The 54,165-nt window shown below is 44.8% G+C and carries 66 protein-coding genes; 14 read left to right on the plus strand and 52 right to left on the minus strand.

Features of this window, described 5'->3' with window-relative positions; translation table 11 throughout:
* The 5 genes from COT43_09065 to efp form a co-directional block, all read right to left on the minus strand.
* The coding region (locus tag COT43_09065; GenBank protein ID PIS27656.1) for an aminomethyl-transferring glycine dehydrogenase at positions 1-997 on the minus strand (997 nt) is incomplete at its 3' end.
* A gap of 3 nt (positions 998-1,000) precedes the next feature.
* A complete protein-coding gene (gene gcvH, locus COT43_09070; protein ID PIS27657.1) occupies positions 1,001-1,378 on the minus strand; it encodes a glycine cleavage system protein H in 378 nt (125 codons plus the stop codon).
* A 21-nt stretch (positions 1,379-1,399) separates the two neighbouring features.
* Positions 1,400-2,740: an acetyl-CoA carboxylase biotin carboxylase subunit gene (gene accC, locus COT43_09075; protein PIS27658.1), complete on the minus strand. Its 1,341-nt coding sequence runs from the start codon at positions 2,738-2,740 to the stop codon at positions 1,400-1,402.
* Between the two features lie 24 nt (positions 2,741-2,764).
* Complete coding sequence (accB, locus tag COT43_09080) at positions 2,765-3,244, minus strand: acetyl-CoA carboxylase, biotin carboxyl carrier protein (GenBank protein ID PIS27659.1); 480 nt, start codon at positions 3,242-3,244, stop codon at positions 2,765-2,767.
* Between the two features lie 15 nt (positions 3,245-3,259).
* A complete protein-coding gene (efp, locus tag COT43_09085) occupies positions 3,260-3,820 on the minus strand; it encodes an elongation factor P (protein ID PIS27660.1) in 561 nt (186 codons plus the stop codon).
* Between the two features lie 209 nt (positions 3,821-4,029).
* Between efp and COT43_09090 the strand changes: the two genes are divergently transcribed.
* The 3 genes from COT43_09090 (at position 4,030) to COT43_09100 (ending at position 7,152) form a co-directional block, all read left to right on the plus strand.
* Positions 4,030-5,664, plus strand: coding sequence for a hypothetical protein (locus tag COT43_09090; GenBank protein PIS27661.1), 1,635 nt, complete (start codon positions 4,030-4,032; stop codon positions 5,662-5,664).
* 129 nt (positions 5,665-5,793) lie between these two features.
* The gene (locus COT43_09095; protein ID PIS27662.1) at positions 5,794-6,492 is read left to right on the plus strand and encodes a hypothetical protein; all 699 of its coding nucleotides are present in this window, start codon (positions 5,794-5,796) and stop codon (positions 6,490-6,492) included.
* 81 nt (positions 6,493-6,573) lie between these two features.
* A complete protein-coding gene (locus COT43_09100; protein ID PIS27663.1) occupies positions 6,574-7,152 on the plus strand; it encodes a hypothetical protein in 579 nt (192 codons plus the stop codon).
* A gap of 53 nt (positions 7,153-7,205) precedes the next feature.
* On the opposite strand, the gene COT43_09105 is transcribed toward COT43_09100, so the two are convergent.
* From COT43_09105 to COT43_09120, 4 genes are all read right to left on the minus strand, one after another.
* Complete coding sequence (locus tag COT43_09105; protein PIS27664.1) at positions 7,206-8,102, minus strand: hypothetical protein; 897 nt, start codon at positions 8,100-8,102, stop codon at positions 7,206-7,208.
* A gap of 171 nt (positions 8,103-8,273) precedes the next feature.
* Complete coding sequence (locus tag COT43_09110; protein ID PIS27665.1) at positions 8,274-8,693, minus strand: hypothetical protein; 420 nt, start codon at positions 8,691-8,693, stop codon at positions 8,274-8,276.
* 5 nt (positions 8,694-8,698) lie between these two features.
* Positions 8,699-9,127, minus strand: coding sequence for a hypothetical protein (locus COT43_09115; protein PIS27666.1), 429 nt, complete (start codon positions 9,125-9,127; stop codon positions 8,699-8,701).
* Complete coding sequence (locus COT43_09120) at positions 9,124-9,690, minus strand: RNA polymerase subunit sigma-24 (protein ID PIS27667.1); 567 nt, start codon at positions 9,688-9,690, stop codon at positions 9,124-9,126. The genes COT43_09115 and COT43_09120 overlap by 4 nt, the downstream gene beginning before the upstream one ends.
* A 170-nt stretch (positions 9,691-9,860) precedes the next feature.
* Between COT43_09120 and COT43_09125 the strand changes: the two genes are divergently transcribed.
* The 4 genes from COT43_09125 to COT43_09140 are packed head-to-tail and all read left to right on the plus strand — an operon-like array spanning position 9,861 to position 14,441.
* Positions 9,861-11,156: an efflux RND transporter periplasmic adaptor subunit gene (locus tag COT43_09125; protein PIS27668.1), complete on the plus strand. Its 1,296-nt coding sequence runs from the start codon at positions 9,861-9,863 to the stop codon at positions 11,154-11,156.
* A 47-nt stretch (positions 11,157-11,203) separates the two neighbouring features.
* Positions 11,204-11,983, plus strand: coding sequence for a macrolide ABC transporter ATP-binding protein (locus COT43_09130; GenBank protein ID PIS27669.1), 780 nt, complete (start codon positions 11,204-11,206; stop codon positions 11,981-11,983).
* On the plus strand, positions 11,967-13,187 hold the full coding sequence (locus COT43_09135) for a multidrug ABC transporter substrate-binding protein (protein ID PIS27670.1): 1,221 nt from the start codon (positions 11,967-11,969) through the stop codon (positions 13,185-13,187). The genes COT43_09130 and COT43_09135 overlap by 17 nt, the downstream gene beginning before the upstream one ends.
* 15 nt (positions 13,188-13,202) lie before the next feature.
* Positions 13,203-14,441 (plus strand): hypothetical protein, encoded by a 1,239-nt coding sequence (locus COT43_09140; protein ID PIS27671.1) that lies wholly within the window; start codon positions 13,203-13,205, stop codon positions 14,439-14,441.
* A 13-nt stretch (positions 14,442-14,454) separates the two neighbouring features.
* Here the strand turns inward: COT43_09140 and COT43_09145 are convergent, their stop codons facing one another.
* The 8 genes from COT43_09145 to COT43_09180 all read right to left on the minus strand — a co-directional run bounded on the left by COT43_09145 (position 14,455) and on the right by COT43_09180 (position 24,020).
* A complete protein-coding gene (locus tag COT43_09145; protein ID PIS27718.1) occupies positions 14,455-16,233 on the minus strand; it encodes a glycoside hydrolase family 9 in 1,779 nt (592 codons plus the stop codon).
* A 62-nt stretch (positions 16,234-16,295) separates the two neighbouring features.
* Positions 16,296-17,204 carry a hypothetical protein gene (locus tag COT43_09150; GenBank protein PIS27672.1) on the minus strand — a complete coding sequence of 303 codons (909 nt, stop codon included), beginning with the start codon at positions 17,202-17,204 and terminating at the stop codon, positions 16,296-16,298.
* An 80-nt stretch (positions 17,205-17,284) separates the two neighbouring features.
* Positions 17,285-18,313, minus strand: a complete 1,029-nt coding sequence (locus COT43_09155) for a hypothetical protein (protein PIS27673.1) — start codon at positions 18,311-18,313, stop codon at positions 17,285-17,287.
* A 12-nt stretch (positions 18,314-18,325) separates the two neighbouring features.
* Complete coding sequence (locus COT43_09160) at positions 18,326-20,506, minus strand: hypothetical protein (protein PIS27674.1); 2,181 nt, start codon at positions 20,504-20,506, stop codon at positions 18,326-18,328.
* Entirely contained in the window at positions 20,506-21,087 is a 582-nt protein-coding gene (locus COT43_09165; protein ID PIS27675.1) for a hypothetical protein, read from the minus strand. The genes COT43_09160 and COT43_09165 overlap by 1 nt, the downstream gene beginning before the upstream one ends.
* On the minus strand, positions 21,057-23,354 hold the full coding sequence (locus COT43_09170) for a hypothetical protein (GenBank protein PIS27676.1): 2,298 nt from the start codon (positions 23,352-23,354) through the stop codon (positions 21,057-21,059). The genes COT43_09165 and COT43_09170 overlap by 31 nt, the downstream gene beginning before the upstream one ends.
* An 18-nt stretch (positions 23,355-23,372) precedes the next feature.
* Entirely contained in the window at positions 23,373-23,708 is a 336-nt protein-coding gene (locus tag COT43_09175; protein PIS27677.1) for a hypothetical protein, read from the minus strand.
* A gap of 9 nt (positions 23,709-23,717) precedes the next feature.
* A complete protein-coding gene (locus COT43_09180; GenBank protein ID PIS27678.1) occupies positions 23,718-24,020 on the minus strand; it encodes a hypothetical protein in 303 nt (100 codons plus the stop codon).
* 186 nt (positions 24,021-24,206) lie between these two features.
* Between COT43_09180 and COT43_09185 the strand changes: the two genes are divergently transcribed.
* The 4 genes from COT43_09185 to COT43_09200 all read left to right on the plus strand — a co-directional run bounded on the left by COT43_09185 (position 24,207) and on the right by COT43_09200 (position 28,045).
* Positions 24,207-25,172: a sugar kinase gene (locus COT43_09185; GenBank protein PIS27679.1), complete on the plus strand. Its 966-nt coding sequence runs from the start codon at positions 24,207-24,209 to the stop codon at positions 25,170-25,172.
* A gap of 38 nt (positions 25,173-25,210) precedes the next feature.
* Complete coding sequence (locus COT43_09190; protein ID PIS27680.1) at positions 25,211-26,371, plus strand: MFS transporter; 1,161 nt, start codon at positions 25,211-25,213, stop codon at positions 26,369-26,371.
* A gap of 19 nt (positions 26,372-26,390) precedes the next feature.
* Complete coding sequence (locus COT43_09195; GenBank protein PIS27681.1) at positions 26,391-27,155, plus strand: SIS domain-containing protein; 765 nt, start codon at positions 26,391-26,393, stop codon at positions 27,153-27,155.
* 74 nt (positions 27,156-27,229) lie between these two features.
* Entirely contained in the window at positions 27,230-28,045 is an 816-nt protein-coding gene (locus COT43_09200; protein ID PIS27682.1) for a hypothetical protein, read from the plus strand.
* A gap of 23 nt (positions 28,046-28,068) precedes the next feature.
* Here the strand turns inward: COT43_09200 and nagA are convergent, their stop codons facing one another.
* Together nagA and COT43_09210 are read right to left on the minus strand one after the other, a co-directional pair.
* Entirely contained in the window at positions 28,069-29,226 is a 1,158-nt protein-coding gene (nagA, locus tag COT43_09205; protein PIS27683.1) for an N-acetylglucosamine-6-phosphate deacetylase, read from the minus strand.
* A gap of 13 nt (positions 29,227-29,239) precedes the next feature.
* Positions 29,240-30,040: a polysaccharide deacetylase gene (locus tag COT43_09210; protein ID PIS27684.1), complete on the minus strand. Its 801-nt coding sequence runs from the start codon at positions 30,038-30,040 to the stop codon at positions 29,240-29,242.
* 189 nt (positions 30,041-30,229) lie between these two features.
* Here COT43_09210 and COT43_09215 point away from each other — a divergent pair, with 189 nt between their 5' ends.
* The 3 genes from COT43_09215 (at position 30,230) to COT43_09225 (ending at position 35,220) form a co-directional block, all read left to right on the plus strand.
* Positions 30,230-32,893 (plus strand): hypothetical protein, encoded by a 2,664-nt coding sequence (locus COT43_09215; protein PIS27685.1) that lies wholly within the window; start codon positions 30,230-30,232, stop codon positions 32,891-32,893.
* A 198-nt stretch (positions 32,894-33,091) separates the two neighbouring features.
* Positions 33,092-34,339, plus strand: coding sequence for a mannose-6-phosphate isomerase, class I (gene manA / locus COT43_09220; GenBank protein PIS27686.1), 1,248 nt, complete (start codon positions 33,092-33,094; stop codon positions 34,337-34,339).
* Positions 34,340-34,359: 20 nt separating this feature from the next.
* The gene (locus COT43_09225) at positions 34,360-35,220 is read left to right on the plus strand and encodes a hypothetical protein (protein ID PIS27687.1); all 861 of its coding nucleotides are present in this window, start codon (positions 34,360-34,362) and stop codon (positions 35,218-35,220) included.
* Between the two features lie 16 nt (positions 35,221-35,236).
* Here COT43_09225 and COT43_09230 read toward each other — a convergent pair whose 3' ends face one another.
* The 33 genes from COT43_09230 to rplB all read right to left on the minus strand — a co-directional run.
* Positions 35,237-36,322 carry a hypothetical protein gene (locus tag COT43_09230; GenBank protein PIS27688.1) on the minus strand — a complete coding sequence of 362 codons (1,086 nt, stop codon included), beginning with the start codon at positions 36,320-36,322 and terminating at the stop codon, positions 35,237-35,239.
* 183 nt (positions 36,323-36,505) lie between these two features.
* The gene (locus COT43_09235) at positions 36,506-37,552 is read right to left on the minus strand and encodes a lysine 2,3-aminomutase (protein PIS27689.1); all 1,047 of its coding nucleotides are present in this window, start codon (positions 37,550-37,552) and stop codon (positions 36,506-36,508) included.
* Positions 37,553-37,566: 14 nt separating this feature from the next.
* A complete protein-coding gene (locus tag COT43_09240; GenBank protein ID PIS27719.1) occupies positions 37,567-37,992 on the minus strand; it encodes a GNAT family N-acetyltransferase in 426 nt (141 codons plus the stop codon).
* Positions 37,993-38,053: 61 nt separating this feature from the next.
* The gene (locus COT43_09245; GenBank protein ID PIS27690.1) at positions 38,054-39,076 is read right to left on the minus strand and encodes a hypothetical protein; all 1,023 of its coding nucleotides are present in this window, start codon (positions 39,074-39,076) and stop codon (positions 38,054-38,056) included.
* Positions 39,076-40,125, minus strand: coding sequence for a D-alanine--D-alanine ligase (locus COT43_09250; GenBank protein ID PIS27691.1), 1,050 nt, complete (start codon positions 40,123-40,125; stop codon positions 39,076-39,078). The genes COT43_09245 and COT43_09250 overlap by 1 nt, the downstream gene beginning before the upstream one ends.
* Before the next feature lie 103 nt (positions 40,126-40,228).
* Positions 40,229-40,879 carry a hemolysin gene (locus COT43_09255; GenBank protein ID PIS27692.1) on the minus strand — a complete coding sequence of 217 codons (651 nt, stop codon included), beginning with the start codon at positions 40,877-40,879 and terminating at the stop codon, positions 40,229-40,231.
* A gap of 51 nt (positions 40,880-40,930) precedes the next feature.
* A complete protein-coding gene (locus COT43_09260; protein PIS27693.1) occupies positions 40,931-42,109 on the minus strand; it encodes a hypothetical protein in 1,179 nt (392 codons plus the stop codon).
* Between the two features lie 14 nt (positions 42,110-42,123).
* The gene (locus COT43_09265; GenBank protein PIS27694.1) at positions 42,124-42,618 is read right to left on the minus strand and encodes a 50S ribosomal protein L17; all 495 of its coding nucleotides are present in this window, start codon (positions 42,616-42,618) and stop codon (positions 42,124-42,126) included.
* A 21-nt stretch (positions 42,619-42,639) separates the two neighbouring features.
* Entirely contained in the window at positions 42,640-43,617 is a 978-nt protein-coding gene (locus tag COT43_09270; GenBank protein PIS27695.1) for a DNA-directed RNA polymerase subunit alpha, read from the minus strand.
* 11 nt (positions 43,618-43,628) lie between these two features.
* Entirely contained in the window at positions 43,629-44,258 is a 630-nt protein-coding gene (locus COT43_09275; GenBank protein PIS27696.1) for a 30S ribosomal protein S4, read from the minus strand.
* Positions 44,259-44,282: 24 nt separating this feature from the next.
* Complete coding sequence (locus COT43_09280) at positions 44,283-44,675, minus strand: 30S ribosomal protein S11 (protein PIS27697.1); 393 nt, start codon at positions 44,673-44,675, stop codon at positions 44,283-44,285.
* A 17-nt stretch (positions 44,676-44,692) separates the two neighbouring features.
* A complete protein-coding gene (locus COT43_09285) occupies positions 44,693-45,079 on the minus strand; it encodes a 30S ribosomal protein S13 (GenBank protein PIS27698.1) in 387 nt (128 codons plus the stop codon).
* A 20-nt stretch (positions 45,080-45,099) separates the two neighbouring features.
* Complete coding sequence (locus COT43_09290; GenBank protein PIS27699.1) at positions 45,100-45,213, minus strand: 50S ribosomal protein L36; 114 nt, start codon at positions 45,211-45,213, stop codon at positions 45,100-45,102.
* Positions 45,214-45,225: 12 nt separating this feature from the next.
* Entirely contained in the window at positions 45,226-45,444 is a 219-nt protein-coding gene (locus tag COT43_09295) for a translation initiation factor IF-1 (GenBank protein ID PIS27720.1), read from the minus strand.
* A gap of 13 nt (positions 45,445-45,457) precedes the next feature.
* Entirely contained in the window at positions 45,458-46,207 is a 750-nt protein-coding gene (gene map / locus COT43_09300; protein PIS27700.1) for a type I methionyl aminopeptidase, read from the minus strand.
* 10 nt (positions 46,208-46,217) lie between these two features.
* Positions 46,218-47,555, minus strand: a complete 1,338-nt coding sequence (locus COT43_09305; protein ID PIS27701.1) for a preprotein translocase subunit SecY — start codon at positions 47,553-47,555, stop codon at positions 46,218-46,220.
* Entirely contained in the window at positions 47,552-47,989 is a 438-nt protein-coding gene (locus COT43_09310) for a 50S ribosomal protein L15 (protein ID PIS27702.1), read from the minus strand. Before COT43_09310 ends, COT43_09305 begins: the two co-directional genes overlap by 4 nt.
* Positions 47,990-47,991: 2 nt before the next feature.
* Positions 47,992-48,195 (minus strand): 50S ribosomal protein L30, encoded by a 204-nt coding sequence (locus COT43_09315; GenBank protein PIS27703.1) that lies wholly within the window; start codon positions 48,193-48,195, stop codon positions 47,992-47,994.
* The gene (locus COT43_09320) at positions 48,192-48,773 is read right to left on the minus strand and encodes a 30S ribosomal protein S5 (protein PIS27704.1); all 582 of its coding nucleotides are present in this window, start codon (positions 48,771-48,773) and stop codon (positions 48,192-48,194) included. The genes COT43_09315 and COT43_09320 overlap by 4 nt, the downstream gene beginning before the upstream one ends.
* Positions 48,718-49,092, minus strand: a complete 375-nt coding sequence (locus tag COT43_09325; protein ID PIS27705.1) for a 50S ribosomal protein L18 — start codon at positions 49,090-49,092, stop codon at positions 48,718-48,720. Before COT43_09325 ends, COT43_09320 begins: the two co-directional genes overlap by 56 nt.
* 10 nt (positions 49,093-49,102) lie before the next feature.
* The gene (locus tag COT43_09330) at positions 49,103-49,645 is read right to left on the minus strand and encodes a 50S ribosomal protein L6 (protein ID PIS27706.1); all 543 of its coding nucleotides are present in this window, start codon (positions 49,643-49,645) and stop codon (positions 49,103-49,105) included.
* A gap of 23 nt (positions 49,646-49,668) precedes the next feature.
* Positions 49,669-50,067: a 30S ribosomal protein S8 gene (locus COT43_09335; GenBank protein PIS27707.1), complete on the minus strand. Its 399-nt coding sequence runs from the start codon at positions 50,065-50,067 to the stop codon at positions 49,669-49,671.
* 18 nt (positions 50,068-50,085) lie between these two features.
* The gene (locus COT43_09340) at positions 50,086-50,271 is read right to left on the minus strand and encodes a type Z 30S ribosomal protein S14 (protein PIS27708.1); all 186 of its coding nucleotides are present in this window, start codon (positions 50,269-50,271) and stop codon (positions 50,086-50,088) included.
* A 1-nt stretch (position 50,272) separates the two neighbouring features.
* Entirely contained in the window at positions 50,273-50,866 is a 594-nt protein-coding gene (locus COT43_09345; GenBank protein PIS27709.1) for a 50S ribosomal protein L5, read from the minus strand.
* 10 nt (positions 50,867-50,876) lie between these two features.
* Complete coding sequence (locus COT43_09350) at positions 50,877-51,194, minus strand: 50S ribosomal protein L24 (GenBank protein ID PIS27710.1); 318 nt, start codon at positions 51,192-51,194, stop codon at positions 50,877-50,879.
* A 12-nt stretch (positions 51,195-51,206) separates the two neighbouring features.
* A complete protein-coding gene (locus COT43_09355) occupies positions 51,207-51,575 on the minus strand; it encodes a 50S ribosomal protein L14 (GenBank protein PIS27711.1) in 369 nt (122 codons plus the stop codon).
* Positions 51,576-51,587: 12 nt separating this feature from the next.
* Entirely contained in the window at positions 51,588-51,851 is a 264-nt protein-coding gene (locus COT43_09360) for a 30S ribosomal protein S17 (protein PIS27712.1), read from the minus strand.
* Positions 51,848-52,087: a 50S ribosomal protein L29 gene (locus tag COT43_09365; protein PIS27713.1), complete on the minus strand. Its 240-nt coding sequence runs from the start codon at positions 52,085-52,087 to the stop codon at positions 51,848-51,850. Before COT43_09365 ends, COT43_09360 begins: the two co-directional genes overlap by 4 nt.
* A gap of 1 nt (position 52,088) precedes the next feature.
* Positions 52,089-52,508: a 50S ribosomal protein L16 gene (locus tag COT43_09370; GenBank protein PIS27714.1), complete on the minus strand. Its 420-nt coding sequence runs from the start codon at positions 52,506-52,508 to the stop codon at positions 52,089-52,091.
* A gap of 15 nt (positions 52,509-52,523) precedes the next feature.
* Complete coding sequence (locus COT43_09375; GenBank protein PIS27715.1) at positions 52,524-53,156, minus strand: 30S ribosomal protein S3; 633 nt, start codon at positions 53,154-53,156, stop codon at positions 52,524-52,526.
* 11 nt (positions 53,157-53,167) lie between these two features.
* Positions 53,168-53,542 carry a 50S ribosomal protein L22 gene (locus tag COT43_09380; GenBank protein PIS27716.1) on the minus strand — a complete coding sequence of 125 codons (375 nt, stop codon included), beginning with the start codon at positions 53,540-53,542 and terminating at the stop codon, positions 53,168-53,170.
* A 5-nt stretch (positions 53,543-53,547) separates the two neighbouring features.
* On the minus strand, positions 53,548-53,826 hold the full coding sequence (locus tag COT43_09385) for a 30S ribosomal protein S19 (protein ID PIS27717.1): 279 nt from the start codon (positions 53,824-53,826) through the stop codon (positions 53,548-53,550).
* Between the two features lie 12 nt (positions 53,827-53,838).
* Positions 53,839-54,165: 50S ribosomal protein L2 (rplB, locus tag COT43_09390; protein ID PIS27721.1), on the minus strand; the 327-nt coding region annotated here is incomplete at its 5' end.

The following is a 54,165-nucleotide window of genomic DNA, read 5'->3' on the forward strand; positions in this document are numbered from 1 at the left end:
TCAAGCCTTGGTTAGAACAGATATTCGAAGTTGCTTTTTCGCGCCGAATATGTTGTTCGCGTGTTTGAAGCACGAGAACATAACCGCGTTTGCCATCGACATCGACGGTTTGTCCGACGATTCTTCCCGGCATGTTTCTGACCAACGCTTTTTTTGCTGAGAATACGCCGAGGTAAGGACCGCCAAATGACTGATGAATACCCAGCGGCTGTCCTTCAGAAACGGCAATGTCAGCGCCCCATCCGCCCGGTGATTTCAGAATTCCCAGCGATATCGGATCGACGAAGAGAACGAACATCGCATTCTTTTCATGAATCTTACCGGAAATACCCGTAAGGTCTTCGATCGACCCCAAAAAGTTCGGCGATTGAACCAGTACTGCCGCTATTTGTTCATCGATCAATTCCGGCAGAGTCGAAAAATCGGTCTGACCGTTCTTCTCCGGCAATAAAATGACTTCGATATTGCGATTGGGCAGATAGGTTTTCAACACCTTCATTGTTCCGGGATTGATGAGTGGCGAAACCAACACTTTATCTTTTTTAGTAATGCCGCAGCTCATAATAGCCGCTTCCGCCAGCGCGGTCGCACCATCATACATCGAAGCGTTCGCAACTTCCATATCCATCAAGTGACAGGTGAGTGATTGGTATTCATAAATGGATTGGAGCGTTCCTTGACTGACTTCTGCCTGGTACGGTGTGTAAGCGGTATAAAATTCAGATCGACCGATCAGAAAATCGACGACGGCAGGAATGAAATGATCGTAGGCACCGCCGCCCAGAAACGAAACCGTACCTTCCGTATTACGATTCTGGTTGGCAAGGTTTTGAAGATGGCGGCTCGCTTCGAGTTCAGAGAGCGGTTCCGGTAAATGAATACGGCACTTTTCCAAAAATGTTTTGGGAATGTCCACCAAAAGGTCTTCAAAACGCTGGACGCCGATAGCGTCGAGCAGTTCTTTTTCAACCTCTGGCGTGTTGGGAATTGTGTGCATAAATCAACCGATCAGTTTTGAATATTCTTCGGATGTCAACATGCTTTTTGTTTCAGACGGATCGGAAATTTTAATCCGAGCAATCCAGCCTTCGCCGTAGGGATCTTTATTGACCAGTTCTGCGGCATCTTTCAAGGCTTCGTTGATTTCGATGATCTCACCGGAAAGCGGCGAATAAATATCGGCAACGGTTTTGACGGCTTCGATAGTTCCGATTGAATCGCCTTTGGAAACCGGATCTCCGACAACGGGTAATTCAATATAGACAATATCTCCTAACTCATGTTGCGCATATTCTGTGATTCCGACTTTTGCCTCATCGCCAGAGATTAGCGCCCATTCATGGTCTTTTGTAAATAATAAATCTGACGGCACATTCATAATTTTCCTCCTCTGAGAAGATTAATAATGGAAAGTATCGAGAAAACCGGTGGTAAATTTACCTTCCCGGAACGACTTATCGCGCAGGATTGCCTGATGAAAAGGAACGGTTGTTGAAACTCCTTCAATAATCATTTCTTCCAATGCGCGTTCCATTCTGGCTAGCGACTCCTCGCGATTCTTACCATGCACAATTAATTTAGCCAATAGCGAATCATAGTTGAAAGGAATTTTATATCCGGCATAGACGTGCGTATCGACGCGAATCCCCGGGCCGCCAGACGCATGAAACGCGGTAATTACTCCAGGTGTTGGCAAGAAATTACGGCGCGGGTCTTCGGCGTTTATTCGGCATTCAATCGCGTGCCCGCGGAGTTTGAATTTTTTCAGCCATTTCGGCAATTTATTATTGTCAGCCAACAGGATTTGTTCTTTCAGCAAATCGATGCCGGTTACCATTTCCGTCACTGGATGCTCAACCTGAATCCGCGTGTTCATTTCCATAAAATAGAATTTACGATCGCTACTCATGAGAAATTCGATCGTTCCGGCGCTGGAATAACCAACCGCATTGGCAATTTTCACAGCGTACTTCCCGATTTTTTCACGAAGTTCGGGCGTCATGGCAGGCGATGGAGATTCCTCGATCAATTTCTGATGACGCCGCTGAATGGAGCATTCGCGCTCGCCCAGATAAGCGACTTCACCAAAATTATCGCCGATAATCTGTACCTCGATGTGCCGTGCGTTCTCAATGAGTTTTTCAACATATAAATCCGGACTACCGAATGCAATCCGCGATTCTTCCTGTGCCGTGAGAAAAGCATTTTCCAGATCGGTGTCGGCTCGAACAATCCGCATACCTCTTCCGCCACCGCCTGCGGCCGCTTTTAAGATTACCGGATATCCGATGTTTTGAACAATTTTATGGAGATCGGCAAAGTTCGTCACGACATCGTCGCTTCCCGGGATGATCGGCACACCAGCGCGCTTGACGGTTTTTCTGGCAACTGCTTTATTGCCCATCATGCGAATGACGCTCGATTTCGGCCCGATGAAAGTAATCTCGTTATCTTCGCATATCTGCGCAAAGTCGGCGTTCTCTGACAGAAATCCATACCCCGGATGAATCGCGTCCGCATTGGTCAATTCCGAAGCGCTGATGATCTGCGAAGTTTTAAGATAACTGTTTTTACTATCAGCGGGACCGATGCAGACCGCTTCGTCTGCAAACCGTACATGCAGAGAAAGCGCGTCGGCTGTCGAATAAACGGCAACCGTCGGGATATTCAATTCCTTGCATGCGCGGATGATCCGAAGTGCAATTTCGCCTCTGTTCGCTATCAGGACTTTTTTAATCAAATCTACCAGCCGGATTGTGTAGCGTTATGATTTTTCGATGACGAAAAGCGTCTGATTATATTCGACCGGCTTACCATTTTCGACAAGTATTTTTTCGATTTTACCGGAAACTTCTGCCTCAATCACGTTCATGATTTTCATCGCTTCAATAATACAAAGCGGTTGTCCAACCTTGATCATGTCGCCGACCTTGACATACGGTTCTGCTCCCGTAGCCGGTGCGCTGTAAAAAGTCCCAACAATCGGCGATTTGACTTCAATGCCTTTTTCGTTGATCTCTTCCGTCACGGCAGATTGAGATTCAAACGGAGGCGTATAATCGACGTAAGTCGATTGTTTCGGTTTCTGAAAATTCCGAACGGTGGAAGGATTAAATTCTTGAAGCGGATGACCAGATTTGCCTTTGACAAGCCGGATTTTGGAATTCCATTTGGAATATTCGATCTCATCGAGATCGTAGGTTTCGAGAATTTTGATCATCTCAAATATTTTAGATGTTTTCATCAACGCTCCTTCAGATTATTTGACGCGTTCAACATAACCTCCGGTTCGGGTGTCGATTCGAATTGTATCGCCTTCATTCAGAAAGAGCGGGACAGCAACCTTTGCGCCCGTTTCCAGCGTGGCAACCTTCGTCGCCCCGGTGACAGTGTCACCTTTCAGCCCTGGCTCTGTTCCGATCACTTTTAAATTGACAAATAGCGGAATTTCGACATCGACCGGTGTTTCATCGTGGTACAAGACATGGATAATCTCATTTTCTTTGATGAATTTAGCCGCTTTCTCGAACAGGTCTTCATGAAAAGGATATTGCTCGAAGGTTTCAACATCCATCAAAATGTAGTTCGATCCGTCACGATACAAATATTGCATGTCTCTGGATTCTAAACGAACAATATCGATCTTCTCTCCCGAACGATAGGTATTTTCAACGACCAAACCTGTTTTGACATTTTTGAATTTTGTCCAAACACGCGCGCCGCCACGCCCCAACTTGATATGCTGAAACTCAACAACTTTTAATAAATTCCCTTCTGAATTAATGACGATTCCATTTTTAATATCTGCTGTAGTAGCCAAGAAAAACTCCCTATTCTAAAAACATCATAAAGCGGTCAGCAATTTACACGCTATCCGCTTTAGAATCAATTGATTTTCGCCACCAACCGATCCAAGTCATTTTATGAAGATCATCTCATGCCGGAAAAATCCATCACGCGCTCTAATCTGAAAAATCTCCTCGCAAATAATAACTAAATATTTTAAGTTTCGGTGTGATATTTGTGTCGATGTCAAACGGGTTGGAGTTGTGGCGCCACATCGGTTGGTTGATTGGTTTTCTGCCTATTTTTATGTATGCAGAGATTCATTACCGCCTTCCTTTCTTCAAGGGATTTTTATATCGCAAACAGCCTGAAATTATCTTCGATGCGCCGCACCGGATCGAATCTGACAGTTTACCCGTTTTACTAATGATTAAAGATGCTAACTGGTTTCCGGTAAAATTGCTTAGCGTTACTGTAAAAATCAAATCGCCGATCTCCGGAAAGATACTATCAGAAAAATCTTGTGACGAGATCATCGATATTTCTCAAAAATGGTTCGTCAAATTTTACAATTTGGATGTTCATTCATGGAAAGACGAGCGGATTTTCATCGAGTGTCAGGCAACTGTACAGATTCGGAATCGGGTGATTACGGTGAAAAATGACAACTATCGAACCGCTTCGCACGCCGACTTTTCGATTTTTATCGACTCCGAACCGCTTCCATCTCCGAAAGATTGGATATGGGGCGATCTACACTGTCACTCTTCATGGACAGAAGATCAGGTAGAATTTGGGGTTCCGGCGGAAGCTATCGAACCCATTGCTTCATCGATGGGAATTTCGTTTTGTACTTTAGTGGAACATTCGTACGATCTGGATGATTTGGACGGCACGTGGACTAAACGCGATCCCAATCTTCCAAAGTGGAAAATTTCACGCGAGACCATTCGGAATTTGAACATCCAATATCCAAATTTCCGAATCATCCCCGGCGAAGAAGTCTCGACCGATAATGGTATCGGAAAAAACGTTCACATGGTGGTTTTGAATGACGACCAGTATTACCCGGGCGAAGGAGACGCTCTGGAAAAATCTCTCGCAAAAGCATCCGAACTCTATTATGGAAAAATCCTGGAATCTGTGCCGGAAAAGGCGCTCGTCTTTGCCGCGCACCCGTATGCTGATCCACCCTTTTTCCACAAACTTGGACTCAAACGAGGCTCATGGAATTACTGGGATAGCCATCGGAAACTCGGCGGTTTACAGTTCATGAACGGAATCATGGAGAATGAATATGAGCGAGGAAAACGTGAATGGATCCGACAATTATTGCGCGGCCGGCATTCGTATGTTTATGCTGGAAACGATTCGCACGGAAACTTCAACCGTTACCGACAGATTTATATGCCAATGTTTTGTTTAAATGAAAAACCCACTCAAAAATTCGGCGAGCACCGAACGGGTCTCAAAGCCGCGGCAACAGAAGACGCAGACAGCCTAACGGCTAAGCTGAAAACCGGACAAGTCATTTCAACCAATGGTCCTTTTGCTAATATTTCCATTCAAAATGAGAATAAACGGGAATTTTACATCGGCGAAAATGTCGTGAAACCACAATCCATTTCGGTTCAGGCAATTTCTTCGCGTTACTTCGGAAATCTTCGACAGATTCGTTTATATCTCGGCGATCTCGACCACAGACAGGAAGTCCTTTACCGAACCATTTCTTCTCTCTCCTCCTTCAGCAGAAAAACAGTTTCCATTCCGGTTGAAAATCTGCCAACAAGCGGGTATTTCCGCGCCGAAGTCGAAACCAATCAGAATAAAATCGCTTTGACTAATCCGATCTGGTTCACTCAGCACGAAATAACATAGATTTGAATGTCCAATTTTTCATCAACAGAAGAGACTCCAATGAATGGTCTTCTTAATCACTTGGCTACAGCCACACACGATATTTCAAAAAAACTCGGCGGAAATAAAATTCAAATTTTCCTTAATTAAATGATATCTATGGAAAAAGATTTTGACCTGATCATTTTCGACTTGGATGGTACACTATATCCAGTCAACCCGGGCATTGACTCCGTTTACCCAAAAATTGCCATCCGATTTGCCGCTCAGGCGACCGGAAAAAGTGAAATGGAAGCCCAGACGGCTTTCATGAAAAAAAAAGAACAACTTGCAAAAATTATCAATGGCAGACCGACAAACACGCTGACATTGATTTATTTTTACGACGTGGATATGATGGAATATGAAAATGAGATCAACCGCGAACTTGATATCGAGTCTATCCTTACGCGAGACGAACGGTTGATCCGAATGCTGAAATCCGTTTCTTACCATTATCCAATACTCCTGTTCACCGGCAATAATGAGAAAGTTACCACGCGAATTCTAAACGCGCTGGGAATCACGGACTTTTTCCCCGAAAACCGTCGATACACATTCACCGACATTATGCGATTGCCGATTTCGGTCCGCGAAAAACTCAACTATATTAAACCAGCATTAAACGGATTCAAATCGGTTCTAAATCTGGCTAATGTCCATCCCGGAAAAGCATTGATGGTTGGAGATTCCGAAATCACAGATATTCTTCCTGCCCAAAAAATCGGCATCCAAACTTATCACGTTTCAACTCATGAGTCACTTTATGGGTTGCCCGAATGGCTGGGCATTGAACAAACCGAAGCGTAAAAATCCAAAATGACACGCGTCTTTCCTATTAAAAAACTTGTTATTGCTAATTTGATTGTTTTCCTATATTTTTGATTTGCTATGGATAAGAACTCCAAAGAGTTATTCGAAGTCAGCGTTTCAGAAACTAAGACGCGGGTTTTGGCGACGACGATTTCGGGAATTTCCGTCGAGATAGTCGAACATCTCGGTGAAACCGATTATCCAAAAATAATCAAGATATCCGAAACATTGGTTGATAACTTCGGGCAGAATGCGCGTTTTAACCGAAATTCAATCAAAAAATATTTCAACTATCCAAAAACATTGCCATTCATCGTCAAAATTCGCGATCAGATCGAAGGATTCATCATCGGCGTTCCGCTGGAATATTTTGAAGAGGAAGAATGGGCAAAATACGACGAGAACCTTGGGAAAAAGAATACGATCTACACATACGCTTTTATCGTTCGGAAAGAACATCGTCAGTTCGGACTTAGCAAGATGCTCAAGCGCGTTTATCAAAGTACGTTAAAGCGAAAAAACTTCGAGTTTATTTCGGGACACGTGATGGAAGGTGTCGCCTCACAATTCACAAAATCCAGTCAGGTTGTACGTAAGTTCGCCAACTGGAACAGTACAGGTTATACCTTTGAATATTATCGTTGTCCGCTAAAATAATCCGAGAGCGGTTGACGGTCGCAAAGTTGCAACCGATCCGCATCGGAAATCATCTACTTATCCGTCGTCAATAATACAGTAAACTTAAACGAGAAAGAGGATTGAAAGCCGCCATCCGGCTGTTCTCTGCCGCTTGAACTGCCTCGCATGCCACTGCGGCCTCCTTGTCCATCCATCATTCCACCCTCTGATGGCGGTTCGCCGCCGTCAAATCCACCTCTACCACCGCCTTGAGATCCTTTGCCCATTCCTCCTTTAGAATGTCCCATCAATTTTTCGGCTTTTTCTGTTTTCAGCGTAATATTTAAAGGATTCTTCGGAGATAGCGGTTCGGTTTTCAGTTGTTGGGCAATCATTTTCAGCGGAATTTGAATTTCGTACCCGAACTTTTGCCGATCCCGACTGATCTTAACGGAAAGTCCCTGTTTATTGATCAATGGCAGGATTCTCTCGTCATCCGTTCCGGATCCAATGACAATCATTTCAGTTTGAATATCATCCACCATATTTGATAGATTTTCTTGTTGTCCTGTTCGTCTTCCGGGCATTGAGCCAGATTTCCCGAACGATCTCTCTCCCATTTCCACACCCGTTAGATTCTTTGCTAATGGAAATTTGATTCCAAAAACCCGTCCTTTCGAGCCTCTTTGCTGAATTGTCAAGGACAGTCCCTGCATCATGATTTGTCTTTCAAGATCGCGGTCTGAGCAAGTCATATAAAGGTAAAGATTACTTGAATCATTAGCGACGCCGTAGCCGAATTTCATCTTTTCGTTCCACTTGATGCTGTTCTGCCATTCGTCTCCTTTCCCATCAACGACAATCTTTTTATCGCTCCAGAATTTTGATGTTACAGATTCTTTACATCCATTCAACAACGTTGTCACAAAAGCCAAGCAGGAAATTAAAAGAAACATGTTTTTTTTCATTTTCGCACCTTTTAAATACATTTTTATGTAGCATGAGGGCAACCAGAAGTTGCCCTCTTTTCTCGGAGTATACACGGAGGTGTACGGTTTTAATTCTAGTTTTTCTCAGACTTTTTTGCTAAAAAACAAGTATTAGACAGCCTAACTTTTTATTTTATTCCGCCTATATTTTATATTGGCGCGGATAAAATATTATTCACCAAATGGCGGAGGCGGTGGAGGACCCGGACGACGATCGATTGGTCTTGGCGGTCGATGACGTATTTGTTCCATTCGATGTTCAAAACGTTTCATCTGATCCGGAGTGAGAACTTTGGAAAGTTCAAGATTCAGCGAATCGAGACTTACAACGAAAATACGAATTTGTTCGTCGCTAAACTTCTGAATCCATCTCGAATGTTTCTTCAAAATCAAGTGAATCTGATCCTTTTGTTCGGGTCTGGGATCAATTATCCGTTCCATTTCGGATACAAATCCTCTACCGCGCCGGAACTCCGCCACTTTTCGCTCATGATGAAAACGCAAGTAACTGGAAACTCCGACAGATCCAATTACAATCCCAATGATCAGAACGCCGATCAGTATCAGAGTAGTTTTCGTTGTTAGTTTCATAATTTTCACTCCATTGTAAAATAATTGATAGGGTCAATCATCTCGTCCATCGAAATTTCATGAATGCCAATGGCAGAAGATAGATTCGTTTGGGTAGATGTGCTGACATTGAAAGCGAGAATCAATACAACCATCGCAGAGGCGATCACTGCGACCCTCCGGAACGCTGTTAAAAAGCCACTCAAAAAAAGATTGATGCTTTCTTTCTGATTCGACAGCACCCGAATCCGATTCATTGTCCGATCGACAAACCACGGGCTGAATGATATAGACTTTCTGATTGGCGCCCGTCGATAAATAGATTCAAGACTTTTTCTCTCTTCGATTAACTCGGGATGCTCTTTGAGCGCCGCTTCCAACAGTCTTTTCTCTCGGAGTTCTAAATCCCGATCGAAAGATTGAAACAACAATTCTTGTGCACGAATTTTTCTCATAAATTCTCCTGATAAGGTTTAAGAATTTTCAGCAGTTGCTTTTTTGCACGCGAAAATCTGGACAACACTGTTCCAATCGGTATTTGAAGTATTTCGGCTGTTTCTTCCGTTGAACACTCGTCCATCATTCGTAGAACCAACGCAGATTGAAGTTTGGGTTCCAATTGACTAATCGCCCAGTAAATAACGTCACGCGTTTCCTCGATTTCGATACGATTCCGGTTTTCATATAAACTTTCGGAAACTTCGGGATCATCGATAGAGGTATCACGCGAAGATTTCCGCTGACGGCGTTTCAATTCGTTCAGTGAAAGATTTATGGCTATTCGGGTTAAATAAGTTCCTACAGACGCTTCTCCACGAAAATTATTTAAATTGTTATAGAACCTGATAAAAGTTTCCTGACCGACATCTTCTGCTTCGGGGCATCTGCCCAGCATTCCAACGACTGTTCCTGCAATTTTCGATTCGTACCGATGTATGATCTCTGCAAATGCGTCTGAATTTCCTGTCAAACATGCCTGTATTGCCTCATTATCGTTCAAACTTTTGATTTCTCCGATTCTATTTCATCCATGTCTTAGACATTTGCACCGACAAATATATTCCGCTTTCCCAATCTGTTCATCATTTTTTTTCAAATCAACCATCAAGCCGGAATAAAAGCCACTTTTGGATTGTCTATTGCATGAATTTGAAAAATGAAGAACCGATAAGATAAAAGGAAAAGATAATGAAAAAGAAAAAATGGATAATACCAATAGCCGTTCTGATAATTGGACTTGTCTGCTGGTTCGTTTTATCCCGTGAAAAGGAGAAATCCGAATCGCAATTTACCTACGCCAAGATCACTCGCGGAAATGTGGAAAATACCGTTTCGGCAACCGGAACGATCAAAGCCCGCGGAACCGTTGAAGTCGGCACACAGGTCTCTGGCATCATCGACCATTTGTTCGTTGATTTCAACGACAATGTGAAGAAAAATCAGGTGTTGGCAGTTCTTGATACGACGAAATTGGCGTTGGCTGTCCGTCAGGCTGAATCCGACCTCCAGCGCGTGCAGGCGCAATACGATCAGACCATATATGAATACGACCGGAACACCGATCTATATCAGCAAAAATTAATTTCCGAACAGGATATTATCCAATCGAAGACGGATAAAAAAACGACGGATGCATCACTGAAAACCGCCAAAATTGCACTGGATAGAGCCGTAAAAGAACTCAAATACGCCTACGTCAAATCTCCCATCGATGGAAAAGTAATATATCGGAACGTCGAGGAAGGACAGACCGTAGCGGCGAGTTTTACCACGCCGACAATGTTCACAATCGCCGAAGATTTAACTAAAATGGAAATTCGCGCGCTCGTTGATGAGAGCGATATTGGCTCCATCAAAGTTGGGATGAAGGCGCGATTTACCGTTCAGAGTTATCCCAACGAGACTTTCACGGGAGTTGTCCGCCAAATCTGGCTTCAGCCGGAAACAGTCTCGAACGTCGTCAATTATACGGTCGTTCTAGACGCGACGAACGAAAAGAACCTTCTGCTTCCCGGAATGACGGCAACGATTGACTTTTTGATTGAACACAAGGAGAACATCCTGCTGGTTCCGAATCTGGCGCTGAAAATACAGCCAACGGATGAAATGATGGCGTCTCTCCGAAAAAACATGCCGAAACGGAGACCGCCTCATCCAGATTCTTTGGCGGTAAAACAATTCGCATCTTACGGCAATCGGATAGCGTCGAAATCCACCAACGGACAAAATCAGCGGTCATCTACAAACTCTATTCCAGAAAATATTGGAAGAGTTTGGTTTTTAGATAACGGCGGAGAACTTCAGTTAGAAATGATTCGCACCGGCATTACTGACGGAAAATACACCGAGGTTGTCAACTCGCACCGGCTTTCCGAAGGAATGCAGATTATCGCCAGCGTAACATCACCCGACGGATCCGTGAAATCGTCCAACGCAAATAATTCACGACAGGGCGGGCCTGGCTTTGGACCGCATCCATTTTAACGATCACGATACTTTAATCAAAAAGATCGACAGGAGTAAAAATTAAAATGGAAAATAACGAAAACGTCATCGTCACGAACAATCTGACTAAAGTCTATCAAATGGGCGACGTCCGCATTCATGCGCTCAAAGGAATTAATTTAACGGTTCGGCGTGGCGAGTTTATCGCCATTATGGGCGCTTCCGGGTCAGGAAAATCGACACTTATGAACATGCTGGGTTGTTTGGATCAACCAACATCAGGCGATTATTTTTTAGATGGAGAAAATGTCAATTCGCTCGACCGAAACGAGTACGCAGAAATTCGTAATCAAAAAATCGGTTTTGTCTTCCAGGGATTCAATCTACTCGCCAGAACGACAGCATTGGAAAATGTCGAGTTGCCGCTAATGTATGACCGGCACAATCGGATCCAAGAGCCGCAGAAGGCGGCAAAAAGCGCGCTTGAGCGTGTCGGTCTCGCGGATCGAATGAACCATCTTCCTAATCAACTGTCCGGCGGACAACAACAGCGTGTCGCCATTGCCAGAGCATTGGTCACTCAGCCGGCGATCCTGATGGCCGACGAACCGACGGGAAATCTGGATAGTCTGAATTCAATTGAAATTTTCGGACTGTTTCAAACACTCAATCAGGAAGGAATTACGATTGTAATGGTCACCCATGAACGCGATTTTGCTGATTACGCCACTCGCATCGTTGAAATGCGCGACGGTCGCATTCGCAAGGACTGGATCATCCAAAGTCGCCGAAATGCGCAAGCGGATCTGACTCAATATAAAGCAAACGGATCCGAGACGGAGGATGTTTATGAACAGAATTTATAATCTGATAAAAGTCGCGATGAAAAGCATCGTGAAAAACCGGATGCGGAGCCTGCTGACCTCTTTGGGAATAATCATTGGCGTCAGCGCCGTGATTGTCATGGTGGCAGTCGGCCAAGGATCACAGGAAAAAATCGCCGAACAGGTTGCGTCGCTTGGCACGAATCTGATCGTCATTTTTCCAGGCATAAGTAAATCGGGCGGTGTCAGCCAGGGCGCAGGCAGTTTCAACCGGTTCACATTAAAGGACGCCGAGAAAATTGCCGAACAGGCTACACTCGTGAAAGACGTGTCACCAATCGTCCGAAGCGGCGGCCAGGTAATCGGCGGCGGAACGAACTGGAGCACAACCATCAACGGCGTATCGCCCCAGTATTTCGATCTCCGTGAGTGGGGTCTGGAATACGGCGAGATTTTTACCGAAAGAGATGTCCAGGTTTGTAAAAAGGTCGCAATCCTTGGTAAGACGATAGCAGACGAACTTTTTCCAGGACAAGATCCGACTGGCGAAACCATTCGTATCCGAAACACACCTTTCACGGTAATTGGTGTATTAAAAGCAAAAGGCAAAAACGCGATGGGTAACGATCAAGACGACATTATCTTTGCGCCATCAACTACAGTCTTGTACCGTCTCAAGGGACGACAATTTATCGATATGATCAACGCCGGAGCGGTTTCCACTGATAAAATGGATGCGGCGCAGGCGGAAATCCGAAGCATTCTTCGGGAAGCTCATAAACTCGATGAAGGCGACGACGACGATTTCACCATCACCAACCAGACCGAAATTACCGATATGGCATCTCAGACTTCCCGCACGATGACGCTTCTGTTAGGAGCAGTAGCGGGAGTTTCGCTAATCGTCGGCGGCATCGGGATCATGAATATTATGCTCGTTTCCGTTACCGAGCGCACGCGGGAGATCGGAATTCGTCTTTCCATTGGAGCGCGAGCCAGTGACATTTTAGTCCAATTCCTGTCGGAATCAGTCGTTCTGAGCCTGTTTGGCGGAATCATCGGCATTCTGCTCGCATTATTGATCTCTGGAATTCTAAATAATTTTACAGAATTGCGAACCGTTATCAAACCGTTTATCGTTATTCTCGCATTTGCGTTTTCGGGTTCAGTCGGCATTTTCTTTGGATTTTACCCCGCTCGCAAAGCCGCTAACTTGAGTCCGATCGACGCATTGCGTTACGAATAATTCAAAGAGGAACTCATGAAAAGATACCTATTTTTTATCTCGATTTTATTTCTATCAATAACAACAATACAAGCCGAATCGCTGACTCTACAGCAGGCAATCGACGAGGCGTTGCATAACAATCCATCGATTCGCGAAAGTTTGATCTCCGTTCGGCAATCGCAGATCGAAACCGGACAAGCCTACTCGTCGCTTTTTCCTTCGGTAAGCGCTTCCGCTTCCGGAAATGGGCAGAAAAATTCATCTCAGAATTCATGGAGTTCGAGATGGAGTATGAGTGGCGGCGTCAACCAGTCGATTTATCAGCCCGGCCTTCTGACGAACATCAAAATATCTAAAATTCAGGAATGTATCGCCAAAACGAATTCGGATGATCTCGCATCTCAGGTCAGACAAGAGATCGAATCCGCTTATTATGGCATTCTCAGTTCCGATGCGTTAAAGGCGGTTTATGAGGAAAATATTCTCGCCGCTGACGAAAATATCCGTAAAATTCAGGCAATGTATAAGTTGGGTATTAAAACGGAATCCGATGTTCTGAAATCGGAAGTTCAGAAAGGCGAAGTTGAAAGTCTGCTTGTAAACGAGCAAATGAATCATACCAATCAGCAACGGAATCTGCTTACATTGCTGGGACGCGAGCCAAACACTGAAATTGCACTTGAAAAAGTCGATGTGGAAGTCATCGTGGTTCCCGATTTAAAAACCGCTGAAAATACAATGCTTGGAAAAAACCGGGATATCCTAACACTCACACAGAACCGGAAAGTCAAACAATTGAACGTTCAGATTTCACGTGAATCCTTTCTGCCATCGATCTCGGCAAATTATTCCATCGGAAAAAGCGGATCCGGCAGTACATCGTCCAACTTGTCTAATTCAATCGGTATTTCCGCTAACATCCCGATTTTCGACGGATTCAACAAGCGAAAAGATGTTCGGAAAAGCAAATTAGATGTGGATAAAATCGATCTTGAAATCACACAATTAAAGCAAGACCTCCGGAAAATACTGGCTTCTTATTACTCCAGCCTGGAAACATATAATTCGTTGATTTCCATTCAGGAAAAAAATCTCTCGTCCGCCCAAAAAGACCTCGATCTGGTCACGCGCCAGTACGAACTTGGACTCGTCACGATATTGGATCAGATGAACGCGCAGACGTCGGTTTTGAGGGCTAAAAGCAATTTAGTTAAACTAAAATATTCCCGGAAGATCACCGAATCTCAGATCGTTCAATTAATCGGTGGTTAAGCCCACCGCGCGATTATTCACTCCCAAAAGTCACGATGAAGAAAAGCGCTTCGGCGGTTCCATCCAATGTCGGTTCATTGGTCGAATAGTCGCCGACGTCATCATGATACACGACCAGATCGGACTGGAATTTTGCATACGGGTCGGGGTTGACCAATCGAATTCCTGCAAGGCTATTGTAAATTGAAGCATAAACCGGTCCATCGTTCATCGCGCCGGTAATCCTTCGATTTAAACCAGTCATCACAGAATGCGGATAGCGCGGCGTGTTGCCCTCTTTTTCCGGAATATCTACAAACTGACTGACGCCCCATGGATTTCTGCCGAGAAGCCAGTCGCGATGCGCGGACATAACGGGACGGAATTGCTTATCGCCAGTCATTTTTTCATAGAGGATACATTGCGTCACAAACGCCGCCGCCAGATGATTGCTACACCAGATAAAAGGCATTCCGACGAGATATGGATTCGATTGCGCGTGTTTTAAAACCGCCTCGATTCCAGAACGGTAATAGCCGATGAGCGTATCGCGGAACGACGGTTCAACAACTTCAAAAAGCGCGTAATGTCCCATATTCATAAACGGGTAAAATTCGTAATGTCGAGCTGTGTCGGAACCCATCCATGACGTTGATTGGATCATCTTCGCGAAAATCTTGGCTTCATCTAAATACTTCTGCTGGTCGGTTAACTTAAACAGTTCCGTCGCGCCCCACTCCATATCGTCCGCCCATGTATTCTCGTAATATCGGTACGGTTGTGTGCAGGGCGTTCCTTCCTGACAGCCGGGTTGTTTTAGACCCATTTTATAAACTTCGATGCCGGCTTTCAAACACCGCTCGGCATAATTCAAATCTTTCAAGTCATTTTTCCAAATATCGTAAGCCATTGCCATCGCCGCGGCGTATCGTCCGGCGAGATTTGCAATTCCAGTCGAAGTATTTTGGAATTTCCTCAATCCTTGCGGTTTTCCTGTCGCGTAGTAAACTGGTCTATATCCACCTTTTCCCCAACCGTAATCGGCAGTATCCAAATAAGGAAGTTTGAACCCGATATGATCCCTGTCGTCACCAACCTGATGAAAGAGTTGATCGGGTTTCGGGTGCATTTTCAGCATCCAGTCGAGTCCCCATTTCGCTTCATCTAAAACATCCGGAATACCATTCGGTCCGGCATGACCCCATTCATCGACTACATCCGTAAATTTCGTTTTGTTTTGCTTATAGGCAAACAACAGACGACAAACCGTATTTCCTGAAGTCAATAAATATCGTAAATAATCCCCCGCATCATGCCAGCCGCCACTCGCGTCGATGTACGTGCTGTCCGGCATCGGTCCATACATCGTTCGCCCGTCTTTTTGATGGCAAACTTGATCGAGCACCGGATTGTAACCGCAACGTTGTTGGGTAATATATCGGACAATGAATTCCTGATAACCGTCATAGGCATTCTTCCCAATCGTAAATGGCAAAGAAACCGCATGGACAGTTTTTAACTGGATTTTATATCTACCGGGAACCTGAAAAGCGGAAAAATCCAAAAGAAAATGATATGAAAAATTCCCATATACTCCGACGCCCGCGCCAATTTTAGGTGATGACCAGACGATTTTTCCGGTAATCGCATCAATGAGATCGAATTTCTGATCGACTAACGGCGCTGTCGAAAAAGCAATGGCGACTTTCTCATCGTCGGGAAGATAACCAACCTGATTGGCTCGAATAAAAACTCCATTATCCGCGGCGATTAGGAATAATGACACGCACAACGTCGCAACCATAACCCGCATAAAAATCCAAATTCCATGTCGTTTCAAAGTTATCTCCGATTTCTTCTTCAATTTAATTTTTATTATTCGGGACTTTTCATATTTACCAAACCGACTTTCCGGATCACATCACGATAAGTCATCAAATGGTATTTCCCTGTCCAGAGTATGTTACGAAAGTCTGTAGACATCAAAGCATTTAATTCACCATTTCGATGGCGGCTCATATTTGAAAGTCCGAAGGAATTCATATCAATCATCGCATCCATTTCGGTGTTTTCGAGTCCGATGTGAAAAACAAGCAGGTTTAGACGACCGGTGGGAAGTCTTTTGACAATTGCGACCAGACTATCCGGTTTAACGGATGGGTTTAGCGCATAAATACTCGGCGCATCGACTTCTCCAAAATACCGCGATATGCCGAGTCGGTATTCTGCCGCTAATTTTTCGACAATTCTCCTGTATTCCGGCTTGCTGACCGCAGTACCCATGTGATAATCCACATAGTCGATTTTAAGCCCGGAAGCAATCCCGCGTTCGATTTGCGCTCGCAATTCTTTTTCAATTTCATCAATTTTCGGATGATTTCCCTCAAAAGAAGCACGTGACGGGAAAAAATATCCGCATGTATCCACCAAACTGGGCGCCGCACAAACGCCAACGACCGGTCCCCAGCGAAAATTTTTCCATTCAGCGTTCAGTGTTAAATGAATACCGACCGAAACTTCCGGATGCGCTTTGAGAATGTCCACCGCTTCCTGATACCACGGGCAGACGAACATTACCGACGTTGAAACCGGCAATCCGGATTCGATCACACGCTGGATCGCCACGTTGACGGTGTGCGTCATGCCGATATCATCGCATCGTAAAATCAACCCAACAGACGGATCATTGGGCATTGCTCCGTTTGCTCCCGAAAATCCCACAAAAATGACGAAAACACAAAAAGCGCCTACAATCCATAACAAGAGATAATCTTTTTTATCCATAACCCTCATTTCATTTTGAAGAACCGATTGGGGCTTTTCATGCAAAATTTACGACTTTCGTCGGAATTACCTCATCAATATCAACGAGAAAGTCCAATCGTAAAAGTATGAACTCCCTGAAAAATCCCGAAATCCTGATAGGCATAATCGACCCGGTATTTTACTCCGGAAAACGCTTGCCGGATTCCCAAACCGAAAGTCCAGCCACGCTCGTCGTAATTTGCCATATAACCGGTTCTCAGGATCAGCAAATTCTGAAACATATATTCGGCGCCGATTCTTATTTTTTCCCGATAATCGCGTGGGTGATTCGTTTCGAAACCAATCATCAATGAATGAACCGATTCATCCGGCAAAAAGAATGTCAGCGGTTTGATTCCAATGCTGAAACTTACGGAAAATGGCAAAGGAAATTTCTCTCGCTCATAGCGGACTTCGCGGGAAAAATTCTGGATGACCGCACCAAATCGAATGCCGTTCTTGAGAAAATCGTACGCGGTTCCGATATCAATGGCAGGTTCGTAGGCGGAATAATTCCTCTGCTTCATGACGAGATTTGAATCATCAACGTCGGTTCCATTGAGTCCGACCCACGCGCTGTTCAAGTCCTGAACCGCATATTTCACACGAACGCCATACGAGAAGCGGTCGCTGACTTTCTGGCTATAGGTTAAACCGACAGAATACGCGGTTGGAGAAAATGTATCCGTATCTTCAAATCCCTGATCGTTATTCGCGCGGCGCGTTCCCTGAAACTCGCCATAATCCATGCTGAGCAGGTCGATCGCAACGACGCCAAACTTACCAAAGTGAGCCGCACCGACAAATGAATTGTAATTGATGTCGGCGATGCCTTTCGTATAGTTCGCATTGAAATCGTATTTTCCTTCCATCCAGCCAAGTCCGGCAGGATTCCAAAAAACCGCATTGGAATTCCGAAAAGTGATCAATCCCAAACCGCCTCTCCCGATCGCTTCGGCGGAAACAGGATTTTCAAGAAAACGAAAACCAACTTGACCTTTTTTAACAAAGCCCGCTTGGCTGGTATCGATCCAAAATAAAACCGTCAAAAGCGCTAAAATCCAGGGCAAATATCTATACTTTTTCATAATCATTTCCTCCTATCGAACCAACACGAATTTGACATACTGGTCTGGAAGTTTCTTCCCGTCAACGGATTCTGCTTTGGTCACGACAAGAATATAAATACCGCTGGCCACATACTGATTGGAGTCCGTGCGCTGATCCCAGATTTCCTGATCGGTTCCAAAATGGTCGATTTCTGTTATAAAGTCACCCGTTTCGGTATAGACTTTTAAATTGCATATATAAGGCAGTTTAGCAAATAGGATTTGATTGATATTTCCGGGAAAGCCCAATCCGCCCGCGTTGACTGTCGCTGGATTTGGAACGACGCGCACCATATTGGAAACAGAAAGACCAGCCTTGAAGGGAATCGCTGGCAATGCGGAGCGGTTGACATAGCGCGAACTTTCCAGTTTCATATTCGGAATGATGTCGTCTGGGTTTTGAGTTCCATTATCCACGGCAGTAACTGCATAGTAATAACTGACTCCTCGTGTCACGTTTTTGTCAACATATGTTAGGACGTTCCGATCGGTTGTTTCATAGATTAATTTCCAAGTTTCGCCACTCTGCTTGTCTTCGGGATCGTTGGTCCAGGCGGCTCCCTTTTTCCGATAAACGCGCCAAGCATACCAATCATCTATACCGGTGTCCGGATCTCTGAAATACGACGCGCTTGGATAAGACCAGGAAATGTCAACTTTATCTGCATCGCTTGTCACGACCATATCCGGGGGCGGCGGCGGATCGGGAATATCAAATCCGCGATTCCAAGCCCAATTTGCCCGATCTATAGCCTGAAAAAGCGAGTCTTTTCCGGTCATAATAATTGCATTTTTCATGGAATCGGTGATGATGTTCGATTCGTCGGGTTGTTTCAACCACTGATAGCCGATCGTATCGGCGGCAGTCCATGAAATCGACCCCGTTCCGATGGCATAGACGGCGCAGATTGAATCGCACTCATCGGGATTCGACCGTTTTTCCAGTTCGTAAGGTCCGATAGTGATAAACCGCATCGGCCCTTTTTGGTAGGCACTTGCCGAAATCTCCCCTTCAGTTATTGGGTCCAGCGGAAATTTCCCCAGCGCATCGTGACCGATATAAGTGTCTCTCAATCCGAAGTCCCGACGCCCCCACAAATCATTTTCGATATCTGCGTGCGGCATCGAATACGGTTGAGTTAAATCATCATCAGTCGCTTCGAAGCTATTCTTTGCGGCATGAAGAAGAGCGAAGCCTGGAATTTGACACGACAGTAGATGACCCGACTTCCGATCGGGATCGCCGGTATCATCGGAACTCCCATTTGTATAGGACGAAGTACCCGGCGTTTTGTGATCCCAATAGTAGGCGACATACAGCGAATCGCGCCTGTTCCCGGGTAACAATGCCGAAGGTCTGGCAAACCAGCTGTCCAGGTCATCCTGTCCTTCAAATGCAAATCCGCCCATCGTTGCATATTCGCCCGCTTTGGATGGGCCAAAACTGAACGAGAGTGGCCACCAGATTCGCATCGTCTGATCGGGGAACACATCGCTGGAATCAGGGCTTTGCAAAGGCGTTTTGGTCTCGCCGGTAAATTTATAAGTTGCCTTCCAGATTAGATAGTTCTCGTGAAGCGGATGACTGAATCCGTACACTTCGATATGTGTCCGGATTCCCCAAAATGGAATAATGTCTTCCCAAACTGCACAGATGTCGGATTTCAGATCCGGATCCGTTTCCCATGTGTATTCCTGGCTTTGTGCGATGCCATCGACCGTGACATTTGGTGGACGATAGCGGCGGATTTCCTGAGAAAATACGTTTCTTCCATTACTGACGAACGTCTCCGGAATGATTTTTTTATCACCAAAATTATTGATAAAACCGTCATTGTCCGGGCAGATAGGGTTGAAAATCTGATACAACAGACGTGAATGCCATTCATCCTGAGGATACTGCCAAATTTCATTCGAAACATTTCCATTCGCCAGTACCCAGCTGTATTGGGTCGTGAATTGCCCTTCTCCGGATACTTTTTTCATATCCAGTTTAATGGCATTAACATCGATAAACATCGGACGTCCGGATTCCTTTCGTTGACCGAACGCTATTGGGATATTAATGAAAAGAAAAAGTACGACTAACCCCATGACTGCTGATTTTTTATTGACCCAATTCATTTCATTCTCCATTAATTCATCTGCATTGTCTAAGCCGCTCACGTTCATTAGAAATTCACTCTCAGACCAACCAGAATGCGTCTGGGATTCAAGAACAGCGGCGTTTGAAACCATCCGAGGTCTATATAATCTTTATCCCATTCGCCCCATTTATCATCTCCGTGCTGTTCTCCCGCTTCGAATGGAAAATGCAGAGACTCTTTGTACCGACTATACTGTGTCGTGGTAAATCCGCCGGTATAAAGTCGTTTTTCATTCAACAGATTTACGACGGTCACGACAAATTCCAGATTCACACCCGCTACCTGAAATGCCTTCGATGCGCGCAAATCGACATTGGAATAGTCCACGGCATCAACCTTTCGGGCAATGCCGGTTACAGGATCGGTGAGAATGGTTATCCTCCCGCCGTCCTTCCAATCGACCATAAAATTGAAAACAAACCCCGCCAATGGTCTAAAACCAAACAAATTTAATCCCCACTTCCTCGGCGTATGAAAGTTCACATTGAAATGCGCATTCGGTATAGGTTCTGTGACCGTCAGATTTGCAAGTCGTTCCTCATTGACAGCGAGAATTCTGTTTTCGTAGACGTAATCTAAACCATGCTGTCCCCAGCTCTGAAGCATGTATTCATAGTTTGCCCAGAACGTAAAAACCTGCCCAGCGTTTTCTCCAGCCGTACTTCAACACCACGAATATCCGAGTAAGCGTCCGGATAATAGCAAGCGACTTCGAATTCCTGCCAGTAGTCGATAAAATGGCGGCTAAGCGGATCGTTTTTCACGTCTTTGTAATACATGGTTGTATTGAAGAGGAAATCTCTCAGGAATCTCTGTTCGTAACCAAATTCATAAGCGACAGTCTTCCCCATTTCCAAATCAGTTGACGGAACAACGGCGCCCATTTGCGAAATTCCCAAATTGTAAAGGAATGTGATGTTCGGGCGCTGATAGAAATGTCCATAGTTGAAATACAACTTACTATTGATCGTTATCGGAAAAGAAACGCCGAGACGTGGAGACAGTTTCAATTGCTGTCTGACCTTTTCTGAAGGCCAACCCGGCGGATCGCCCAGCAATTCTCTAAATACCAGCCATCGTTCGTAACTTCCCCATTCGCCGGTTAAATAATCATAAACTTCCGAATAAAGTCCCTGATAATCTTCATCAAGCGGGAAACTGACTTTATAAGATGGCTTCTGCGGATTAAAATAATCAGCGCGAAGTCCGACGGAGGCAATCATTCCTTCAAATTCGAGTTTATCTTGCAGATAAAAGCCGGCATCGATCGGTGCAATCTTGTAGTATTGCCAAGCATCCGGAATGCCGGGCGTCCAGAGCTTTTCGGATTGATACCAAGTCCCGGAATAAACGAACGAATAGGAATATTTAAATGCGAACCCGGCTTCGATTTGATGAAACCTTCCGATCTGAGCCGTTAAATCTCCTCTGAGGTTAAACGTCCAAGAATAAGATGAATCGACTTGTTGTAGTCCACCATAAATTCTGAATAAATCATTAATATCCTGAAGCGTATTTGTCGAACTGTTCGGCGTACCAATGTTCGGAAACGTCAGCGCACGCCAACTTCGTCCTAATGTCGTATCCACCCAAACCCAATTATCCGCATCCGATGTGTCTGAAGAGTACGGCTGGATTTCGTTATCCTGATAAGTATATTGCGCTTCGAGCGTGAAGAATGCTCTTGGAGAAACCGTATGATTGAGTTTGACACCGCTCATTAACCAGCGTTGATCTAGATTTTGCAGACGGCTTTTGTTAAACATATTCACATAACCGTCGCCGCTTCCAAGTATCCGCGCCTGTTGTTCGACGGAACTTTGTGTATTGCTGAGAAAATTGAACCGGCTGGAATAATCGAGCAGAGCGCCACCCATCGACGTCGGACGACCGCCTGTATTCGTTTCAACCTTTGCATAAAGCGCATTTGTTGAAATTTTCGTTTTCGGCGAAATTACCGTCGTTATTTTCAACTGCCCGTTATAATCGACATATGCATCCCGGGGACCAATGGGAAACGCGAACTGAGTGTTTTCATATTTTCCGCCCAGCATGAATGTGGATTTTTCCAATACATTTCCGAGCAAAGGAATCCATCTTCCAGGAACCGGTCCGGTCATCGTACCTTCGACATACATATCCGGTTTGGTAGCAAATTTGTAAAGTGGATGTTGTGTTTCCCAGAGTTTACGTTTTTGTTCGGCGGTCAACTTCTTTGTTCGTGGAATAATGAGTCCGATTTTTTCGTAATTCTTGGTACCTTCCAATTTATTATTCCAGCCCTTAAACGTCCAGAAGTCTTCCGGCACGCCTTCAGGGATCAACGAATCGATAGGTTGGCCTTTATTATCCATCGCAAATCCGTCGTAACAAACAGTCTTTGTTTTTCCGTCGCGCGGATCAACATACTTGTACGTCGTATCGGTAAAAACCTTGTAAATCCAGGAATCTTTACTCCACTGGTTAGTTCCGAAGAATTTATAATCATTTGTCGTCGTATTGTCTATTTTCAGCGAGACACTGATCTTGTCGCGGCTTCCATCTTTGGTGACAACATTGACCAAACCAGAACGAAAACCGCCGTACTTCGCTTCGAACCCGCCGGTCAATACCTGCAATTCGGCGACTGATGTTGAATTCAAAGAAAGATAGGAGTTTTCCGATCTCGGATCTCTGGCAGAAATACCGTCAATGCGAACGTCCGTTTCGCGCACGTCCCCTCCACGCACACTCAATCCGTTACCATCATTGTCGGAGACGAGTTCGACGCCCTTGATTTTGCCAACGAATTCATCAACGCGTAAAATTGGCGATTCAGTCAGTCGATCGACATTGATGACTTCCTGCGTTCCGGAAACGTCAGGTTTGATCACTTCTCGCTGGGCAACGACTCAAACAGCCTCCATTTCAATCGATGCTTGTTCCAATTCAAAATTTACCGTGATTGTGCGGTCGATATTGACGAGAACCTGTTCCATCTGGAGCGGCGTGTAACCAATCATCGTCGCTCTGATGTTATAAATGTTCGGCGATACATTAAGAATGACGAAACGGCCGTCCGCGTCGCATGAGGCTCCTTGCTTATTTTCGACTTGAACAACTTTCCCATTATCCCAGATGCTTTCGATCATGACGTTTGTTCCCGGAAGCGGTGCACCGGTCGTTTTATCCGTCACACGCCCTACAATTTTTCCATAATCAGCCCATGCACTTCCAAAAAGACTCAAGGGGAGGTTTTACAATGTCAATAATTGGCTAATCTTGACCATCAAGACGTTGTCTCCGATGCTTCCGAACAACCGTTTGGTGTCTTTTGGAAGATCGAATCGTTTGAAGGTTTCATAATCCGTAAGGCATTGAGACCACACAAAATACACGACCGAACCGGTCATATATTCCCAACGAAGGACGAGATTTGACCGAAATTGCTTATAATTAAAGTCTTCTTGTCCGCGGAAAGAATAATCGGTGATGCCATCTTTTGGTTTAGATATTGCTTGGCGGAATTCTGATCGGTCGCCGAACCAATTTACACCCACGTATCATTGAATTTTTCTCCGGTGAACTTACTTATCTTTCATCAATAACTATGACCGTTTATGGAATTCTCACTGGTCGCGACACGAAACACTTCGGTATTGTTTAAAATGATGTACATGGCTATATTTACTTCCGGTTATTTACAAAGAACTATTATCCGATGCTTTTTCAGAAAGGGATTCTTCATGGCAGTAATCGGCATCGATCTCGGCGGGACAAAATCCGCGGCCGCAATATTTGACGAAAGCGGGCAAATCATTCATCGTAACATCTCGCCTTTAGATAAACGAACCGGCGGCGAAGTCGGTAAACTGATCCTGAACCAAATCGCTTCACTCAGACAATACGCCGCCGAAAAACGAGAAGATATTCGCGCAATTGGCGTTTCCGTTCCCGGAATTTATTATGCAACGACCGGAAAAGTCTGGGCTCCAAATATTCCTGACTGGACGGATTACCCACTTCTGTACGAATTGACTTCGAATCTGAACGATTCTTCAATTCGTATCAAAATCGACAGCGATCGCGCAGCGTACATTCTGGGCGAAACATGGCAAGGTTGCGCCAAGGGTTGCCGGAACGCTATCTTTGTTGCCGTCGGAACAGGCATTGGCGCGGGCATTCTCATCGACGGAAAAATCCTACGAGGAAGCCGAGATATTGCCGGAGCTACAGGGTGGATGGCATTGGACAAACCATTCAGACAGGAATATGTTTCCTGCGGTTGCTTTGAATACCACGCTTCGGGAGAAGGCATCGGCAAGGTCGCGCGTGAACTGCTCATAAAAAATCCGGACTATTCCGGCGTTCTTCGACAAAAACCGATCGATGAAATTAAATCTTACGACGTTATCGTTGCCTATTCTTCAGGCGACCCGATTGCTAAGCAGACAATCGATTCCGCCATCGAATTCTGGGGAATGGCAGTTGCCAACTACGTCAGTTTATTTAACCCGGAAAAAATCATCTTCGGTGGTGGCGTGTTCGGTCCCGCGGCGCAATTCATCGACCGAATTCGGGCAGAAGCACTAAAATGGGCGCAACCGATCAGCATTCATCAGGTCTGCATCGAAGCCAGTATTCTCGGCGGTGACGCCGGTCTAATCGGCGCTGGACGATTGGCACAATTGGAGATCGAATCCGATAATTGAGATGAATACAAAATTTCTAACCTTATCAATAAGGATTTATGTATAACAGAAAATTAGTATTTTGGGCGGCATGTCTCGGCATGTTGCTGTTTGGGATTGTGATGATTTCATTGGGAACCATCAATACCTTTTTGACGGAAAAATTCCAACTCGATCAACAGACCGTCGGCTCGTTAGCCGCTTTGTTGCCATTTGGGATTCTTGCGGGTTCACTGATTTTCGGCCCGATTTGTGATCGTTACGGCTATAAAGGACTTCTGATAATTTCAACGATCCTAATTCTTATCGGTGTCGAAATAATTGCTTTTGCAAAGAGTTTTTCAGTACTTCGATACGCATTTTTTCTGATCGGATTCGGCGGCGGAATAATCAACGGCGGAACGAATGCGGTCGTCTCCGACATCAGCGCCGAAGAAAAGGGCGCAAAACTGAGTTTACTGGGCGTATTTTTCGGAATCGGCGCGCTCGGAATGCCGGTTTTGGTCGGCGCGCTGAGTAAATATTTTTCAACAGAACGAATCGTGATGTGCGTCGGATTGCTGATCGTCGTGCCAATCGTTTTTTTCTCGCTGGTTCGTTTTCCCGAACCGAAACACAACCAAGGTTTTCCGCTTAAACAAGGACTCGGCTTGCTGAAAAACGGCACACTTATTCTCTTCGGCATCATCCTGTTTTTCGAAAGCGGCATGGAAGGAATGGTCAGCAACTGGTCAACGACTTATCTGGAAAAACATCTGTTCCTAACGTCAAAAGACGCTTTATATGCGCTCTCTTTTGTCATGCTGGGAATGACGGTTTCGCGGATTTTCCTCGGATATTTATTGACAAAAGTGCGAGATTACATCATCTTGCTTGTCTGCATCGTAATTATTATTTGCGCCGCGTTGATATTGAGATTTGCCGGCTCATTTCAAGTGGCAATCATCGGATTGACGTTGTTCGGCGTCGGTTTCTCACCGGCTTTCCCAGTACTTTACGGATACGCCGGAAATTTGTACGCACAATACTCCGGAACAGCCTTCAGCATTATCCTAACGATCGCTTTACTGGGAAATACGTTCCTTAATTATTCAATCGGCGTTATTTCCGATAACTATGGAATCGAACATTACCTGACCGTCATTTTAATCAGTGCTGTTATCATGCTGATTTTAGTCGGGTTGATCACTAAGCGAACCTTGTCAAAATTAAAAATATAAAAGTAAAGGAATCGAAATCATGCAGTTAGCAAAAGAATGGCTGAATAACGCCAAAACCATTATGGAGAGAATTGATAACACACAAATGGAAAGCATCCAGAAAGCCGCCGATGTGATGGCTGATACCATCGAATCAGGCCGATGGGTTCACACGTTCGGTTGCGGACATGCGACACTGCCAATTGAAGAAATGTATCCACGTATCGGTGGATTCGTCGGTTTTCATCCGATGATCGAACTCCCACTCACCTTCTTCACAAACATTGTCGGTGGCATGAGCGTCCATCAGTTTGTATTTCTCGAACGCGTCGAAGGTTACGGCATCGAAATCATGAAAGGATACAATTTTGATCCGCGCGACTGTATGTGGGTTTTCTCGCACACTGGAATTAATAATGTCAATATCGACATCGCACTGGAAGCAAAAAAACGCGACATGACTGTCATCGCATACGGATCGGCGGCAGAAGCAAAAGGTAAACAAACGCGTCATTCCTGCGGAAAGACGATTTTTGACATCGCCGACATCGTAGTCGATACATGCGTTCCGATTCAGGATGCGTCGGTCACTTTAAAAAATCACTACGATAAAATCGGTCCTGTATCGACAATTGCATTCGTCACAGCAGTCTGGATGACGGTGACGACTGTCGCGGAAATTCTCGCAGACCGCGGAGTCAAACTTTACATTCACCCATCGCATAACGCCCCCGGCGACACGACAGCAAAGGAAAGGTTATCGGAAGCACTTGCAGTGTATAAAAAAAGAATCGCAGGCGTCTGAATTTTCACCGTATTCCAAAAGAAAACGTCTTTGGAAATTCCAAAGAATTTTGATACGAAAAGGAAGATCATATAGTGAGTAATTTGCCGAAAAAAGCCATGGAGTTCTTGAAAAATCCCCTGATTAACGATTCGTTTTACCGGTTAAATCTCGGCATCACCAAATGCTATTTATTGAAATGCACAGACGGTTATTTGCTGATCGATACCGGATACAAACATAAATTCCGCAAATTTATTCGGGAAATTCACCGCGTCGGCGTCAAAATTGTCGACATCAAATATATCCTTTTAACGCATCACCACGATGATCATGCCGGTTTTGTCGCGGAAATGCGAACTTATACGAACGCACGGCTCATCATTCATGAAGAGTCCGCCCCTGCATTGCGAAAAGGTGAATCAGAAAATACGATGCAACCGATCAATCGCCGAATCAAAAAACTGTTCCCGATTTTCCGCCTCTTACACCCCGACTTCAAATTTCCACAAGTCTTTTTAAAAGAGGACGATATTCTGATCGCCAAAAATGACGACGAAATGCTGAGAACCATCGGAATTCATGGGCAAATCTTAATGACGCCGGGACATTCGCACGATTCTATGTCGGTTTTAATGGATGATGGAAGTGCATTCGTCGGTGATCTCGCAATGAACTTCCTCAAATGGACAGGCATTCGCTATCGACCGATCTATTATGAAAACATCGGCCAGGTTTTCGATAACTGGAAAAAAGTCGTGGATGCGGGAGCGAAGACGATTTACCCAGCGCATGGCAAACCGTTCCCAGCGGTAAAACTCATCGCATCGAAGTGGTACAAACTATATCGAAATCAAATCGATAGTAAGAACGCGCCTGCTGATCAACAGGCTGGTCCACCAAGTCGTTAGACGTCTGACTAACTTTCAGCTTTTCAGGAAGGAATAAAAACTTTCCCGCCAATTATTGTTTTCCAAACGGATAAGTCCGGATTCAGCAAAACGATGTCGGCGTCTTTACCAGTTTCAAGTGAACCTTTCCGGTCGTCGATCCCCAGTAATTTCGCAGGATGGATTGTCACAGTGTCGATCGCTGTTTTTAAATCACACCCTGTAAATCGCATAAACCTTTTAGCGATTTCAAATACACTGAGAGCGGTGCCGATGAGTGTTCCATCCAGATAAGTGGCGGCACCATTCTTCGACTCATATTCTTTGCCATTGTAGATATACCGACCGTCCGGCAACCCCATCGCCTGAATTCCGTCGGTGATACAGATGCATCGCTCCTTACCTAAAATCCGGTAAAGCATATCGACAATTGCCGGATGCAGATGAACGCCATCACCGATAATTTGAGCGGTAATCGTTTCGGACTCGAATATCGCCGTCAGCGGACCCGGAAACCGGTGGTGTAACGGCGGCATCGCATTAAAAATATGGGTAACATGATTAATCCCGAGATCAAATCCCGTGCGGGCTTCCTCATAACTGGCGTTTGAATGTCCAAACGATGGGATGATATTAGCATCTATCAGTTGACGAATGATAGGATGATTTCCAGCAATTTCCGGCGCGATTGTCATCATTTTTAGATTTTTTCCGGTGATTTCAAGAATTTCGTCGAGTGAATTTCCCTTCGGCGGGTAGATACTCCGGATCGAAATGCCGCCACATTTGACCGGATTGATGAATGGTCCTTCGAGATGAATACCGAGAATCGTGGCTCCGCTGAGATTTTTGCCAACATTTTGGGCAACAACACGCAAGTGATGATTCTTTTCACATGGCTTGACAACGGTTGTCGCGAGGAAGCCGGTGATTCCCAGACGCGCCAATGTACGAGACATGGTTTTCAAAGATTCATCGGTTCCATCCAGAATATCCGCACCGCCCGCGCCCTGAATGTGAATATCAATCAGTCCCGGAATCATTGTTCGGCCGCCGGCATCGATCTCATGCTGAAAATGCTCACTTTCGGAAAAATTGCCGAACGCCGCGATTTTCCCATCACGGATAGCAACGTCGGTGAGTACGCCGGGATTCTCAGCGTCATAAAGTTTGCATTTGCGAATTAATAGTTGATTTTTCATAATTTCCCTAACTCTAAAACATTTCGTTTATTTTGACAAAGCGATAGCCCTTCGATATCAGAATATCCAGCAGTCCGCCGAGTCGATTATAGAATTTTTCCGTCCTTTCGGGATGCGTCCCAATATGCGTCAGCAGAAAAAAACCGTTTAGCCCGTTTGGGTCTTCCTTCTCATAGTCCAGAATACTTTGAAAGATTGCATGGTTTGATCGGTAGTTCTTCATCGATGGAATTGTATAATCGGCGCTGGAAAGCGTTCCCGGCGTGTAGTTGATTAACGTAATGCCCATCTGCTTTGCCCACACCGTTACCGAATCATTGTACCATTCGTATGGAGGCATAAAGTAACGATGTTTCTCATCGATTCCGAAGCGCTCCATTTCTCGGTAATTATCTAAAAGGTCCGATTGAAATTGCGCCTGATCAACCAACAGTGAATCACGTTTTTCCCATGAGCAATAGAGCAAATGTTTGTCCGAGTGCGGACCGAGATAATGTCCCGCATGAACGAGTTTCTGGATTAATTCCCATATTCCTGCGTTCCGGTAAAAGTCGCCTGTGAAAAAGAAAGTCGCCCGGATATTCCGTTCTTTCAGCGTATTCAAAATAATTTCACCGCCGTCATAAAAATCAGCACCTGTAAAAATCAGCGCAATGGTTTTTACCGACCTGTCACCGCGTACGATTCCACCGCAGGCATAAGAATATTTCCCTTCATTTTTTGGACTCTGCACAAACAAACCGAATGAGCCGCAAAGCGCAAATATGATCAATCCGAAATATATCAGAAGTAAATTTTTGCTGTATCTTATCATTTATTCCCTTTAGTTTCTGTTTGCATTAAGTGTTTCGGCAATGTGCACATTTCTTATAAATGTAATCAGTTTTACGGTTTTTTCCCATTCCAACTTCTGGCCCCGTCGATTTAAATTTTATATGAGGCAACCTTTGATCACTTTATCTCGTCTTACAAACGTTTTTTCAATACAATAACAGGGAATAAAATGAATTTTAGGGCAACGTTAATTTTCTTCACGATTTCCATCATCGCTTTTGCTAAACCAAAACCCGACACGACTTCATCGGACGTAACCGTGAAAACCGTTTTGGCTGTCCGGAAAGACGCCGAGCCGATAACGATCGATGGAAGAATGACTGAATCCGCGTGGAGTTTGGCACCGGAAGGTAAAGCGTTCATTCAGCGCGATCCAGATGAAGGAAAATCTTCGACCGAAAGAACAACTTTTAAAGTACTTTATGACGATCGGAATTTGTATATCTGCGTCGTGGCATACGATTCAGAGCCATCAAAAATCCGCGGTATGCTGACGAGACGCGATACCGATTCGCCCTCTGATTGGATCGGGATTTCGATTGACAGCTACAACGATAACCGAACGGCGTTTGAATTTGGCATAAATGCCGCTGGCGTCAAATACGACGTTATGCGCTTTGACGACGAATCTCAAGACTTCAACTGGGACGCAATCTGGGACGGAGCGTCAAATATTGATTCAGCTGGCTGGATCGCTGAGTTCAGGATTCCTTTCAAAGAACTACGTTTTTCAGATGATAATAACGACGGCTGGGGTATTAATTTCATGCGGATTATATCACGAAAAAACGAGGAAACATACTGGGTTTCGATCCCCAAAAATGAATCCGGCTGGGTTTCTCACTATGGACGGCTAACCGGGATTTCTTCTATACCAAAGCAAAAACGGATTTACATTGCGCCATATCTGACCGCAGGATCGACGACATCTCAAGATTTAGTCACGGAAATTCATTCGGAAAAATATGACCGCGCCAGTAACATCGGCGCTGACATCAAATATGGATTGACCAACAATCTGACACTGGACATGACGATAAATCCGGACTTCGGACAAATAGAAGCCGATCCCGGCGAATTCAACCTGACTGCTTTTGAATCGTACTTACCGGAGAAACGACCGTTTTTTACCGAAGGAAACAATATTTTTAGTTCCAAGTTAGGATTTGGAGATGGCGACGAATCGCTAACGTCACTTTTCTACTCGCGGCGCGTCGGCAGAGCGCCTCACCGCGTTCTCGCAGATGAAGACGATAACGACACAACTTGGACAGAGGATCCAAAAATGACAAGCATTCTCGGCGCCGCAAAAGTTACCGGAAAAACGATAAATGGCTGGTCGATTGGGTTAATCAATGCGATAACCGACAAGGAAGTCGGAAAATTCATCTATCAATCCGGACGCACGGAATGGGAAACTATCGAACCTTTGACAAATTATTCGATTTTGCGATTTCAGAAAGATTTCCGAAACGGGCAAACGACTATCGGCGGAATGGCGACCGCAACACTTCGAAAAATCGACAACCCGAACCTCGAATTTCTCCACGATAGAGCATTGACTTCCGGGATCGACTTCTCGCACCAATTCCTGAATCACCGCTACATGATCGAAGGCACTTTTTCCGCATCGAATATTCACGGCCGCCCTGAAGCTATTCTTCAAACACAATTAAGTCCTCGACGATATTTCCAACGACTCGATGCGCGTCATGTGAGAATTGATAGTTCGCGGACGTCATTGACCGGTACGGCATATAAGTTTACTTTGGAAAAAACCGGCGGTAAACACTGGCAATGGGCAACAGGCGTTTTATCCTACAGTCCCGAATTCGAAATCAACGATGTTGGATACATTCGGCAGGTTGATCAAACATTGGAATTTGAATGGATAGGTTATTCCGAAAGAACGCCGGGCAAATGGTATCGTAATTACAATTTTAACATCTCGCAGTGGAACATTTGGGATTATGAACCGAAATATTTGGGATGGGGATCCAGCACGAATTTTTCCATCGAATTCTTAAACTATTGGGAAGCATGGTGCGGAGTACAAAATAACAGCAGGGGAATTTCTAACGACGCCCTTCGCGGCGGTCCATCTTTTCTTGTGCCGGGGAGAACCAACTTCTGGTTAGGTGTCAATTCCGACTCCCGGAAAAAAATCTTCGGCGAATTAAAATTTAGCGGTTGGAGCACCACCGACCAATCTGTTGGGATGACCATCTCGCCAGAACTCGTATTCCGCCTAACAACAAATCTGAAAGCCACATTGAACCCAACCTTCCAAAGTGAATACGATTCATGGAGATGGGTTGATAATGTTGAAGATGCCACTGGCAATCGTCATTATATATTCGCGGAAATGCACCAGAAAACATTTTCCTGTATCGTCCGGCTGGATTTCACATTGACGCCGAATCTTTCTGTCCAATTCTATGGCGAGCCATTCCTGACGGCAGGCAATTACCAGAATTTCACCGAAGCCGCTTATCCGCGCATGGGGCATTTTCAGGATCAATTCAGAGATTTTTCGTCCAACGAGGTCACCTATTTCCCAAACGACAAACAGTTTGGCGTTGATAATGATTCCGACGGTTCTTATGAATATCGATTCAGTAAACCGGATTTCCATTACAAACAATTCCGGTGCAATCTGGTAATCCGGTGGGAATATCTACCCGGTTCGTTGCTCTATTTAGTCTGGTCAAATGGATTAACAAACGCTAACGGCACCGGAACGTTCGATTTAAGGCACGATATCCGCGAGTTATTTTCCACTTCGCCAGAAAATGTGTTGATAGTGAAATTGAGTTACTTGTTAAACCGATAAACGCGACACGATATACATCCCTCAAAGGGTCCGGAGAAATTCGGACCCATTCTACTTTCACTCCAATATTTTTCAGGAATGACTTTTCCCAAACGCTTGAAAATTGTGTCCCAAAAAACGGTTTTTCCTCTTGAATATTTATCGAAATATCGGTAGCATAGGTTTGTTCATTTTGAAAACCATGAAACTATAAAAAATATGAAAACCTTTCCTCCGCTCCAACCTCAGCCACTTAGATTGGTCAATTCTATCCAACATTATTCGTGGGGCATGCGCGGAGAGTCTGCATTCATTCCAAAACTTCTCAACATTCCGGCGGAATTGAACACGGCGTACGCCGAACTTTGGATGGGCGCAAATTCCAGCGCTCCTTCAAGAGTTTTGCTGGGCACTTCCCAAATTCCGCTAACAAAGTTGATTCGTCAATATCCCCAGGAAATCTTAGGACCGCAAGTCGTATCTCACTTTGGAAAACAGTTGCCATTTTTGTTCAAAATCCTCTCCGCCGGAGAAGTTCTGTCAATTCAGGCTCATCCAGATAAAAAACAGGCAGAAGCGATCCATCGAATCGACCCAAAACATTATCCCGACGATACCCATAAACCAGAAATTGCCATTGCGTTGGACGAACTGACAGCGCTTGTTGGTTTTAAAAATACGGCCGAGATTCTCTCGGTGCTGAAAAATTATCCCGAAATATCCGGCTTCATAGGACACGAGGTCGTATCATTTTTTCAGTCGAAGTCAAACAAGCCGGAAGTCAGGCAACAATTTCTCTCCACTTTCTTTCAATTTTCGATCAAAAAAAGAAGCGAGTTGTCTAATTCGATTGATTATCTCGAACGCCGTCTGTTGACTCTTTCCGCACAGACCGAAACGGAATCCCTCTTTCTGAAATTGCGAAAGAAATATCCCGGATCAGATATCGGACTGTTTGGACTTTTTTTCCTGAACCTGATTCATCTGAAAACCGGCGAAGCGATTTTCTTGCCGGCTGGCGTTCCGCATGCTTATGTATATGGTAACATCGTTGAGTGCATGGCAAATTCGGATAATGTTGTCCGCGCCGGACTAACGCCTAAGTTTCAAGATGTACCGACGTTGATCAATATTCTTGATTATTCAGAAAAAAATGTTTCGATACTAACCGACGATAAGAACGCAGAACGCTTTACATATTCGACACCCGCTGATGAGTTTGCCGTCCAACGGTATCGGCTCTCGCTTAACAAGTCAATATTCGTTCAAAAGCCTCAAACACCGGAAATTTTGATCTGCATTGACGGCAAAGCCGATCTCCTCTTTCCAATTAACGGTTCGATACAAGCAATGCGCCTTAAAACCGGGGACTCGGTTCTTGTCCCGGCCGTCTTGGAACGTTACGAATTAAAAACTGCCGAACGATCTGTTATTTTCTCCGCTTCAACACCGCAATCCTCTTTCTAAACACTTCTGGAGAATAATTCATGTGGTATTTAATTTCCCTACTTTCCGGCTTTTTCATGGCAACCGCCGACGCTTACACTAAAAAGGAATCCGCCCGCACACAGGCCGTCGTGTTGTCATGGATCCGCGAAGCCTATGCGCTTCCATTTCTATTGCCGATTCTCGCTTTTATCAATATTCCACCGATTGACTGGACGTTCATTGGCGCTATGGCAATTTGCGTCATCATCGATTTAATCTCGACCTTCCTATACATGCGCGCTTTGCAAATTGCTCCACTTTCTTTGACGGTTCCATACCTTGGATTATCGCCGTTATTTCTTCTCGTAATTCCGACCCTCTTTCTCGGCGAAACTCTTTCGCTTGCCGGAGTTCTTGGCGTGATTCTTATCTCGATTGGAACATACCTGTTACAAATCGACCGCGCGAAGTACGGACTATTTGAACCATGGCTGGCAATTTTTAAAAACCGCGGTTCGTTATACATGTTTATCGTCGCGATTTGTTACGCAGTCACCGCAACGCTTGGAAAATTGGCGATCCAGCATTCTTCGCCGCTTTTCTTTGCCACCGTTTACTTCTTCCTGCTAACCGTTGGATTTACACCGTTTGCGCTAATTACTAATAAGGGAAAAATCAAACCATTATTTCAATTCCCGATAGAACGAATACGAATCGGTTTGGCAATGGCCTTGATGGCTATTCTCCACTTTACCGCCATTGGAATGATTCAGGTCGCTTATATGATTTCTCTGAAACGACTTTCGCTATTGTTTGTAATTTTATATGGATGGTGGTTTTTTAATGAGAAAAACATCCGTGCGCGACTCGTTGGAGGGACAATTATCATTATCGGCGCGGTGTGCATCGCGTTCGCATAGCCGCACCTGAAAAATTTTATATCGTAAAAATCGGAATCCTTCGTCCAACTACAACACTCACGCCAAGTTCACGCGCTCGTTCGATAAAGCCGTGATATATTTTGTGTGAAACGAAGACAAATCCTTTTGCATTCAGAAGTTTGACCGTTTGCTGAAAAGATTTCAATTCCATGAATGAGTCGTGCGTAATCGGATACGAAAAACACTGGAAAATATAGAGCGTGCTTCCTTTCATCATTGCAATATCGATCAGATTTTCGCTTTTATTGCCAAGAGGAAGAGATTCTTTATCAAGTCGGACATCTAACCGGACATCGTCGTACTGGCTCTTATGCACCCGGAGGAAAACCATTTCACGGAGCCAGCCGCCGTTTAGTAAATATTCCTCGGGATTTTTGAAAATCTCAACCACTTTTTGACCGGCTCCGCCGCCAAATTTGCATTTCATTCGATCTTGCTCAGCATCATATTCGATCAAAAATTTTATCCTTCCATCATCATAATCCCATTTTACACTTTGTTTGACATTGCCCATTTTAATCCATTCATCACGGATTTTATCAATATGAGGAACCAAATTATCGATATGTACCGCAATGAAATAGGTCAGCGGGCTTCTCCTTCCGATCTCAGGATCAAAACGAGTTCCGTAGGTCATTTTGATACCTTGTAGCGCGATGAACTCATTCACAGTCAGCGCTGCTATCTGATAATATTTCGATTCGCCTAAACCAATATTGATAATCTTGAAGTGATGCGTATCGATGTAGAAGACCTCTTTATTGGCTTTTCGAAAAACATCCGCCGCCAGAACCGCCTGCAGGCGATCTCCGCCAGTAACATTCAGCAAAATCTCATGCTCTGGATAATCACGAAGAATAGCCTGACAAATTTTGACAAAAGAATTGACATCATCGGAGAGAATTTCGCGCGTCTCAAACATAGGCGCCATGTAAGTTGCGACAGCCGCTTCGATTTGTTGAGCGATAGTTTTCTGATGTGGTGTCCGAAGCCATACGACGGCATCCGGCTTTTTAAGTACCAAGCCCAGAAAGCCATTGATCGGCGAATCATCCAGGAGGCAAACTTCCAACAAAGGCATCTTTAACTCCTTTTTTTCTGTTTTTCACACTGTCCAAACGCCTTAAAACTTATTAACACTTAAATTTACAAATAAATTTTTCTTTATCAAGAACGGATTTTCATTTCCTCCTGAAAAGACAAAAAAATAAGCGGCTTCCGTTTTTGGAAACCGCTTATCTTGGATATAAGATTGACGAGATGTCTATTTTATTGCAGGTTGCTGATAACGGAATATCTTTCCTTCGTAATTTTTCAGGATAACTTCATTATCGTTAATCTCCTGCAGATATTCAGGAAGGAGCGGGATCTTCCCGCCACCGCCTGGCGCATCGATAACAAAGTGCGGAACGGCCATGCCAGATGTCCATCCGCGAATCGCTTTGATGATCTCCAATCCTTTCTCGACTCGGGTTCGAAAGTGTTCCGTCCCATAAACCATATCCGCCTGATAGATATAGTAGGGTTTGACGCGAGTGGCTAACAATTTTTGCATGAGTTTTTTCATCACTGCCGGATCATCGTTGACGCCTTTGAGTAGAACAGTTTGACATCCCAACGGGATTCCCGCATCGGCAAGACGCCCCAGCGCTTTCACGGCAATCGGCGTCAGTTCGTCCGGATGATTGAAATGTACGTTTATATAGAGTGGATGATATTTCTTCAGTATTTTAACTAGTTTACTGGTGATTCTTTGTGGCAGGTAACACGGAACGCGCGAGCCGATTCGGAGAATCTCAATATGTTTGATTCCCCGAAGCCTTGACAAGATATTTTCGATCTGCTTATCGCCAAGAACCAGTGGATCGCCACCCGAAATGATAACGTCCCGGATTTCAGGATGGCTAGCAATATATTTGATTCCCTGATCGATAAATTTTAAACTGATTTTGGTCGGATCGCCGACTTTCCGCTTTCGGGTACAAAACCTACAGTAGGAAGCACAATCATGCGAAACCAAAAACAGACATCTGTCAGGATAACGATGTACGATACTGGGAACGGGCGAATCCTTTTCCTCGCAAAGCGGATCAGAAAGCAGTTGATCCTGATGAAGTTCTGCCAGGTCGGGCACAACCTGTTTATAAATTGGGTCACCTTTTTCCTTGATTAGCGATAAATAATAAGGATTGATTTTGATATCGAACACCTTATCCAATCCCTTCAACTCTTCGATTGGGACGTTCAATTTCTCCGAGATTTCTTCGATGGTTGTCAGACTTTTCTTTAGTATTTTTTGCCACTGCTCCATGGCTGTTTCGGCTCCTATTCTTTTTCTTTGGGTTTAAAATATTTGACAAAAATAACGCGATCATCGCCTTCACGGTAAAAATCCTTGATCTGAGCGGCAATCGTATAGCCGTTTCGCAAGTAAAATCCGCGGGTCGGTAAATACTTTTCGACCGAGGAGGTTTCTATAATGATCAATCTGCCGACTTTTCTGGAAACCTCACCTTCGACAAATTGAAGCAATTGTTTACCAATTCCCTGATTTTGGCAAACCACATCAACGACAATCCAGTAAAGATCAAAGGTTCCAACCGTTGCCGGGGTTGGTCCGTAGCATACATAACCGACAATAGAATCCGTTTCGTCTGTTGCCACGTGAATTTTGTAATCCTTTTGTTCTTTTTGATTCAAGCAGACGTCGATGAGTTCCATCGCCACATTCACCTCTTCCGAAGAAAACATGCCGGTATGCTCGATTATATGAAGAAGAACCGGCCGGTCTTCCGGTTTAATTGAACGAATGTTAATCATGATCCTTTCTTTTCATTGCCGTGTCAATCTGTGTTGCCACGAATTCATCATAGGAAATTCCCGACGCTTTCAGCGCTTTAACATATCCCGCCGCGGGAGAAATGTCGGGATTCGGATTGTATTCAAGAATGTAAATCTCACCCTGCGCGTCCATCCGAAAATCGATTCGCCCATAACCGTTTCCGCCCATTAACGCATATACCCGAAGCGCAAGCGATTGCAGACGGTCTTCCGTCGTGGAATCCAACATCGCCGGACAGATGGAAGGCGTCTTTTGGTAGATGGGATCATTTTCGTACCATTTGGCATCATAACTTGCGATATGCGGCAGATTGGCATCCAGCGCATCGAAAAGTATTTCCGATGGTGGCAGAGCAACAGGTGAACCGTTTTCCAGAATGCCGACGGCAAATTCCCGTCCGTCAATAAACCGTTCAACTAAAATCTCCTGACGGTATCTTTGCAATAACCGTTCGACCGAGATTTTCAATTCATCCAAATTGCGGATCACGGCATTCCGATCGATACCAATACTCCCGTCTTCTCTCGAGGGTTTGGCAATCAATGGAAATTGTAATTGCGTTATCACGGGTATATCGGAAAATGTTTCATATTCGGGAGTCATTAGACCGTTCGTCACAAGCATTTGTTTGGTCAGGACTTTATTTTGAGCAGTTCCAATCGTCAGCGCATGGTTTCCGGTGTACGGAATACTCAGAAGTTCCCAAATTCCGGCGATGAACATCTCATGCTGAGTGTTTCCGCGAAATCCTTCGCACAGGTTAAAAATGACGTCTGGTTGGAACGTAATGATCGTTTGAATATCCGAAGTCAGGTTCTTCAGCGGTAGAACGAGGATTTGATGCCCAAGTCTCTCCAGCGACTGCGAAACGGCATCCGCTTCGTCTTTGACACCGGCTTCTGATAAAAATTCGACATTCTCCGGATCAGAGACGTCATCAAAAGAATTATAGACGACTGCGACTTTTTTTCGTTGTTCTTCTTCGGCAGTCATTATCGGATGCCGTACCTCGCGGCGGATATGTCAAGGACTCGGTTGAGCATTTGTGAATACGAATAGCCAGCAGTTCGCGCGGCTTTGGGAAAGCAGGAATTCTCTCGTGGATCGGGAAGTATTCCCGGAAGCGGATTCAATTCGAGTACATTCGGAACGCCGTCCGCGTCCAAACGCACGTCGATCCGGCACCAATCGCGAATGTTTAAAACCTGATAAGCGCGTTTGACCGTTTTTTCTATCGACGCTCGCAATTCGGAAGAAATCTTCGCCGGACACTCAAAAATATCCAGTGGTTTTTCAGGAGTATCCCACACCCACTTCGCTTCGTATGAATAGATCGCCTGCGCTTCTTTCGGTAGATGAGAAAAATTCACCGAGATAATCGGTAGAACATCGACTTCATAACCATTCCCCCAAAGAGCGACGGTAAACTCACGCCCCGGTAAAAATTCCTCAACGATTACCGGTTGCTGATATTTGTCGAAGTTATCCCTCACGATTCGCCTTAACGATTCATAATCTTGGGCAACAGAATTGTTAAAAATTCCTTTACTGCTTCCTTCTGAGATCGGTTTGACGATTGATGGAAAAGAAATACTGTTTTCCGGAAATTCCTGATCGGGAAAAATCATCCAGAACCGCGGATTCGGAACACCGTAATAACTTAAAATTTCCTTGGAACGGGCTTTATTCAGGCAAATCGCCAGCGTCAGCGGGCCTGAACCCGTGTACGGCAGACCTAACCGCTCGCACATCAACGGGACATAAGACTCGCGCATGTCTCCAAATAATCCTTCGGCAACGTTAAAAACCAATTGCGGTCTGGCTTTTTCTAATCGTCGCATGACCGAATCGTCGCTTTCGAAGCCTACGACCTCATGTCCGTTTTCTTTGAATGAATTGATGATTGAATGTATCGTCCGAAGGCTATCACCTTCGGCAAAAAGGTCGGGAGGGATATCTTCGTCGTCCAGATCGGAGACGAAGCGTTTTGTGTACTCCTTCCCTAAACCTTTTTTTGTACTATAAGTGACAGCGATCTTCATTTTTGTCGCGGTGAATTTAAGTATATTTTCACAGAAAGAAAGAAATATTTTTATGAATTATGAAAAAAATTATGCTCACTAAATATACAACCGGAAGCATAAATTATTTCAATGGTACAATATATTTGACCATCAGGATAAAATGGCAAACACTGCCAAGAATCACAAACAAGTGGAAAATTTCATGAAAGCCAAAGACAGGCGGAAAAGGATTCGGCCATTTTCTTGAATATATAACGGCGCCAATTGTATAGAAAAGTCCACCTAATAATAACCAAGTCAACGCCGTCAAACCTACGGCATGTAATAGCGGAACCAGTGCAATCATAGCCAGCCACCCCATTAAAACATAAATCGCCGCCGTGAGCCGACGAGGCGCTTCCATCCAAACAGTTTTTAGAACGATTCCAGCAATCGCCGTTGCCCAAACCAATCCAAACAGAGTCCAGCCCCATCCGCCGCGAAGCGGGATTAAACAAATCGGCGTGTAGGTCGAAGCAATAAAAATGAAAATCATCATATGATCGATCCGTCGGAGTCGAAGTGTATTCTTCTCGGATAAATTTAGCCAGTGATAAACTGTGCTTGCGGTATAGGACAACAGCATTCCGGCTCCATAAATCGAAAAACCGACAATATGCCACGGCTTTGCCGGATGGCTGGAGCGAACGATAAGAAAAACCAGCGCGGCGATAGACGCCAACACGCCAAGGAAATGCGTGAATCCACTGATAGGATCTTTAAGTTTTTTCATTTTGAATATTCCTTCTAAAAGCCAATAGCAATTGGCAAATTTAACAACAGATTACTGTCTGATATCGAATGCCTTTTGCAGAGTTCTGAAATAGGACGGCTCGTCTGCAAACGTATCATAAGAAAAGAAAACCACATTTCGGAAACCGCTTGATAGACTAATCATTGTCTTTGCCACTGCATCAAATTTGTTTTGGTTATAAACACCGATTCCCATCCATATTTTACTTTTTGGAATGGATGGATCAATTTTCAGCGTGATAGTTTCAAACCTATCAGCGTTTCTCGAATAATTCATCGGAACTGCAAAATCGATCCAATCGTTTTTCAACCAAGTTTCCCAATCCTGAAAGAAGTGATTTCTCGCTTCGAAGGGATCAGGTTTGACGGCGGCGCTCAGTTCAACAGGTTTTTGTAATGTTGCCAGAGACTCGCGGATACCGCGTATCAATTCGTTGACACCTTCTCTACGAAATTCGCTCCATTCATCTAAAGTATGTTCCAGCACTTGATCATCCCAACCGGCATAAAATGATTTATTAGATATAGATAGAAGAATCGGATCGACACCATTTTTCTGCTTGAATCGAAACCGAGCCTGTTCGTTGAAGTCATAAGTATTTTTCGGATAGCGAACGTAATCTAAATGCACGCCGTCAATTGGATATTTCTGTACCAATTCCGAAATGATTTGAATGAGATGAAGCCTAACTTCGGGAACGAGTGGTGAAAGATAAATGCCTTCCGTTCCGTTTTTCCTGAATTCGTCAGATGAACGATCGATATCCCGAATTCCATTTGCATCGATCGCACACCATTCAGGATGTGCCCAGAAAAGATGTTCGCGGCTTTTCGGTCTATCATCCGAAGACCATAACAAATAAACGTTCAACCAAGCATGAACTTTCAACCCGTAGGCATGAGCGGCGACAAGAGCATAATCGAGCGGATCAAAGTCACTTCCGTTTAGGCGGTCGGCTACCGGCGCAATTTTCGAGCGATAATAAGCGTCACCACGACCTCTGACTTGTATAAAGATATCGGTAAATCCGTTAATTGATGCAAATTCTACAAAGCGATCGATACTTTTCTTATCTATCATCTGATTACGAACGACCCACAAGCCGAGATGATGTTCCTGCGGAAAGAGATGAGAAAAATTCGCCAAAATAAAAAGAAAGAGGGCAGTGAGTATCACTGCCCAACGGTTATTTCGCCGATCGTTATGCAATCGGAAATCCGCTTTTATTCTCCCTGCTTCTCGGCTTTTGGAGCCGGAGCGGGAATTTCTGTTATTTCCTTAACTTCGGTGGTAACTCTCTTTTCTCTTTTGGCGGATTCTTTTTTAGACGGCTTTGCCGGTTTCTTTTCTTCGGCTGGTTTTTTATAATCGACAAACTCGATAAGCGAAACCGCGGCGGCGTCATTGTCGCGAAATCCTAATTTCACGATTCGTGTATACCCGCCATTACGGGTTGCATATTGCGGCGCGATGTGATCAAACAACAGTTTGACAAGAGTTCTGTCGTTCAAAACTTTATATGCGAGTCGTCTATGGTGAATCGTGCCTTTTTTTCCAAAGGTAATGAGACGTTCAACGACACGTCTGAGTTCTTTTGCACGAGCATCGGTCGTCTTGATTTTTCCATGTTGGATCAGCGAACCTGCCATATTGGATAACATCGCCTTCTGGTGACTGGCTACCATCCCAAGCTTCGCTACACGTTTCTGATGGCGCATTTCTACAAACTCCTATCGGTGTTAATCTTCTTTTTCAATTAAATATTTTTCGACGTCGATTCCGAATTCGAGGTTCATGCTCTTGAGTTTCGCCATCAGCTCGTTCAGCGACTTGCGTCCAAAATTCTTGAACTTCAGCATTTCTGACTCTTCTCTGGAAACTAGATCAGCGATTGTTCTGATATTGTTGGCTTTCAAGCAATTATACGAACGAACGGAAAGTTCCATTTCATCGACGCTCTTCTTCAACAGATTCCGCACTTTGATTACGTCCTCGTTGGGAACGTCTCTCGTGAATTCGACTGGTTTGGATTCCACTTTTAAAAAGAGTCCAAAATATTCTCTCAGCAGATTCGAGGCAATGTCGATGGATTCTTCCGGCGTGATGCTTCCGTCGGTTTCGATATCCAGAATCATCTTTTCCAAAACCTCACGGGATGTTCCCGGTAGGTTTTCAACATGAAAAGAGACGTTAGTAATCGGCGAAAAAATGGAATCGATAAAAATCGTTCCAATCGGAAAATCCAGCGTTTTGTTTCTCTCAGCAGGAACCCAGCCGGTTCCGCGCGATATTTTTAACTCAATCGCGAAATCGGCTTTTTCATTCAGCGTACAAATGTGGAGATCTGGATTGAGGATCTTGAACTGTGTGGTGTCTTTGCCAATCTCTCCAGCAAGAAATTCACCTTCGCCCTTAAATTGAAGATGAATCTTGTCAGGTTTCGGATCGAACAATTTGATACGCACCTGTTTTAGATTCAGGATTATATCCGCCACATCTTCCTTGACGCCGGTGATAGAGGCAAATTCATGAAGGACGCCGTCTATTTTGATCGACGAGATCGCGGCGCCGGGAATCGAAGTCAGAAGGACTCGCCTCAGCGCATTTCCGATCGTCGTACCAAAACCACGTTCCAACGGCTGTACGATATAAACGGCGTGTGTATCAATGGATTGCTCTTTTACAACTCTGGCTACGATTTGCTCTTGTATGGTCATTTATCTCCTCACTATTTAGAATAGAGTTCAACGACTAATTGTTCATTCACATCCATACCCATTTGGTCTCTTTCGGGGACCTGAACAAAAATGCCCTGCAATTTGGCTTTGTCAAGAATCAGCCATAAAAGTTCATGGTCTCCATGAATTCTTTTCATGGATTCATGAATAACTACCAACTTTCTGCTTTTTTCTTTGACCTGAATAACGTCGTTCGGTTTTACGAGATAGGAAGGAATGGTGACGATTTTCCCATTGACGGTAAAATGTCTATGGCTAACCAACTCGCGCGCCATTTTCCGAGAAGATGCGAATCCAAGCCGATAAACGACATTATCAAGACGGCTTTCTAAAAGTTTCATCAGATTGGTACCTGTGATGCCTTTTTGCCCTGTCGCAATTTCAAAATAACGCCTGAACTGCTTTTCGTATATCCCGTAAATTCTCTTGATTTTTTGCTTTTCTCTTAACTGCAAACCATAGTTTGACAGTCGTCTACGATTGGTTTGTCCATGTTGTCCCGGAACATAGCTCTTCTTTTCGAAAGAACATTTGGTGCTGTTACACCGTTCGCCTTTTAAAAAGAGCTTTTTACCTTCTCTGCGACACAACTTACAAACCGGACCTGTATATCTTGCCATCTATTTTACTCCCAAGATTTGACTTTATACTCTTCTGCGTTTCGGAGGTCTGCATCCATTATGCGGGATAGGTGTGACGTCCTTGATCGACATGATCTGGAGCCCTGCCAGATTCAGCGCGCGGATAGCGGCTTCTCTGCCAGCGCCCGGGCCTTTGACCCGAACCTCAACGCGGCTTAACCCAAGCTCCATCGCTTCCTTTGCGGCTTTCGTGGATGCCAGCTGGGCGGCAAACGGAGTGTTCTTCCGGGAGCCCTTGAAACCGGCAGCCCCTGACGACGCCCACGAGATCACATTCCCGAAGTTATCTGTGAGTGAAATGATCGTATTATTAAAGGTCGCTTTGACGGTCGCAATACCTTCGGCGTCAACCTTAATTTTTTTCTTTTTCTTCGTTGCGGCACGTTTTTGTGGCAATTCAGATACCTCCTTTATTATCCTTTCTTACCGACTTTCGTTTTCTTCCTGCTGACAGTGCGTCTTGGACCTTTAGCTGTGCGGGCGTTGGTCTTTGTGCGCTGTCCTCTGACAGGTAAGCCACGTCTATGTCTGAGACCACGATAGCTTCCGATTTCCATCAAACGTTTAATGTTCATCTGGAATTCCGTTCGGAGTGCGCCTTCGACTTTTTCTTCGTTGCTGATCACATTTCGGATATCTTTGACCTGTTCTTCCGTTAGATTTTTCACACGGATTTCGGGATCAACATTTGCTTTCAGCAGAATGTTCATGGCTTTAGCTTGACCTATACCAAAGATGTAGGTCAAAGCAATTCTCACTTTTTTATCATTAGGTAAATCGACACCGGCAATTCGAGCCAAAATTTCCTCCTACTACCCTGTTAACCCTGACGCTGTTTGTGCTTCGGGTTGCTACAAATGACTCTTACCACACCTTTGCGACGAATGATTTTGCATTTATCACAAATTTTCTTAACTGATGATCTAACTTTCATGATCTTTCCACTTTATTTATATCTGTAAGTTATTCTTCCTTTGCTCAAGTCATACGGCGAGAGTTCCAACGTCACTTTGTCGCCCGGCAAAATCTTGATGAAATGCATCCTCATCTTGCCGGAAACATGCGCCAGAACTTCGTGCCCATTTTCAAGAACAACCCTGAATGACGCATTGGGTAAGTTCTCTTTAATCGTTCCATCCACCTTGATCAGTTTTTCTTTCGTCATGCGTTCTGTTCTTTCATTCACTCACGGACAGAATAACCGGTCCGGTTTCGGTGATGGCGATTGTATGTTCGTAATGTGCTGAAGGTTGATGATCGGCGGTGACTATTGTCCAACCGTTATCTAAGACATAAACCTCAAACGTTCCGGCGTTTACCATCGGTTCGATCGCCAGACACATTCCAGGTCTAAGAATCGGTCCTTTGCCGGGGTCACCGTAATTGGGGACTTCCGGACTTTCATGAAGTCTCTGCCCAATTCCGTGACCTACCATATCGCGCACGACGGAAAATCCATTCATTTCGACGTAGGACTGAACGGCATTTCCGATATCCGACAGATGCTTGCCCGGAAGCGCTTTTTCGATTCCTTTATACAGAGAATCCTTCGTAACCTGCATCAGATGTTTTTTGGTTTCGCTAACCTCGCCAACAGCAAATGTGTAGGCGGAATCACCGTAATAACCATCTTTCTCGGCGCCGACATCGACCGAAACAATTTGTCCTGCTCGGAGTTCTCTTTTTGACGGAATGCCGTGAACCACTTCTTCGTCAATACTGATGCAAATACTCGCCGGATACCCGCGATATCCTTTAAAAGCCGGATTGGTACCGCGACTGCGAATATACTCATCCGCAATCTTATCGAGTTTCCCAGTCTGAATACCGGGTTTGATCTCAAGACCGAGAATGTGTATAGTTTCAGCCACAATTCGGTTACTCTCGCGCATTTTCCCGATTTCTTCTTGTGAGCGAATATAGATCATATGACGTTTTTTAATGACGACCTCTCATTTTACCGCTTTTCATAAATCCATCGTAATGCCGCATCAGCAAATGCGATTCGATCTGCTGAAGAGTATCCAGAGCGACTCCGACAATGATCAACAAACTGGTGCCGCCAAAAAATGACGCCAGATCGTAGTTAATATCCACAACGTTCATCAAGATATACGGAAAAATAGCGATGAACGCGAGGAAAATGGAACCAGGAAGAGTTACTTTCGTCAGAATATTATCGATGAACTCTGAGGTTTTTTTCCCAGGACGAATGCCGGGAATGAAACCACCGTACTTCTTCATATTGTCAGCGACCTCGATCGGATTGAAGGCGATTGCCGTATAAAAATAGGTAAAAAACACAATGAATATACCGTAAATCAGCCAGTAAACCGGCGATTGTACGCTAAAAAATCGCATCATCCCTTGAATGAAATCACTCTGCGGAAAAAATGTGGCGATCGTGCTGGGGATGAACATGATCGATTGCGCAAAAATGATTGGCATGACGCCCGCTGTATTAACCCGCAAGGGAATATGTGTCGCCTGACCACCATAGACTTTTCGTCCGACGACCCGCTTGGCATATTGAACCGGAATTTTTCGTTGCCCCTGAGTCAGCAGTACTACAAACCCTACGATAACAAACATTAGACCGATTAGGATAACTTCGGTAAAAATTCCGCGGACATCTTCTTTGATGAGTGCAAGTTCGCTAACAAACACATTGGGCAGACGCGCAATGATACCGATCATGATGATCAGGGAAATTCCGTTTCCGATGCCGCGTTCGGTTATTTTCTCACCAAGCCACATGATTAGCACAGTTCCAGCAGTCAACGTTAGCATCGACATCAATACAAAACCGATTCCGGGATGCGGAACGACCGGAAGAATCTGATTGCCGATGCGGGCTGACATCTGCGGACTCATCAGGAACTGGGCAATGCCGAATGCCTGAAGCGCCGAGATAAGGACCGTTCCGTATCGGGTTAGTTGGGTAATTTTTTTCCGTCCCTCTTCGCCTTCCTTTTGAAGCTTCTGAAAATAGGGAATCACAGCGCCGAGCAACTGAATGATGATCGAAGCGCTGATGTATGGCATGATACCGAGAGCAAAGAGTGTTGCGCGTGAAAATGCGCCACCCGCAAAAAGATCATACAATCCGAACAGAGTATTGGAAAAATTTCGCATCGCCGCACCCATGACCTCGCTGTCGATGCCGGGGATAGGGATGTGCGAACCGATTCGAATAACGACGAGTATCGCTAAGGTGTAAAAAATACGTTTTCTTAGTTCAGGAATTCGAAAGATACTCTGGAATTGTTGTTTCATATGATCTCAGCCTTTCCCCCAGATGCTTCGATTTTTTCTTTTGCAGTTTTGCTGAATGCATTGGCAATGACGCGAACAGGTTCGGTAATCTCGCCATTTCCAAGTATCTTGACTGGTTTTGCAGATGTCTTGATATATCCTTTTTGAAGTAGGGTTTCAATGGTTACTTCCGGCAATTGCAGACGCGCAATAATATCTAAATTGACAATTTGGACTTCTTCTTTAAAAATATTCGTAAATCCACGCTTCGGAAGCCTTCTGTAAATCGGCATCTGTCCGCCTTCATGCCACGGCCGAAATTTAGAACCAGCCCGAGAGCCAGCACCTTTACTTCCGCGTCCACTTGTGCCGCCTGTTCCGGAAGCGTTTCCTCTGCCTATCCGTTTTTCATTCTGCTTCGCGCCCTGCGCGTATTTGAGGGAACCTAAATTCATAACTATTCCTTGACTTCTTCAATTTTTAATAAATGTGAAATCGAATTGATCATTCCACGAATGGCAGGATTGTCCTGTTGGACGACCGTCTGGTGCATCCGATGAATTCCCAGTGCCTCTAAAGTCCGTTTGGCGCGCGCCCGATAATCGATTCCGCTTCTGATCTGCGTAATTTTCAACATATTATTTGCGCTTTTCTTTTTCATATACCAAATATCTCCTGAACCGTCTTTTCTCGCTTGTGAGCGACGGAATATGGATCTCTTAACTTTTCAAGAGCAACCATCGTCGCTTTCACAACATTGTGAGTGTTATTGCTTCCGATCGATTTGGATAAAATATCTTTGATTCCCACTTGCTCCATGATCGCGCGAATCGCGCCACTGGCGATGATTCCCGTTCCCGGCGTTGCCGGTTTGAGGAACACTTTCGACGCACCGAATTTAGCGGTGACCATGTGAGGAATGGTGCCATTGATAACCGGCACTTTCACGATGCTCTTTTTGGCACTTTCTTTTCCCTTCGCCACGGCAGTCGTCACTTCCAATGCCTTTCCGGATCCGATCCCAACATGACCTTTTCCGTCGCCAACCGCAACGATGGCATTGAATCGGAACCGGCGACCTCCGGTAACCACTTTCGAGACTCTATTAATCTTTACGACTTTTTCTTCAAGCAGCTCAAGCTGTGTAGCATCGACTGTTTTCAAATCTTGACTCCTCCCGAGTTTAGAATTCCAATCCGGCTTTTCTGGCGGCGTCGGCCAAGGCTTTGACGCGACCATGATATTTATATCCGCTCCGGTCGAAAACTACCTTCGTTATTTTTTTCGATATTGCCTTTTCGGCTAAATACTGTCCGACGAGCGCACTTTTTTCGATCTTCTTAGTTCCCTTAGCAATTTTCTCTTTGATTTCGGGCGTCAGGTCCGAAACCGAGAAAAATGACGTGTGATTCGTATCGTCGATCAATTGTGCGTAAATGTGGCTCAGACTTCGAAACACGGCGAGCCGAGGTTTTTCCGGCGTGCCATGGACATTTTTTCTGATCCGACGTCTTCTTTTATTCCGAGCGAATTCTTTTTCTCTAGTGATATTTTCCATTCCGTTACCCCTATTTCACTCCAACTTTCTTGCCGGCTTTTCTCCGGATATGTTCACCCTGATAACGAATACCAAACCCTTTGTAAGGTTCAGGCGGGCAGATGAGACGCAATTTGGCGGCTACCTGTCCAACTTTTTGTTTATCAATGCCAGAAATCAGAATATTGAGATTCTTGGGCACTGAAAGAGTGATTCCTTCCGGTGGCGTAAACAAAATCGGATGTGAAAGTCCTACGTTCATAAAAAGCGATTTCCCTCTTAATTCGACAGAGAAACCAATACCTTCGATCTCCAGCAACTTCGTGAATCCGGTAGAAACACCCTGAACCATATTAGCAATCAGCATTCGGGTCAGCCCGTGCAACTCCTTGTGCGTTTTACTATCGCTGGGGCGGGTTACAATGATTTCATTTCCGGTTTTCGTTACGGTCATGTCTGTTGGGTATTGCCAGTGCAATTGCCCTTTCAGCCCTTTGGCATCGATCGTGTTATTTTGAATTGAGATATCTACGCCTTTAGATATTTCAATGGGTTTTTTTCCGATTCGAGACACTGTTTACTCCTTACTACCTATCATTACCATATATAGCAAAGCACTTCGCCGCCGACATTGTTTTTTCGGGCGACTTTATCGGTGACAACACCCAGCGGCGTGGAAAGGATGGCGATACCCAATCCTCCGACAACGCGGGGAACCTGCGATGACGGCACATAGTAGCGTCTGCCGGGTCGGCTAATTCTCTCAAGCCCTTCGATGACCGGTTCGCCCGTCTTCTGATATTTAAGATAAATACGAATCAGTCCCTGTTTGCCATCCTTGACCAGAATGAAGTCCTTGATATAGTTTTCATATTTCAGGATCAGAGCGATTTTCTTCTTCAAATTGGACGCTGGAATATCCACCCAGCGATGGTTCGCCGCCTGAGCATTTCTGACTCGTGTTAAAAAATCTGCAATTGAATCGGTTACTGGCATATTAAAAATACTCCTGTTTTACCAGCTAGCTTTTGTGATACCCGGAATTTCGCCCTTGAGCGCCAATTCCCTGAAGCATAAGCGACAAAGACCAAATTTGCGATAATATCCTCTGGGACGACCGCAGATCGAGCATCTGTTAACGCTTCTCGTTGAAAACTTCGGCTTACGTTTTGCTTTCGCAATTAAAGATTTCTTTGCCATATCAATTTCTCTCCCCAGAAGTCGATGCGGCGGCACGCTTCTTGAACGGGAATCCGAAGCAAGCCAACAGTTCGTATGCCTCGGAATCCGTCTTTGCACTAGTCGTTATTGTTATATTCATTCCGCGGATTTTATCGACTTTATCATACTCAATTTCCGGGAAAATAATCTGATCTTTCAATCCCATCGAATAGTTTCCACGCCCGTCAAACGATTTGTCAGATAATCCCGAAAAATCGCGAACGCGAGGGATGGCAGTTGAGATCAATCTATCTAAAAATTCGTACATTCTTTCGTGTCTGAGCGTTACAGAGCATCCGACCGGATCTCCGGTGCGAATCTTAAAGTTCGAGATCGCTTTCTTTGCACGGGTCGTGATTGGGTGCTGACCTGTTATCGTGCGAATATCCTCAATGGAATTCTTGAGACTCGCGGGGTCTTCCTTGCTCTTACCAATACCAACGTTGATCGTAATCTTGATAAGTTTTGGAACCTGCATGACATTTTTGTACTCGAACTTTTTAATCAATGCCGGAACGACCTCTTTTCCGTACAATTCGTATAATCTGGGTTTATATTCTGACTTCTTCGTCACTGACAACTCCTTATGATATGCTGTCGATTACTTCGTCTGTTTTTTTAGAATAGCGCACTTTTTTGCCATCCTTAAGGAAGCGGTAACCAACTTTGGTAGGTTCGTCCGTATGAATCAGGATAACCTTAGAAACGTTGATCGGCGCCTCTTTTTCGATGATTCCGCCCTGCGGATTTTTCTGGCTCTTGCGCATGTGTCTCTTGATAAAACTGACGCCTTCAACGATAACTGTATTTTTATCGGGGAAAACTTTTAGCACTTTCCCAGTCTTTCCGCGGGATTCTCCCGTTGTCACTTTTACCATGTCATTTTTCCGAATACGAAACATCCTGATTCTCCTTTAAATCACTTCGGGTGCCATCGAGACGATTTTCATATAATTCTTTTCTCGCAGTTCTCGGGCGACGGGTCCAAAAATACGAGTACCCTTTGGCTCTAAATTATTGTCGATGAGAACCACCGCATTATCATCAAAGCGAATATAAGAACCGTCTTTTCGCCGAATTTCCTTCTTTGTGCGAACAACGACCGCTCGCGACTTGTCGCCTTTTTTCACCATTCCGCCGGGCGTCGCTTGCTTGACCGTCACGACCAGAACATCGCCAACCGACCCGAATTTCCTTCCGGAACCGCCTAAAACCTGAATACAAAGCACTTTTTTAGCGCCTGTGTTGTCTGCAACATTCAACCTTGTTTCTTGCTGTATCATTGGATTTTCACCCTACTCTTTCTCTGCTGATTTGACGATTTCCAACAAAGACCATCTCTTCAGCCGGCTCAGCGGTCGAGATTCAACGACTTTAACTACGTCGCCAATGGCGCATTTGTTTTCTGGATCATTGGCATAGAACTTGGATGTCCGTCTGACGTATTTTCCATAAGTTGCATGTTTTACGGTTCTTTCTACGGAAATGACGATAGTCTTGTCCATTTTATTACTCACCACGGTGCCGGTGATAACTTTCCTTTTCTCTCGTGTCGTCATTTTTCAATTTCCTGTGTTTGTTTGCTCTTTTTGTCGATTGTTCGTTTGCCCAGTTCGAATTCGCGAAGAACCGTCTTGATTTGCGCGATCTCTTTCCGGACTTCCTTAATCTTTAGAGGATTTTCCAACTGCTGGAGCGCTTTCTGGAAATGAAGATTTTCGAGAGCCGATATATCGTCTTTCAGTTTCGTTTCCAGTTCGGCGACGGATAATTCCGATAGTTTATTTTTCTTCACGTTACGCTCCTACTTCTCTGCGTGCGACAATCTTTGTCTTGATGGGCAATTTGAAAGCGCCTGTTTCGAAGGCTTCTTTGGCTTCCGTCTCATTGCCGACTTCTACTTCAAATAAAATCCTGCCGGGTTTGACGACGGCGACCCAAAACTCGGGCGCGCCTTTGCCTTTTCCCATGCGGGTTTCTGCCGGTTTTTTGGTGACGGGCTTATCGGGGAAAATACGAATCCACATTTTTCCGTGTTTTCTTACCTTTCTGGCAATTGCGACGCGGACGGCTTCGATCTGACGGCTGTCGATCCAACCACATTCCAGCGCTTTTAGACCGAAATGCCCAAAGCAGACTTCGTTACCGCGATTGGCAACACCTTTCATCCTGCCTCTGTGCTGTTTTCTATGTTTTGTTTTTCGAGGTGCCAGCATTGTTCAATTCCTTTATTACTTTTTCTTAAAAGTTTCTCCGTTACAAATCCAGACCTTGATGCCAATACATCCATAAGTCGTATGAGCCGTAATCGAAGCAAAATCTATGTCAGCGCGCAAAGTATGCAGAGGAACGCGACCTTCACGAGCGGTTTCCCTGCGGGCGATTTCCGCACCGCCGAGTCTTCCGCTACATTGAATACGAATACCTTCTGCTCCCATTCGCATGGTTGCCTGAATGGCTTTTTTCATTGCCCTTCTGTATGACACTTTCTTAACGATCTGTGCGGAAATATTGTTACCAACTAACACAGCATTCAATTCAGGTCTCTTGATCTCATTGACATTGATTTGAACATCCGTCTTGGTAATCTTTTGGAGTTCCAGCTTCAACAGATCGACTTCCTCGCCTTTCTTTCCAATAACAATGCCGGGGCGGGATGTATTGATTGTGATCGTGATCTTTTTGGAAGTCCGGTGAATGTCGATGCTGGCTATTCCGGCGTTCGGGATTCTTTTTAATAAATACCGGCGAAGTATTATATCTTCCGTCAGTTTATCTTTAAAGTTTTTTTCATCGAACCAGTTACTGCTCCAATCTTTATTAAATCCCAGACGAAAACCTATTGGATGAGTTTTTTGACCCAAGAAACCTCCGATTATTTTTTCTTTTGATTCTTGCCGACTTTATCTTTTTTCTCGGCAACGGTTACAGAAATGTGACTACTGCGCTTCCGGATAACCGACGCGCGCCCCATCGAGCCGGCGCGAAACCGTTTTACCGTTGCGCCCGCATCGACTAAAATTGTCTTCACGAATAAATCTTCCGGATTGACGCCGGCGCCGCCCTCCAGTGCCATGAGATTTGAAACGGCAGATCGAACGGTTTTTTCAACCCACTCCGACGCCCTTTTGTTGCTAAAATGCAGCTGATTTAGCACGGTCTCAACGTCTTTCCCTCGAACAAGGTCGGCAACCATGCGAACTTTTCGCGGAGATTGCTTGATATGTCTGCTGATGGCTTTTGCTTCCATATTCGTTACTTCGCACCCTTCTTTTCTGCTCCGGCATGTCCTCGGAATATTCTCGTGTGCGAAAACTCACCGAGTTTATGTCCTACCATATTTTCCGTAACAAATACCGGGATAAACTTATTTCCGTTATGAACGGCGACGGTTTGTCCGACAAATTCGGGAGAAATCGTCGATCTTCTGGCCCAAGTCTTGATGACCTTTTTCTTGCCCGAAGCATTCATCTGCTCAATTTTCACCAACAGTTTGGCGTCTATGTATGGTCCTTTCTTCAGCGAACGACTCATTCGTCTCTCTCCCTATTTAGCCCGTCTTTTTACAATGAATTTACTGCTCGGATTCCGTTTCTTGCGCGTCCGGTATCCTTTGGTTGGTTTGCCCCAAGGTGTACAGGGATGTCTGCCGCCGGAGCTCTTTCCTTCTCCACCGCCCATCGGATGATCGATCGGGTTCATCGCGACGCCTCTGACTTTCGGTCTGCGACCTAACCAGCGGTTTCTTCCTGCTTTTCCTAAAGAAATGTTCTCGTGCGTCTTGTTTCCAACAACGCCGACTGTGGCGTAGCATTCTTCAAAAACCAAACGTATTTCACCGGAAGGCATTTTTAACGTCACATACTTGCCTTC

It is taken from the genome of Candidatus Marinimicrobia bacterium CG08_land_8_20_14_0_20_45_22 (genome assembly GCA_002774355.1).
In the GTDB taxonomy this organism is placed as follows: domain Bacteria; phylum Fidelibacterota; class UBA2242; order UBA2242; family UBA2242; genus 0-14-0-20-45-22.

Coding starts and splice junctions, on each gene's coding strand:
- COT43_09125 (PIS27668.1), top strand. CDS start 9,861: ATGAAAAAGAAAAAATGGATAATACCAATAGCCGTTCTGATAATTGGA.
- COT43_09360 (PIS27712.1), bottom strand. CDS start 51,851: ATGACGACACGAGAGAAAAGGAAAGTTATCACCGGCACCGTGGTGAGT.
- COT43_09090 (PIS27661.1), top strand. CDS start 4,030: ATGTCAAACGGGTTGGAGTTGTGGCGCCACATCGGTTGGTTGATTGGT.
- COT43_09370 (PIS27714.1), bottom strand. CDS start 52,508: ATGCTGGCACCTCGAAAAACAAAACATAGAAAACAGCACAGAGGCAGG.
- COT43_09215 (PIS27685.1), top strand. CDS start 30,230: ATGAATTTTAGGGCAACGTTAATTTTCTTCACGATTTCCATCATCGCT.
- COT43_09150 (PIS27672.1), bottom strand. CDS start 17,204: ATGGATAAAAAAGATTATCTCTTGTTATGGATTGTAGGCGCTTTTTGT.
- COT43_09110 (PIS27665.1), bottom strand. CDS start 8,693: ATGAAACTAACAACGAAAACTACTCTGATACTGATCGGCGTTCTGATC.
- COT43_09265 (PIS27694.1), bottom strand. CDS start 42,618: ATGCGCCATCAGAAACGTGTAGCGAAGCTTGGGATGGTAGCCAGTCAC.
- map (PIS27700.1), bottom strand. CDS start 46,207: ATGATCTATATTCGCTCACAAGAAGAAATCGGGAAAATGCGCGAGAGT.
- COT43_09350 (PIS27710.1), bottom strand. CDS start 51,194: ATGTTTCGTATTCGGAAAAATGACATGGTAAAAGTGACAACGGGAGAA.
- COT43_09245 (PIS27690.1), bottom strand. CDS start 39,076: ATGACTGCCGAAGAAGAACAACGAAAAAAAGTCGCAGTCGTCTATAAT.
- COT43_09315 (PIS27703.1), bottom strand. CDS start 48,195: ATGAAAAAGAAAAGCGCAAATAATATGTTGAAAATTACGCAGATCAGA.
- COT43_09335 (PIS27707.1), bottom strand. CDS start 50,067: ATGCCAGTAACCGATTCAATTGCAGATTTTTTAACACGAGTCAGAAAT.
- COT43_09225 (PIS27687.1), top strand. CDS start 34,360: ATGTGGTATTTAATTTCCCTACTTTCCGGCTTTTTCATGGCAACCGCC.
- COT43_09385 (PIS27717.1), bottom strand. CDS start 53,826: ATGAGTCGTTCGCTGAAGAAAGGACCATACATAGACGCCAAACTGTTG.
- nagA (PIS27683.1), bottom strand. CDS start 29,226: ATGAAAAATCAACTATTAATTCGCAAATGCAAACTTTATGACGCTGAG.
- COT43_09305 (PIS27701.1), bottom strand. CDS start 47,555: ATGAAACAACAATTCCAGAGTATCTTTCGAATTCCTGAACTAAGAAAA.
- COT43_09235 (PIS27689.1), bottom strand. CDS start 37,552: ATGGAGCAGTGGCAAAAAATACTAAAGAAAAGTCTGACAACCATCGAA.
- COT43_09130 (PIS27669.1), top strand. CDS start 11,204: ATGGAAAATAACGAAAACGTCATCGTCACGAACAATCTGACTAAAGTC.
- COT43_09380 (PIS27716.1), bottom strand. CDS start 53,542: ATGGAAGCAAAAGCCATCAGCAGACATATCAAGCAATCTCCGCGAAAA.
- COT43_09320 (PIS27704.1), bottom strand. CDS start 48,773: ATGGTCGCGTCAAAGCCTTGGCCGACGCCGCCAGAAAAGCCGGATTGG.
- gcvH (PIS27657.1), bottom strand. CDS start 1,378: ATGAATGTGCCGTCAGATTTATTATTTACAAAAGACCATGAATGGGCG.
- accB (PIS27659.1), bottom strand. CDS start 3,244: ATGAAAACATCTAAAATATTTGAGATGATCAAAATTCTCGAAACCTAC.
- COT43_09240 (PIS27719.1), bottom strand. CDS start 37,992: ATGTTTTCTTCGGAAGAGGTGAATGTGGCGATGGAACTCATCGACGTC.
- COT43_09195 (PIS27681.1), top strand. CDS start 26,391: ATGCAGTTAGCAAAAGAATGGCTGAATAACGCCAAAACCATTATGGAG.
- COT43_09105 (PIS27664.1), bottom strand. CDS start 8,102: ATGTATTTAAAAGGTGCGAAAATGAAAAAAAACATGTTTCTTTTAATT.
- COT43_09140 (PIS27671.1), top strand. CDS start 13,203: ATGAAAAGATACCTATTTTTTATCTCGATTTTATTTCTATCAATAACA.
- COT43_09190 (PIS27680.1), top strand. CDS start 25,211: ATGTATAACAGAAAATTAGTATTTTGGGCGGCATGTCTCGGCATGTTG.
- COT43_09100 (PIS27663.1), top strand. CDS start 6,574: ATGGATAAGAACTCCAAAGAGTTATTCGAAGTCAGCGTTTCAGAAACT.
- COT43_09340 (PIS27708.1), bottom strand. CDS start 50,271: ATGGCAAAGAAATCTTTAATTGCGAAAGCAAAACGTAAGCCGAAGTTT.
- COT43_09145 (PIS27718.1), bottom strand. CDS start 16,233: ATGCGGGTTATGGTTGCGACGTTGTGCGTGTCATTATTCCTAATCGCC.
- COT43_09230 (PIS27688.1), bottom strand. CDS start 36,322: ATGCCTTTGTTGGAAGTTTGCCTCCTGGATGATTCGCCGATCAATGGC.
- COT43_09295 (PIS27720.1), bottom strand. CDS start 45,444: ATGACGAAAGAAAAACTGATCAAGGTGGATGGAACGATTAAAGAGAAC.
- COT43_09250 (PIS27691.1), bottom strand. CDS start 40,125: ATGAAGATCGCTGTCACTTATAGTACAAAAAAAGGTTTAGGGAAGGAG.
- COT43_09290 (PIS27699.1), bottom strand. CDS start 45,213: ATGAAAGTTAGATCATCAGTTAAGAAAATTTGTGATAAATGCAAAATC.
- COT43_09165 (PIS27675.1), bottom strand. CDS start 21,087: ATGCTTCAGAGCTGGGGACAGCATGGTTTAGATTACGTCTACGAAAAC.
- COT43_09160 (PIS27674.1), bottom strand. CDS start 20,506: ATGAACGTGAGCGGCTTAGACAATGCAGATGAATTAATGGAGAATGAA.
- COT43_09185 (PIS27679.1), top strand. CDS start 24,207: ATGGCAGTAATCGGCATCGATCTCGGCGGGACAAAATCCGCGGCCGCA.
- COT43_09325 (PIS27705.1), bottom strand. CDS start 49,092: ATGGAAAATATCACTAGAGAAAAAGAATTCGCTCGGAATAAAAGAAGA.
- COT43_09275 (PIS27696.1), bottom strand. CDS start 44,258: ATGGCAAGATATACAGGTCCGGTTTGTAAGTTGTGTCGCAGAGAAGGT.
- COT43_09115 (PIS27666.1), bottom strand. CDS start 9,127: ATGAGAAAAATTCGTGCACAAGAATTGTTGTTTCAATCTTTCGATCGG.
- COT43_09095 (PIS27662.1), top strand. CDS start 5,794: ATGATATCTATGGAAAAAGATTTTGACCTGATCATTTTCGACTTGGAT.
- COT43_09255 (PIS27692.1), bottom strand. CDS start 40,879: ATGAAAAAACTTAAAGATCCTATCAGTGGATTCACGCATTTCCTTGGC.
- manA (PIS27686.1), top strand. CDS start 33,092: ATGAAAACCTTTCCTCCGCTCCAACCTCAGCCACTTAGATTGGTCAAT.
- COT43_09270 (PIS27695.1), bottom strand. CDS start 43,617: ATGACCATACAAGAGCAAATCGTAGCCAGAGTTGTAAAAGAGCAATCC.
- COT43_09310 (PIS27702.1), bottom strand. CDS start 47,989: ATGAATTTAGGTTCCCTCAAATACGCGCAGGGCGCGAAGCAGAATGAA.
- COT43_09155 (PIS27673.1), bottom strand. CDS start 18,313: ATGAAAAAGTATAGATATTTGCCCTGGATTTTAGCGCTTTTGACGGTT.
- COT43_09210 (PIS27684.1), bottom strand. CDS start 30,040: ATGATAAGATACAGCAAAAATTTACTTCTGATATATTTCGGATTGATC.
- COT43_09355 (PIS27711.1), bottom strand. CDS start 51,575: ATGATACAGCAAGAAACAAGGTTGAATGTTGCAGACAACACAGGCGCT.
- COT43_09135 (PIS27670.1), top strand. CDS start 11,967: ATGAACAGAATTTATAATCTGATAAAAGTCGCGATGAAAAGCATCGTG.